Raw genomic sequence first — 57671 nt, 5'->3', positions numbered from 1 at the left:
GCCGCGTCACATTCGCGCCTTCGACGTCGTCGGCGGCAGCAGGCTTGCCAACGGCCGGGTTTTTTGTCAGATCGACAATGGCATTCCGGACGGAATCCGCACTGACGTGGAGGGTAACCTCTGGTCGAGTGCGGCCGATGGCGTGCATTGCTTCGACACGACGGGAAAACTGATCGGCAAAATACGCGTGCCTCAGGCTGTCGCGAACCTCACCTTCGGGGGGCCCAGGCGTAACCGTCTGTTCATCGCGGCCACCTGCTCGGTTTATTCGATATACCTGGCTACGAGAGGCGCTCAGATGCCGTGAGCTTGTGTGCTCCGTTCTGTCGTAACATGGCGCATCAGATCGGCGAAGACGGCAGCGAGCTTTCGCATTCGACGTAGAACTGGACGTCAGATGCCCCGCCGATCACGCCTTGCCGGAACAATCAGTGAGCTTGCACGCTACTTCCCCACATTCAAACATGGGAGATGACAATGGCGTCCATGACACTCGAAGACCTCTCTTCGCACCTGAAGAAGATCGACTTCTGCATGTTCTCGACGAATGCCGGATCCGGCCGTATCTCAAGCCGGCCGATGAGCAATAACGGCGACGTCGAGTATGATGGCGACTCCTGGTTCTTCTCCGACGAGGAAACCCGGAAGATTGCCGAGATCGAAAGCAATAAGGACGTGTCGCTGACGTTCACGGCTCCCCCCAGCCTGCTTGGCAAGCCTGGCATCTTCATTGCGATCGAAGGCATTGCATCGCTGGTGCGAGAAAGGGCCGCCTTCGAAGAACACTGGGTTGCCGATCTCAAGCGCTGGTTCCCGGAAGGAATCGACACGCCTGGCATCGTGCTGATCAAGGTGTCGGCGTCCTCTATCCAATACTGGGACGGTGAAGACAACGGCGAAGTCACCCTCGCCGGTTCCAGCGCGCGGTCCTGAATTAGGAGGAACGCAGCAAGGCGTCGATCTCGGACCGGGAAGGCATGGCGGGCGCAGTGCCCGGCCGTGTCACGGCGATCGCTGCGGTCGCACAGCCGAAGCGGATGGCCTCGATCGGTGCGTATCCTTCGGAAATCGCCGTTGCGAAGCCGCCGAGGAAAGCGTCCCCGGCTCCCGTCGTGTCGACGACATTTCCCGCCCGAAATGCAGGGACGAATTCGCTCTGCCCGGCGGCGTGATAGTAGGCCCCGCGCGCGCCGAGAGTGATGATCACTGCTCGCGCCCCCCGATCGACCAGTGTGCGAGCCGCTGCACCTGCCTGCTCATCGGTTTCGATAGCATGGCCCACCAATTCCGCTGCTTCGACTTCATTGGGGACGATGAAATCACACAGAGCGTAGATGCTGTCTGGGATCGTGCGTGCGGGCGCAGGGTTGAAGATCGTCGTGGCCCCTGCCCTTTTGGCGATCGACAGTCCATGGATGGCCGCCTCGAGCGGCTGTTCGAGCTGAGTCATGAAGATGGCGGCGCTTTCGATCTCGGCCCGGTTCGCATCGACATCCTCGATGCCGATGAGGCCCGCCGCACCCGGCGCGACGATGATGGCATTGTCGCCGCTCACCTCGTCGACGAAGATGAAGGCGGCGCCTGACGAAACGCCGTCCATCTTCATGACATTGGCTTTGACGCCCGCCTCCGCATAGGCTGAAAGCGCCATCTCGCCGAACGGGTCGTTGCCGACCCTTGAAATGAAGGTCACCTTGCCGCCGGCCTTTGCCGCCGCAATTGCCTGATTGGACCCTTTGCCTCCCGGCCCGAGCGTGAAACCGGAACCCATCAGCGTCTCACCGATATGGGGCAGACGCTTCGCCTTATAGGCGGTGTCGGCGGCAAAAATGCCGAGAATGACGATCCCGCTTTTCTCGCTCATCTCCGAGCTTCCTCCGCTGGAATGACGCCCTTGGTCAGAAGGAAGCAGCCGTAAAACCGCAATTCCCCCGTTGCGATCACGCAATAGGCCTTCTTGGCGATGTCGTAGAAGGCCATGCGTTCGACGGGATACATCGGCGAGGGCTTGCCTTCGGCGCGGTCGACAATCGCCTGAACCTCCTGCTGAATCGGCGGAATTTCATCCGGCTTGCCGATCACTTCCATGCGGCCCACCGACGGCTGGATCGGTGTGTCCAGGGGCAAGACCGACAAGATCGCGTCGACTGCCTGCGGCGCAGGAATGTTCTCCATGGTCAGCAATTTACCGAGACGCGTCTGGCGGGCGATCGAATCCGATGGAAAATTCATGTCGGAGATGACGAGATAGTCGCCGTGCCCCATATGGCAAAGTGCTTGAAGAATGTCGCCGTTGAGTTCGGCCCTGATTCCCTTGAGCATTGATCTTCCATCCTTTTCTCGTGGCCGGAGCACCGGCCGTGCTTCAATTGGTATGTCCTGTGATATCCGGCTTCGGTTGCGGGCATGGGCCGCTGGAACCGCGCACGATCAGCGATCCGTCGACCATTTCGTCTGCCGTGCCCGGCGGCTCCTCCAGCAGAAGGCTGACCGCGCGCCGTGCCAGCATGTCGGCCGGCTGGCGTATGGTGGTTAGTCGCGGCACCACGAGATTGGCGAGCGAAATGTCATCGAAACCTGTGACCGACAGTTTTCGCGGCACGTCGATCTTGAGGTCGCGCGCCGCGCGTAGTGCGCCGATAGCCTGCTGGTCGCTGGCGGCCGCGATCGCCGTCGGCCGGTCCTGCGCCCGGCGCGAAAGCAGGTTACGGGCAATTCTTTCGCCGGACTCGTAGTCGAATCTGCCGTAGACGATTTCCAGGTCAACGGCCTCGCCGGTCTTGGCGAACCCGTCCATGCGGCTGACGAAGGCCTCCTTGCGCATGCGCCCGGCTTCGGTGTCGGTCGGCCCGGCAATATAGGCAATGCGCCGGTGCCCCAGCCCATAAAGATGATCGGCAATCAGGGTGGCCGCTTGCGCATGGTTGGTCGACACCAGGGGAAAGGTGCCGAAGCGCCGGTCGAGCGATATGACCGGGACCGAAGCCGGCAGATCAAGACCCGAGCCGTCGCTCGACGCCACGACGATGATGCCGCGCACCGCCCGGTCGAGAAAGGCCGAAACGTGGCTCTGCTCCGCCTCGCTGTCGTCATGCGAGCTTGCCAGCATCAGGCTGTGACCGCATTCGAGCGCCGCACGCTCGACGCTTGCCGCGAGTTGGGCGAAGAAGGGATTGGTGATGTCGGGAACGACGAGGCCGATGACGTCGGTTCTGCTGGTGCGGAGCGCTCTTGCCGTGACGTTCGGCCGGTAACCAAGCGCCGAAATGGCGTCGTTGACCTTTTCGCGCAGCATCGGTTTGACCGCGGCTTCGCCCGACAACACGCGCGAAACGGTGCCCACGGATACGCCGGCATGTTCGGCAACGTCCTTGACTGTCGGCATCTTCGCCATTTCCAACATCCCGCAGCTATTTTACGGCGCCTGCGGTCATCCCGGCGATGATATGCTTTTCCAGCACAACGCCGACGACGACCAGCGGCAGGATCCCGGCGGTGGAAAGGGCAGCCATCGACCACCAGTTGATGCCCTGGCTGCCTGTCTGGCTGGCGATCATCACCGGCAGCGTGTTGGTATTGGTGGAGGTCAGCAGAGCGGCGAAGAAATATTCGTTCCAGCACAGGATCAGCGCCAGCAGGAAGGCGGCGACCATGCCCGGCAAAACCAGCGGCACGATGATGCGGGCAAACGCGCCCCAGACCGACAGGCCATCGACCAGGGCTGCCTCTTCGAGCTCCACCGGTATGGTGGCGAACTGGTCGCGCATGATCCAGACGACGATCGGCAGGACCATCAGCGTATAGACGGCGATCATGCCCGCATAAGTGTCGAGCAGCGCCAATTCCTTGTAGAGAACCAGGAATGGCAGGGCGAGCACGACCGGCGGCATGATGAGCTGCGACAGGAAGAAAAAGGAGATGTCGGAATTGCGCATATGGCCGAACTTGTAGGAAAAGCGGCTGAGGCCGTAGGCCGCCAGCGATCCGAGCACGACCGCAAGAGCGGATGCCGTGACCGAGATGATGACGCTGTTCCAGAGCCGGCGCATGAATTCGTCGCGCACCGTCGATATCTGCGAGATGGTATCGGGAGAGAGCCCGAGCGAACGCCAGCCGAGCCAGCTGGGCGTAAAATTGAACCAGGGGATCAGATTGCCGCGCATGACATCCGCCGCCGTCTTGAACGAGGTCGAAACCGTCCAGAACAGTGGGAAGATGCAGACACAGGCCCAGATGACGAGCAGGCCGTAGACGGCAAAACGCATGGCCCACCAGCGAATGCGCTGGCCCCGCCCGTATTTTTCGAGATCGATGCGAACCATCAGAGCCTTCCTGTCATCCGCTTGACGATACGGTCGGAAATCTTCATCAGCCCCGTCATCCCGACGACGATGATCACCAGGTAGACGAGTGCGAGCAGCGTCCCGTAGCCGACATTCGAACGGTCGCGGTATTCGCGATAGATGAAACTGGTGACGGAATCGGTCGCCCCGCCCGGGCCTCCCGATGTCACGGTGATGATGATGTCGGCGAGCTTGAGCTTGAAGATAATGCGGATCATCACCGCCGTGACCGACACCGGCAGCATGAGCGGGAAAATGACCTGCCAGAAGCGCTGCCATTTGGTGGCGCCGTCGACTTCGGCCGCCTCCAGCACCTCCCTAGACAAGGCCTGCAATCCGGCGAGCAGCATGATCATCATGAAGGGAATGAAGGTCCAGGCATCCATGATCATGACCGAAAGCCGCGCCGTCAGCGGATCGCCGAAAAAGGAAGGGTTTTCCCAGCCGAGCCAGCGGGCCAGGCGCGCGATCGGGCCGAAACGGGTCTCCAGCATCGATTTGCCGACCATCCAGCTCACCGCGACCGGCGACAGCATCAAAGGTACGAGGAAGGTGACCCGCCAGAACTTCCGGGCAAGAATTTCCTGATTGAGGAGCAGCGCCAGGCCGAAGGCGATCGCGTATTCGACTGCAATCGCCAGGGAATAAAGGATCATGTTGAGCAAGGCGTTGGCATAGAACGGATCGGCGATCATCCGTCGCACATTGTCGAGCCCGTTAAAACGCCGCCCGGCAGAAGATGCGAGGTTCCAATCGGAAAAGCCGATCCAGAGCGCAAAGAGCAGTGGAAACACCACCATCGACACGACGAAAAGCGCGGCCGGCAGCACAAAAAGCGCCTTCTTGCCGGCCTCGCCGTAAATGACGACGCGCGTGACGCAAAGAACCGCGGCCCAGAGGAAGTACGCATAGAGGACGGGTCGCCAGTTCGCAAAACCCCATTCCGTCCAGCCCAGCTCATGGGCACCCTGCAAGACAAAGGATGTTATGAACCATGCGGCGCTGAGCCACAGAGCCGCGCGACCCCAGAAACGGCGGCTCGCGGAAATGGAGCCGGCTTCGACCGTGTGCAGCAGGTCGCCTTCGACTGTCGACATGATATTCCTCGCCCGGATAGAAAAGGCGCCGGCGGATCGCTTTCGGTCCGCCGGCGCGTTCGGTCAGAGGGTCAGAGCCCGAGGCTCGCCCGATAGAGTTTCAGCTGGCTGTCACGGCCGATCTGGTCGGTGATCTTTTCCCAGGCGGCCGCAATCGCATCCGCGGTCTCCTGTGCCGACTTGTACTGTCCGGCAAAACCCTTTGCCAATTCGTCCTCGGCAACGGAGTAATACTGGAAGATGCCGGGGATGCGCGGTTCGATCGCAGCATTTGGGTGGTTATAGCTGTCGGCGTTCGAACCTAGATAGTCCTCGACAAAGGCGCGGTCGTAACCAGCCTTTTCCCATTCGTCGTAGTTGAAGTTGGACTGACGATAGGGCTGGAATCCCGAGGGATAGGCCGAGGTCCAAAGCGACAGATCCTTGCCGCCGAGATGGGCTGCCGCAGACCAGGCCGCCTTGCGCTTCTTCTCGTCACTGGAGACCCGCTTGGTGACGTAGATGCCCCAGCCGAGATAGGCCATATTAGGCGCTTCGTTATACTTCTCTTCCCATTGTCCGGTCTTGCGGTTGTAGACCCGGTTGGAGCCGCGGTTGATGCCGAAGCCGACCACATCGCCGACAACTGAGGAGTCCGAAGTGCGCGCGCTGGAGCCGACGTCGCCCCACCACATCAGCATTGCGCCGGTGCCCGCCAGGAACTGCGAGAAGGCCGTTGTGTTAGGATCCGCATTGATCTGATCGGCCGGATAGGCCTTGGCGGCGATCAGATCCAGCACATCCTGGATCGCCTGGACCCAGGCGGGGTTGTTGACCAGCGGCTTCATGTTTTCGGGGTCGAACAACCACGCCGGGTCGCCCGGATATTTGGCATAGGCGGTCGCGCGGTTCTCGATGAAATAAAAGCCGAAACCGCCCCAGCCCTTGAGCGGGTCGAGATAACCGTAGGCCGGCTGGCCGGTCAGCGGATCGGTTTTGCCGATCAGCGCCTTGGACGCCGCGTTGACGTCCTGCCAGGTCTTCGGCGGCTCGGCCATGCCGCTGATCGAGCCTTCGCCGAAGTAATCCTTACGATAGGCGAAGGTGTGGCAATCGCCGTCTATTGTGACGCGGTAGGTCTTGCCGTCCCAGGTGCCGACCGGGGGCTTCAGGTAGTTCACCAGGTCGTCGGCTTCGATCTGCTTTGCAGCCCAGTCCGGCATCTCGTCCAAAAGCCCTCGTCCGGCGGTGTCGCCTTCGAAGGGTGCGCCCATTTCCAGAATATCGTAATCAACTGTGCCGGTGGCGATCGACTGTTGAAGGCGGGCATTGTAGTCCGCTTGCGCAAGGTCGATCCAGTTGATCTTGGCGCCGGTATAGGCTTCCCACGGCTTCAGGAAACCGCGGAACAGGAAGTTGTGAAGGTTCTGGTTGTTGAGCCCCATGAAGGTCAGCTCGACACCGGCGAATTCGCCCTGCTTGACGTTGGCCTTGGTTGGACCGAGGCAGAGCTCGCCGACCTTCTGCCAGTCTGCATCCGTCGGCGAGCCCTTGCCGACGCCGGGGATCTGCAGGATCTGGGCGCGCAGATCATCGGCGGCGAAGGCGGTGCCGGCAATTCCGCCCATTGCGCCTGATAGGCCGAGCAGAGCCGCTGCACTTGCCGTTCCGCGCAGGACGTCACGGCGGCTTGCCTGACGGCGCATCAATGCATCGTAAATTTCGACTTTCATGTCTTCCTCCTCCACGTTGTGCGCTGCCGCCAGTCGGTCTTGCCGAACTGGACCCGGTCCGATTTTGGGACTGGTCTCGTGCAGAACTATCTGGTAAACAGGAAAATGAAACGTTTCATATTCCTGTTTGAAACCGCTCCTCTCGGTCTCGTCATCGAGCATTAGACGGCAAGCGGCAAAAGTCAACATAAAATGAAACGTTTCATGGAGGAGGTTCGGCGGTATCTCGAGCAGCGGCAGGAGGCGGGTTTCTCAAGCTTGATGCCGCGGATATTGTCGAGAGATTTTTATCCCTCGGGATCAGCCCGTGGGTGGCTGGAAAGCGATTGGGAGGCATATGGCTGAGGTCAATATTTCGGAGGCGCGCAAGGCGTACGGCGCCCTAAATATCCTGCACGGCGTCGATATCGAAATTCGCGACGGCGAGTTTGTGGTGCTGGTCGGCCCGTCCGGCTGCGGCAAGTCGACGTTGCTGCGCATGGTCGCCGGTCTCGAAAGCATCACCGGCGGCACAATTTCGATCGGCGGAAAGATCGTCAACAATCTGCCGCCTAAGGACCGCGACATTGCGATGGTCTTCCAGAGCTACGCGCTCTACCCGCACAAGACCGTTGCCGAAAACATGGTCTTTGCACTGCGCCTGCAGAAGCAGCCGGCCGACGTTATTAAACAGCGCCTGCAGGCGGCGGCCGAAACGCTCGACCTCGTGCCCTATCTCGACCGCTATCCGCGCCAGCTTTCCGGCGGCCAGCGGCAGCGCGTCGCGATGGGGCGCGCCATCGTCAGGTCGCCCCAAGTCTTCCTCTTCGACGAACCCCTGTCGAACCTCGACGCCAAGCTGCGCGTGCAGATGCGCAAGGAGATCAAGGAGCTCCACCAACGGCTGAGAACCACGACGATCTATGTCACCCATGATCAGGTCGAAGCGATGACCATGGCCGACAAGATCGTCGTCATGCAGGGCGGCAGGGTCGAACAGACCGGAACACCCCTGCAGCTCTACGATCGACCCCGCAATACATTCGTGGCGACCTTCATCGGCTCGCCGTCGATGAATCTGCTGAAAGGCCGCTACAAGGCCGATGGTGCGTCCTTCGTCACCGAGACGGGAGACGAAATTGCGCTTGGTTTCAAGCCGGAAGCGACCGACGGGCAGACTGTGCTGCTCGGCGTGCGCCCGGAACATCTGTCGCTCGGCCCAAGCGGCTTGAGCGCGACCGTCACCGTCACCGAACCCACCGGCCACGAGACGATGGTGTTTCTGCGCTACGGCTCCGGGGAGCTTGTCGCGGTGCTGTCCGAACGGCACGATTTCGAGCCGGGTCAGGTCGTGACGATAGCCGCTCGGCCGGGTAAGCTTCATCTGTTTGACGCGGAGTCCGGCAAGACGCTGCGGCGAGATTGAGCAGCCGCTTCAGGTCGCCCGATAAGCGCGCGGGCTGCGCGGCGTCGGCAATGATCCGAGAGCACATTGCTCCTAAGCCGTCCTTGAACATCGCCTACAGTTCCTCAAGCGACGGCGGGAGGAGCGGCCGAGAACTTTCGATATGTGATTTCATCGATCAGGCTTATCATCGGTTTGGAGGCTGTAGATGCTTTCGACGGAGCGAGATCTAAAGCGGGGCGGTGAGCGGTTCCCCATTCCTTCGCAAGGCGAAGTCGAGGGCAGGCTTTTGATGTTCGAAGTGGTTGCCGTCACCTGCCTGCAGGAGCTTATTGCAAAAACAGATTCGCATCTGGTTTCCAGGCTTCGCCGAAAGCTCATTCGCAATCTGAAGGAAAGGTGCGCCCCGTTGAAGCTATGTACGGAGGACGAAAAGGCCGCAAAGGAGTTCGCGCTTCAACTCTTGAGCGCAGCGCTGGAAGAAGCTGAAGACGAGAAGCGAGCCGCTAGCCAAGATCCGCAGTGAGCCTTCGAGAGCTGCAGCTGAGTTTGATCGGTCAATGCTCGGATGGGCCGTGAGCGGGCTCCAAGAGCAAGGAGATCGAAATGCACGCTCCTCAGCCGATGCCACTCAGAAATTCCTCGGTCTCCATGAGTTCCAGCTGGACGGAAAACCGATCGTGCAGCAGTTCCAGCGACGCGTCATAAGTGTCGTCGGCGCTGCTGCAGACGGCGTCCTTCAGCACGATGACACGATAGGCGAGATCGATGGCACCGAGCGTCGTCGCAAGCACGCAGACATCCGTCTCCCCGCCGGTGATCACAAGGGTGTCGACCCGCTCCGACTGAAGGAGCGTATGAAGGCGGCCGTCGATCCACGGGGAATAGGTGCATTTGTCGAAGGTTCGCGCCGGCGGAACAAGCGAGGCCAGCGAGGAGGCCAGTTCGACGAACTCGCGCGGGAGATGCTCGCCCGTCATCATCCACCATTTCTGGTAATAGTCGCGCCATTTTCCCGGCATCGCGTCGGGATGCTGCGGCGGCACAAAGCGAGTGAAGATCGTCCGGGACGGATACCGGCCGGCAAGTTCCTCGATCTGTGGAGAGATCCGAACCATCCAGGGCACGTGCCACGGGGTCTCTTCGGCAAACATGCGCTGCATGTCGACGCAAAGATGCCGCCACTCGCCGATCCCGCCCATCACATTCTCCGTTCGTTTCGGGCGTCAACCGCTGCCCGGAACGAAAGTTCCCGACCGATGGAGATCAGCGGCTCTCTAGGCAATGGCTCCTGAGGCGATCGTCCGTAATCCGGCGCTGTTTTCCGATTTTGCGAAGCAGTCGAGTTCGCGAAGAGGAACCGGTTTGGAGAAGAAATAGCCTTGGAGATCGGTGCAGCCGAGGGCGGTTAGAAAGTCGCGCTGATATTCGGTTTCGACCCCTTCCGCTGTCGTCGAGATGCCGAGGTTGCGGCTGAGGGTGACGATCGCGCCGATGATCGCCGCTCCGTTGGCTTTTGTGCCGAGCTGCGAGACGAAGGAACGATCGATCTTGATGCGATCGATGTCGAAACGCACCAGGTGGCTGAGGCATGAAAAGCCGGTCCCGAAATCATCGAGAGAAATTTGAATGCCCCGGCTGCGCAGCGATTTCAGGACCGTATAGACATCCGAATTATCCTCGATCAGCGAGGACTCGGTGAGCTCGAGCTCGAGGCGGGATGGCGGTAGGCCGGTCTCTTCAAGCACGGCAAAGACCTCCTCGGCAAAGTTTGGTCTTCTTAGCTGGGCCGGCGACACGTTGACCGCCACGAAGGTGTCTTCCGGCCATGTGCAGGCGGCTCTGCAGGCTTCCCGCAAGACCCAGAAACCGAGAGCGTCAATGAGGCCGCCCTCTTCGGCCACTGGGATGAAGCTCGCAGGCGTCAGCAGTCCGCGCTGACTGTGGCGCCAGCGCACGAGAGCCTCAGCGCCCGAGGCCGTATAACCGCCCTCGGCGCGATGCACCGTCTGGTAATAGACCTCGAGCGATCCGAAGTCAGGCTTGCCGCTACCGAGGCCGGGATTCGAACTGTCAGCGGCCGTGCCTTGGGCCAGGACTTCGCGCAATTCGTTCTTGAGAATGTCGCGCGCGTTTCTGCCGCCGTCCATGGACGGGGAATAGACGCGCCACTGGCCTCTCCCGCCCATCTTTGCCTCGTAAAGCGCGACGTCGGCATAACGCATGAGGTCATCGGCATTTCGTCCGGCGTCCGGCACGATGGTGATGCCGATCGAGCCGCCAACCCGGGCGACCGCTTCGCCCCTTAGAAGCGGGAAGGGCCTGCCAAGTTCGGCGACGATCGCGTCGCATATGGACAGCAGGATTTGATCGTCATTTTTGATGTCCCGCAGAAGCAGGGCAAATTCGTCGCCCCCGAGCCGGGCGAGCGTGTCATCAGGGCGAAGGACGGACCGGATCCGCTCCGCGGCCATCCTGATGAGTTCATCACCGGCGGCATGGCCGAACGTGTCGTTCACGGCTTTGAAGCGGTCGAGGTCGAGAAGTGCTACGGCTGAGCGCTCGGTCGAATGCCGCGTGTCGGTCAGACATTCCTCGAACCGCATGGCGAACAAAGCGCGGTTGGGAAGGTCGGTCAGCACGTCATGCAAGGCAAGCTGCCTTGCATGCAGCTCGCTTCTCTTCAATTCGCCGAGACTGCTCCGCAGCCGTACCAGCAGCACCGAAAGCAGCACGGCGATCACCAGGGCGGCAATCGAAAGCGCCGGCATCAATCGGCCGATCACCCGTGAACCTGGAAGATCGGGTCGCCATACGATGAAGCCGATCGGTTCACCATTTGCCGTCGCGTCGATTTGGAACGCGACCTCATTTTCGTCGGGATCGGCCGTGCGGGCAAAGCGGGCTCCATTGAGGCCCTGTTGCCGGCTCAGTTCGTCGAGGGCCGCACCATCGAGAAACCGCACGACGATCAGGAATTGCCGCATAGGCCGCGGCTGTCCCTCGGGCGCTTCGTTGATGGCGACGATGCCGACGATCGTCGGCCGGCCCTCCAGCCGCATCAGATTGGCGAGCGCATGGTTGGGGCGAACCGCGCTCGCCCGACGGCTTTCCAGCGAGGATGGCATTCGGTCGCTGAAAGTCGGGCTTTGGCTTGCCGTAAGACGGCTGTCTTTAAGGAGCGGCAAAAAGAGAGGTTTCATCCACCGATAGCGTTTTTCGGTTTTCGCGTCGGTCAGCATGCTGAGCTGAGCCTTCTCGTCGACGACAAAGGCCTGATCGTATCCGAAGGCGGACATTGCGGTTTCGCTGATTGCGCTGCCGGCCGCCCCGGTCAGAACCGTATCGAGGCTGGAGGAAACCCCTGCCGACCGGGACGCGGGATAAACGCGGGCGAGATAGCCGTTGCCGAACTGACCGATGACATGGGCGACCTGATCGACCTGTTCGCGCAGGCGCGCATTCACCAGCTGACGCTGGCGATCAAGGGCCGCAGCGTCGCTTTCGGTTCCCGCCCAGAGCGCCGATAGCACGACGAGTCCAATCGCTCCGAGCCCGCTGATGGCGATCAGAAAGAGAATTCTTCCCGAGGCGATCCAGGACTTCTGAAACGTGTTGGAGCTGGAAGGAACAACGATGTGCAAGCCTGGACCCCTGGACACCACGATACGGGCGCATTCGTCAACGCTAACAAATAAGCGTTCACGTAGAATTAAAGGCTGCGTCGCACTATGGGGCGAGATCGATCACGCCCAGGGGGTTCCGGCGATGTTGCGAATATCCATACAGACTTTATTGCGCGGAGCGCTGATGGTGGGCGGGGTGGCTGTCGTTTTGGCTGCGGTCTCGCCGCTGCCGGTGGCCGCGCAAGAGCCAATGCCGATGAGAGTCGCGGTCGAAGGTGCGTTTCCGCCCTTCAACTATCTCGACGCGAACAACAAACTTCAGGGTTTCGACATCGATATTGCCAATGCCCTCTGCGAGACCGGCAAATTCGAATGCCAGTTCATCATCGAAAAGTGGGACGACATGATCCCCGATCTCATTGCCGGAAAATACGACGCGATCATCTCATCGATGTCGATGAGCCTGGAGCGGCGCCAGAAAGTCGCTTTCACAGAGAAATACTACAACAGTCCGTCAGTGTTCATCGCTCGGAAGGATTCGCCGATCAGCGACGTCAGCCCCTCCGCCCTCAGTGGTAAAAAACTCGGGGTGACCTCTTCGACGGCGCAGGAATCTTACGCCAACCATTTCTATCCCGACATGAAGAAGACGGTATTCCGGTCGTCTCCGGAATTGTACAAAGGCCTGTCGGACGGGCGAGTCGACATTATCCTGGAGGATAAGCTCGCCATTTACGACTGGATCGCCAATACGAAGGCGGGAACCTGCTGCGCATTCAAGGGGCCGGATCTGGTCGACGTCACTTTTTTTGGTGAAGGTGCCGGGATTGCGGTGCGTCTGGACGACAAGGAGCGTCTTGCACGCCTGAACGAGGCGTTGAAGGCGATCAAGGAAGACGGGACTTATGACATGATCAATGCCAAATATTTCCCGTTCAGCATCGAGTAGCAGGCTACAGAATTTTCGTGATTGATGCGAGATGGCCGGTTCTTCCCGGCCATCTCCGTTTTGGTGCCTGATGCATGTCGCCCGGAAGTGTGCAGCGGTTCCGGGACAACGACATACATAAAAACAAGGAGCAAAAGCGCGCCCGCTGCACGCTTTTGCGCGATATGCTTTATCGTCAGGCGGCTTTCGCGACCTCTCCGTGCGGGTCGAGAACAAACTTCGTCGCCGCGCCATGGTCGAAGCTCTCATATCCCTGGACGGCTTCGTCGAGCGGGATGACCTTGGCGTTGACGATGTCGGCGATCGGCAGGCGGTCGTGGAGGATCGCTTGCATGAGCTGGCGATTGTATTTGAGCACCGGCGTCTGGCCGGTGTGGAAGGACTGCGCCTTGGCCCAGCCGAGGCCGAAGCGAAGCGAAAGGTTGCCGTGTTTGGCGGCATTGTCGACGGCGCCAGGATCCTCGGTGACGTAGAGGCCGGGAATGCCGATCGAGCCTGCGGCGCGGGTGATCTCCATCATCTGGTTGAGCACGATCGCCGGCTGTTCGCCGCCCGAATGGCCGCGGGCCTCGAAGCCGACGGCGTCGATGGCGCTGTCCACCTCGTTGCTGCCGACGACCTCAGCGATCATGTCGCCTAGACGGTCGCTCTTGGAAAGGTCGATCGGTTCGAAGCCAACCTTGGCCGCATGTGCCAGGCGGTCCTTGTTGAAATCACCGATCATGACGACCGCAGCGCCGAGGATACGGGCGGAAGCAGCCGCTGCAAGGCCGACAGGGCCGGCGCCGGCGATGTAGACCGTCGAGCCGACGCCGACGCCGGCGCGCACGGCGCCATGGAAGCCGGTCGGCAGAATGTCGGAGAGCATGGTGAGATCGCGGATCTTCGCCATCGCCTTGTCCCGATCCGGGATTTTCAGCAGGTTGAAATCGGCGTAGGGGATGGTGACATAGCGTGCCTGTCCACCGATCCAGCCGCCCATGTCGACATAGCCGTAAGCACCACCGGCGCGGGCCGGGTTGACCGTCAGGCAGACGCCGGTATCCTGGGACTTGCAGCAGCGGCAACGGCCGCAGGCGACATTGAACGGCACCGAGACGATATCGCCGATGTCGAGCATCTCGACGTCGATCCCCTTCTCGATGATCTCGCCGGTGATTTCGTGACCGAGGACCAGGCCAGGCATCGCCGTCGTGCGACCGCGGACCATGTGCTGGTCGGAGCCGCAGATGTTGGTCGAGATCACTTTCAGAATGACGCCGTGTTCGATGCGGCGGCCGTCGGGCGCTTCCAGCTTCGGGTCGTCGATGTCGCGAACTTCGACCTTGCCCGGCCTTAAATAAACGACGCCTCTATTCTTGCTCATGGATACCTCCCATTTGTTGAATGCCTCGATCTGCAGTCGATGCAGCCGATGGCAATGCTTTCCTCCGGCCTGCCTCCTCTGCAGTCCGGCATTCACTCGCCGCAACCGGCGGTGTTCGAATTTCGCAGATAGGCGGGGACAGACTGGATCGAGGAGAGAGTGAGTACGATAGGGCTTGCCTTGTCGTGCCGCTCTCGTCATCGCCCGCCGCAATCCGTAGATCTGCTGCGAAAAGAGCTGGTTTAGGCTACAGAACCTCCTTTCGATCCATCTGGATATCTTCCGGATAACGATCCGGTGATCCCAGGGGATTTCAGTCCTTCTACCACCGTGGCAGCGCGCCGGCGGCCTGTCTGCCATACTTCATGTCGCTCGCTTGCGCGGCAGCGCCGTGAACGTGACAAGAAAACCATGCCTGACGAAAAACAGAGCCCGGAAAAACGACACGGGTGCCCCTCAAGACGACAATCGGCAAAGTCGTCGTCTTCAGTCTCCGATGATCATATCTGTTCGGCCAGCGGCAGATGCCGTTTCCAATCGTGATTGGACATCGGCTGCGTCCTGAGCCACGCTGTTTTTGGGAGCGGACCGTCTATTTTTCCGAAGATAGGAGGCCGGAATGGAACAGCATGCACTGGAGCAGCTGAAAACAGTTGCGAAAATCAGCACGAGCATAAAGCCCCTTGAACTGACGCGGCGCGAACGCATTGAACGCTGGGCCGAATGTCTCGAACGCAGCCCCAAACCGTTTTTGAGGACGCTTCACGAGACAGAGTATCAGCCGATCGCAGATCGGCTTGCCCTGCGGGGTGACGACACCCCGATCTCCATTGCGTTCGCTGATCCCATTCTGCGGGCGGCCGGAATGGAAAATGACAGCTATGGAGAAGCCAAACGGTTCTTCGAACTCGGCGACGAACAGTTGCACGAGCTTGTCTGCTTCTGTCATTTTGGCGAAAGTGTCAGCGCGGCAGCAGTCGCTCGCCGCGTGCGCAGGATCGCAGATCCGAGACCAAGCGGGTTTTTCGCTCAGCTTCGTGCGTTCTTCGGCTAAAAAAGCCATGACGCTGTAAGGCTGGCGTTCGCGGCCCGTCACGGCTGCCGGCAGGTCACGCGCCTCGGCAAGGCGAACAGGATCCGCGCAAAACGGTTGTCCGGTAGACCGGAGGATAAGGCTTCGCGCTTTTCCCCGCAAAACCGCTACGCGCTTCTGCGGGGTTGCCCTAGCCGGCGTAAGACCGCCGGCCTCGGTTGAAGTCGACCGCGGTATGCCAGAACACAGCGCCGAGGATGATCGCGCCGCCGAAATAAGTGGCGACGGGTGGCTGTTCTGAAAACAGCAGCCAGACCCAGAAGGGCGTCAGCACGATTTCCATCGTGCCGATCAGCGCGGCTTCCGCCGGCGGCATCCGCTTTGCCCCGGCGAGAAAGAGCACCAGCGCCAGCGAGAAATTGGTGGCGCCGAAGGCGGCAAGGACGATCCAGTTGTGCAGGTCGAGCGAGCCGACCGAACCGAACGGCGCGAAGATGGCGAGGGTCAGGAAGGCGCTGACGACGGTCGGCGGCAGGCTCGGCACGCCGGGATCGATGCGCGGAATGATGATAACGAGCGCGAAGGACGCGGTCATGCCGAGCGCCAAGAGGTCGCCCCAGCCGGTGCCGCCGCCAATCGACGAGGCGACGATGACGCCGACGCCGAAGAGGGACACGGCGCCGGCGATCAGCGTCCGCCTAGCGACCCTCTCCTTGAGGATGAGCCAGCCGAACAGAGCCGCGATGAAGGGTGTCGTCGCATAGATCATCGTCACATTGGCGACGGTGGTCATGTAGAGCGCCCCGATGAAGCATCCCTGACTGAAGGTCTGGCATGCGATCATCGCAAGACCGGACGGATGGAAGACGGAACGCCATTGCCGCCGCGAGATGCCCCCTTCGAGGAAAAGGCAGGGGATCAGCAGGAACAGGCCTCCGAACAGCGACCGCCAGGCGATCGCCGTCCATACGTCGGTCGTGAGGAGTCGCGAGTAAACGCCGCTCGCGCTCCAGGCAAGCGTCGCGGCAACGATGAGAAGCACACCCTTCTCGTGCTCGCTGCCTGCGAGGCGCGTGGTCGGATTTTCAATAGTCACGCAGAGATTCTCAAAGAAGGAAGTCGAACGCCGCTCATTTCTGCGCCAGGAATTGACATTAGACAAACGGATAGTAGTGATAGCTATCATCAGTTTTTTCTATGGCTATCGATGCAAGAGCCGATCGAAAGCGACCTTCTCAGAACCTTCCTGGTTGTCGCGGAGACGTCGAACTTTTCGGCGGCCGCCCAGCGCATCGGGCGGACGCAATCTGCCGTCAGCACCCAGATCAAGAGGCTCGAGGCGGCGATTGGCGAAAACCTTTTTGAGCGCGGCGCCCGCGGCGTGCTGCTCACGCGCCAGGGCATTCAGCTCGTGCCCTATGCCCGCAGGGTCATCGATCTCCTGAACGAGGCCGCAGCGACGATCCGCAGCAAGCCTCTGGACGGGCCGGTGCGCATTGGAATTCCCGAGGAATACAGCCAGACGGTGCTGCCGGCGGCGCTCGCGGCTTTTGCGGTGCGCCACCCAGCGGTCGAAGTAACCGTCTCCTGCGATTACACGGTCCGCAACCTTGCCGCCCTGGAACGGGACGAACTCGATCTTGCCGTCGTTTTTGACTGGAGCGATCAGAACAAGGGCGAGGTCCTCTGCGTCGATCCGACCGTCTGGGTCACATCGATGGTCCATCGGCTGCACGATCTCGATCCCCTTCCCATTGCGACTTATCGCAACTCCACTTGGTCACGCGATTTTGCGCTTCGGTCGCTGGAGCAGATCGGCCGCAATTACCGCATTGCCTTTATCGCCGATACGGGCTCGGGGCTGAAGAATGCCCTGACCGCCGGCCTTGCCGTCACGACGCTTTCCCGCAGCAGCATCCCGCCCGGCTGCCGGGAACTGACCGCCGAAGACGGTTTTCCGCCGGTCGATTCCTCAAAAGTGGTGCTGCGCCGGAGCACCTATCGTTCCAGCGAAGCCGTTCGGGAACTCGCCGAGATGGTGCGGGACGCTTTTCAGCCTATGGCGACGCCTGCGATGGCGTGATGCGACGGCGCAAGCGGCGCCGCGTCTCCGACGGGCTCTCGGAAAAACTCGCCCGGTAGCTCCTCGCAAAGGCCGAGGCCGAATTGAAGCCGGTCGCCGCCGCAATGTCGGCGAAGGAGGCCGTCGTCTCGATCACCTTGCGGCGCGCCGTGTTCAGACGCAGCGCGAGATAATGCACATGCGGCGGTGCGCCGATGCTCCGCTGGAAAAGATCCTGCAGATGCCGGACGCTGACGCCCACCCTGCGGGCGAGCCGGGCCAAAACCAGCGGCTGCTCGATATGCTCTTCCATCAGATGCACCGCCTGCGTCACCCGGGGGTCATGCAGGCGCAGTCCCGCCGAGGCTGCGGAAAGCGGTTCATCGATATGGAAGGAAGGCTGCTCGTAACGGAACAGCCGGCTGACTTCGAGCGCCAGCGAATAACCCTGCCGCTGCCGGATCACTTCGAGCATCAGGTCGACGGTTGGCAGCGACCCTGAGGTCGTCAGCCGCTTGCCGTCGATAACGAAACGATCCTTGACGGCCCTGACCTCGGGATAGGCCAGCGCGAAATCTTCGTAGTCCTCCCAGTGCACGGTCGCCGACAGGCCGTCGAGCAGGCTTGCTTCGGCCAGCAGCCATGTGCCGGACTCGACGCCGGCAATCACCGTGCGGTAGCGGGCGGCCCGCGACAGCTGCATTTTCAGCGCCGGCGTCGCGCTGCGGCGCCAGTCGTAGCTGGCCAGCACGAAAAGCGGTGCGTCCTCAGTCGACGCCCGGAAGCTTCCCTGGGCAGGCACGGCGATATTGCTGGTGGTCGGCACCGGTGCTCCGTCCGGCGTCAGAAGTCGCCAGCGATAGAGCTCGCTGCCGGCGATGCGGTTGGCACCGCGCAGCGGCTCGATGACGGATGCAATCAAGATCAGGTTCGTATCCGGGAGGACGAGAAGGTCGATATCAAGCCGTTGCTTCGATCGCTGCAGCAAAGCCATCTCCTGTTTCCGATAATGTATCGGATAGTACCGAAAATGCAAAGCATCCTCGGCCAAGCTGCCGCGTAATGCCAGGGAAGACGGGGAGAACAAGAATATGCCATTAGCGATGAACCGCGATGTTTTCATCACCTGCGCTGTCACCGGTGCCGGCGATACGGTTTCCAGATCCAGCCTTGTTCCCATCACTCCCAAGCAGATCGCGGATTCCGCGATCGACGCCGCCAAGGCTGGGGCGGCTGTCGTTCACTGCCATGTCCGTGATCCGGAAACGGGGGCCGCCAGCCGCCGCAACGATCTCTACAGGGAGGTGACCGAGCGCATCCGCTCGGCTGACATCGACGTTGTCCTCAATCTCACCGCCGGCATGGGCGGGGACCTGATCTTCGGCGATGTCGAAAGCCCCCTCCCCCTCAATCAGAAAGGCACCGACATGGCCGGCGCCAGTGAGCGCGTCAGCCATGTCGCCGAATGCCTGCCGGAGATCTGCACGCTCGACTGCGGCACGATGAACTTCAACCTCGGCGACTATGTCATGACCAACACGCCGGCCATGCTGCGGGCGATGGCGAAGAAGATGACGGATCTCGGCGTGCGGCCTGAGATCGAGGCCTTCGACACCGGCCATCTGTGGTTCGCCAAGCAGCTCGCCGAGGAAGGCCTGATCGAAGACCCGGTACTGATTCAGCTCTGCATGGGCATTCCATGGGGCGCGCCCGACGATCTCAACACTTTCATGGCGATGGTCAATAACGTGCCGCAGAGTTGGACCTTCTCGGCCTTTTCGATTGGCCGCAACGCCATGGCCTACCCGGCGGCAGCGGTTCTCGCCGGCGGCAACGTCCGCGTCGGACTTGAAGACAATCTCTTCATCGGCAAGGGTCAGCTCGCCACCAATGCGCAGCTCGTCGAAAAGGCGGTGCAGGTGGTGGAAGGCATGGGAGCGCGCATCATCGGACCGGAAGATGTGCGCAAGAAGCTGAAGCTGACGAAACGCTGAGGATATCATGACCAAGATCAGCAAGGCGGCCTGTATCGGCGGCGGCGTCATCGGCGGCGGATGGATTGCCCGTTTCCTGCTCGCCGGAATCGACGTCGATGTGTTCGACCCGCATCCGGAAGCAGGCCGCATTGTCGGAGAAGTGATCGCCAATGCCGAAAAAGCTTATGCCATGCTGACCGGCGCGCCACTGCCGCCGCGCGGCAGGCTCCGCTTCTGCCAGACGCTGGCGGAAGCCGTCGCAGATGCCGACTGGATCCAGGAAAGCGTGCCGGAAAGGCTCGACCTCAAGCGCGGCGTGCTGACCGAGATCGATGCCGCCGCGCGCCCCGGTGCCTTGATCGGCTCTTCCACCTCGGGCCTGCTGCCGACCGATCTGCAGCGCGACATGAGGCATCCTGAACGCCTCTTCGTCGCCCACCCCTATAATCCCGTCTATCTGCTGCCGCTCGTCGAAATTGTCGGCGGCGAGAAGACCTCGGCAGCGACCATCCGGGCGGCGATGGAAAGACTGCCGCCGATCGGCATGAAGGGCGTCCACATCGCCAAGGAGATTGAGGCCTTCGTCGGTGACCGGCTGCTCGAAGCGCTCTGGCGCGAGGCGCTCTGGCTCATCCACGACGACATCTGCACCGTCGAGACGCTCGACGACGTCATCCGCTATTCCTTCGGTTTGCGTTGGGCGCAGATGGGCCTGTTCCAGACCTACCGCATCGCCGGCGGTGAGGCCGGCATGCGCCATTTCCTCGCTCAGTTCGGCCCCTGCCTCGCCTGGCCCTGGACCAAGCTCACCGACGTCGTCGATCTCGACGATGCGCTGATCGAAAAGATCGGCCGGCAATCCGACGAACAGGCGTCCGGCCTTTCGATCCGTCAGCTTGAGCGAATCCGCGACGAAAATCTCGTTGGCATCCTGCAGGCGCTGAAGGGCGGCGACGGCGGCAAGGGCTGGGGCGCCGGCAAGCTGCTCAAGGATTTTGAGCAATCGCTCTGGGCGAATGGCGACGGTAAGACCATGCCCGCCGATCCTTCGAAGCCGCTGCGGCTTGTCGAAACCAAGGTGAGCTCTGCCTGGGTCGACTATAACGGCCATATGACCGAGCACCGCTATCTTCAGGTGTTCGGCGATACGTCCGACGCGCTGCTGCGTCTCGTTGGGGTCGACCTTGCCTATGTCGAGGCGGGGCACAGCTATTACACGGTGGAAAGCCATATCCGCCATCTCGGCGAGGCGAAGCTCGGCCAGGCGATCCATTCGGCCTGCCAGATCCTGACCGCCGACGAGAAGCGGCTGCATGTCTTCCACACATTGCGCGACACGGCGACGGGCGAGCTCATCGCAACCGCCGAGCAGATGCTGCTGCATGTCGACAGCAAGGAGGGCAAGGCAGTGGCGGCGCCCGCCGCCGTGCTCGAGAGGGTGAAGGCGATTGCCGCGGCCCATGCGGAGCTGGCGCTGCCCGAAGGCGCCGGGCGTCACGTCGGCCAGAGGCGGTAGGAGGATCGGCATGGATTTCGGTCTCAGTGCAGAACAGGAAATGATCGTCGAGACGGTCCGCGCTTTCGTCGAAACCGAGATCTCTCCGCATGAGAACGAGGTCGAGCGGACCGGCTTCGTTCCGCCGGAACTCGGGCGCGAGATTCAGCGCAAATGCATCGCTCTCGGCTTCTATGCCTGCAATTTCCCGGAGGAGGTCGGCGGCGCCGGCCTCGACCATGTCACCTTTACGCTGGTCGAGCGCGAACTCGGGCGCGGCTCGCTGGGTCTGACGGTCTTCTTCGGCCGTCCCTCCGGCATCCTGATGGCCTGCGAGGGCGAGCAGCGCGAGCGTTACCTGCTGCCGGCGGTGCGCGGCGAGAAGATCGACGCGCTTGCCATTACCGAGCCGGATGCCGGTTCCGATATGCGCGGCATGAAATGCGCCGCCCGCCGCGACGGCGCCGATTTCGTCCTCAACGGCACGAAACATTTCATCTCGCACGCGGATGTCGCCGATTTCGTCATCGTCTTTGCCGCCACCGGCGAGGAGGAAACGCCGAAAGGCATAAAGAAGAAGATCACCGCCTTCCTCGTCGATCGCGGCACGCCTGGATTCGAGATCCTGAAAGGCTACGATTCCGTTTCGCATCGCGGCTACCACAATAGTACCCTCAGCTTTACCGATTGCCGGATTCCCGAAGCCCAGGTGCTGGGCGAGGTGCATCGCGGCTTCGATATCGCCAATCAGTGGCTCTACGGCACGCGATTGACGGTTGCCGCTACCTGCGTCGGCCGGGCACGCCGTGTCTTCGAGATGGCCCTGCCCTATGCCGCCGAACGCAAGCAGTTCGGCCGGCCGATCGGCGCCAATCAGGGCGTCTCTTTCAAGCTCGCCGACATGATCACCGAGATCGACGCAGCCGAGTGGCTGACGCTTGCAGCCGCCTGGCGGCTCGATGCCGGCCTTTCCGCAGACCGGCAAATTGCCTCGGCCAAACTCTATGCCTCCGAAATGCTGGCCCGCGTGACCGACGAGGCAATCCAGATCTATGGCGGCATGGGTCTGATGGACGACCTGCCGCTTGCACGCTTCTGGCGCGATGCGCGTGTGGAGCGCATCTGGGACGGCACCTCGGAAATTCAGCGGCATATCATCAGCCGCGACCTGCTCCGGCCCTTGGGAGCATGAGCCGATGACATCCAGCCCGCTCGACCGCCTGCTCAGACCGCAAACGATCGCCGTCTTCGGCGGCCGCGAGGCGCGCCGGGTGATCGAGCAGTGCGACCACATGGGTTTTGCCGGCGAGATCTGGCCTGTTCATCCCAAATTGGACGAGGTGCTCGGGCGGCCCTGCTATCGCTCGCTCTCCGATCTGCCCGGCGCACCGGACGCGGCCTTCGTCGGCGTCAACCGAACCCTTACCGTCGACATCGTTCGCGGCCTTTCACGCGCCGGCGCCGGCGGCGCGGTTTGTTACGCATCGGGCTTCAGCGAGGCGACGGCGGAGCTTGCCGATGGCGCCGAACTGCAGCAGGCTCTTGTAGCGGCGGCCGGCGACATGCCGATCCTCGGGCCGAACTGCTACGGGTTCATCAACGGCCTCGATGGCGCGCTTCTCTGGCCCGACCAGCACGGCATGAAGCGTATCGAATGCGGTGTGGCGATCCTCACCCAGTCTTCCAATATCGCGATCAACCTGACCATGCAGACCCGCGGGCTGCCGATCGCCTATGTGGTTACGGTAGGCAACCAGGCACAGACATCGCTTGCGGATGTCGCCTGCGCGCTCATGGACGATCCGCGGGTCACGGCGGTCGGCCTGCACGTCGAAGGTTTCGGCGATCCCTCCGGCCTCGAAGGCCTGGCCACCATTGCCCGCCGGTTGAAGAAGCCGGTCGTCGTGCTAAAGGTCGGCAGGTCCGAGCAGGCAAGACATGCGGCGGTATCGCACACCGCCTCGCTTGCCGGCAGCGATGCGGTAGCCGACGCCGTGCTCGCCCGTCTCGGTATCGGTCGTGTCCACAGCCTGCCGGCGCTGCTCGAAACCCTGAAGCTGCTGCATGTCGCCGGTCCTCTCCCCGGCCATTCGATCTCGTCCATGAGTTGCTCCGGCGGCGAGGCTTCGCTGATGGCGGATGCCGCCGTCGGCCGCGATGTCGAATTCCCGGCCCTGCAGCCGCAGCAATTGCCGCGTCTGCGGCGGGTTCTCGGCGAGATGGTGACGCTCTCCAATCCGCTCGACTACCACACCTTCGTGTGGGGCGATTTCAACCGCCAGACAGAAGCCTTCAGCGCCATGTTCGCAGGCGGTTATGCCCTCAATCTCGTCGTCCTCGATTTCCCGCGGGGCGACCGCTGCGATGCGTCCGAATGGGCGACGACGGCGGATGCGGTCATCGCGGCGGCTTTCGCCACCGGCGCGCTGGCCGGTATTCTGGCGACCCTGCCCGAGAATATGCCGGAGCCGATCGCCGATCGACTGATGACCAATGGCATCGTCGCTTTCTCCGGTATCGATGAAACCATCGCTGCGGCGGAAGTCGCCGCCGGAATTGGCCAAGCTTGGAATAGCCCGCCTCCCCTGCCGCTGCTCGACGTCGCCCCCACAGCCGGCGAAATCGAGACGCTGACGGAGAGCGAGGCGAAGGCCGAGCTTGCCGCCTGCGGCCTCCCTGTTCCCTGGGGGCTGCAGGCTTTTTCTCCCCGCGAAGCCGCCGAGCAGGCCGAACGGCTCGGCTTCCCCGTTGTTCTGAAGGGGCTCGGCATAGCGCACAAGACCGAGGCAGGGGCTGTCGCGCTCAACCTCAGGAATTCGCAGGCGGTGTCGGATGCGGCAGCGGCCATGGCCTGCGATGCCGGTTATCTCGTCGAGAAGATGGTCGATCCTCCGGTCGCGGAACTCATCGTCGGCGCCACCCGCGATCCCGTCTTCGGATTGTCGCTGACATTGGGAGCGGGCGGAATTTTCGTCGAATTGCTCGAAGATTCCGTCATACTGCCGCTTCCGACGACGAAAACCGAGATCTATGCTGCGATTTCGCGTCTCAAGATTGCGAGATTGATTCATGGCTATCGCGGCCGGCCAAGGGGCGATCTCGAAGCCACCGTCGCTGCTGTCGCAGCTACGGCAGAATATGTCGTAACGAATGCGGTGCGCCTGGAGGAACTGGACCTTAATCCCTTGATGGTTCTTCCCGAAGGGCTGGGTGTTGCTGCTGTTGATGCTCTCATACGGCGAAGGAGGTAGCACAGGTTTGAGCGACCATATTGGCACACGACGTGACGGCGGCGTGTTGGAAGTCGTCATCGACCGGCCGAAGGCGAACGCCATCGACCTTGCGACCAGCCGTGCCATGGGATTGATCTTCCGGGATTTTCGCGACGATCCTGAGTTGCGCGTCGCCATCGTCACGGGCGCCGGCGAAAAATTCTTCTGCGCCGGATGGGATCTGAAGGCTGCTGCATCAGGCGATGCGGTCGACGGCGATTACGGTGTGGGCGGCTTCGGCGGATTGCAGGAGCTGCGCGACTTGAACAAGCCCGTCATCGCAGCTGTCAACGGTATCTGTTGCGGCGGCGGACTGGAGATAGCGCTTTCGGCCGACCTGATCATCGCCGCCGATCATGCGAGTTTTGCCCTGCCGGAAATCCGTTCGGGCACCGTTGCCGATGCGGCTTCGATCAAGCTGCCGAAGCGCATCCCCTACCATATCGCCATGGACATGCTTTTGACCGGGCGTTGGCTCGACGTGCACGAGGCGCATCGCTGGGGTTTCGTCAATGAGGTTGTGCCGGCCGAACGGCTGATGGAGAGAGCCTGGGAGCTCGCCCGCCTACTCGAAAGCGGGCCGCCGCTCGTCTATGCGGCCATCAAGGAGATTGTGCGCGAAGCGGAGGGTTCGACGTTCCAGACTGCCATGAACAAGATCACCAAGCGGCAGTTTGCAACGGTCGACAGGCTCTATTCGAGCGAAGACCAATTGGAAGGCGCGCGGGCCTTTGCCGAGAAGCGAAGCCCTATTTGGAAAGGAAAGTAAGAGGCGGCGGCAACCGCAGCATTTTCCCGCATGATGCGGGCACCGGAGGTGGAGAGGAAACCGCCTGCCGATCCTGCCCGAAAGTTCTGTCAACGCACCACAAAGAAGGAACAGGGGAATGAACGACTATAGCAAATATCTCACAAGCCGCGTCACTGCAGGCGGATTGAGCCGCCGAGAATTCATGGGACGCGCCATGGCGGCCGGCATCACCCTTGCCGTCGCCGACAAGCTCTTCACCGAAAGTGCCGAAGCCGCCGAACCGAAGCGCGGCGGCCACTTGAAGCTCGGCCTCGAAGGCGGGGCCGCCACCGATTCCAAGGATCCGGCGAAGTTCCTGTCGCAGGTCATGTTCTGCATCGGCCGCTGCTGGGGCGACATGCTGGTCGAATCCGATCCGCTGACGGGTGCCGCCGTGCCCGCACTTGCCGAATCTTGGGAGCCCTCGAAGGATGCCGTGACCTGGACCTTCAAGATCCGCAAGGGCGTCAAGTTCCACGATGGCAAGGAACTGACGATCGACGACGTCGTTGCGACGCTGAAGCGTCACACCGATGCGAAGTCGGAATCCGGCGCGCTCGGCGTGCTCGGTTCGATCAAAGAGATCAAGGCAGACGGCGGCAACCTTGTGCTGACGCTCAGCGAAGGCAATGCCGACATGCCGCTGCTGCTGTCGGACTACCATCTGGTCATCCAGCCGAATGGCGGCGTCGACGATCCGCTGGCCTCGATCGGCACCGGCCCCTACAAGATGACGAGCTTCGAGCCCGGCGTCCGGGCGACATTCGAAAAGAACAAGGACGACTGGCGCACGGACCGAGGCTACGTCGACTCGATCGAGATCATCGGCATGAACGACGCCACCGCCCGTATCGCCGCACTGTCGTCCGGCCAGGTGCACTACATCAACCGCGTCGATCCGAAGACCGTCAACCTCCTGAAACGCGCCCCCAACGTCGAGATCCTCTCGACTGCCGGCCGCGGCCATTACGTCTTCATCATGCATTGCGACAAGGCGCCGTTCGATAACAACGATCTGCGCCTGGCGCTCAAATACGCCATGGACCGCGAGACCATGGTGGAGAAGATCCTCGGCGGCTACGGCAAGGTCGGCAACGACTTCCCGATCAACTCCACCTATGCGCTGTTCCCCGAGGGCATCGAGCAACGCGTCTACGATCCCGACAAGGCAGCTTTCCACTACAAGAAGTCGGGCCATAGCGGCTCGGTGCTGCTGCGCACCTCCGAAGTCGCCTTTCCCGGCGGCGTCGATGCGGCCGTCCTCTATCAGGAAAGCTGCAAGAAGGCCGGCATCGAGATCGAGGTCAAGCGCGAACCGGGCGACGGCTACTGGACCAATGTCTGGAACGTCCAGCCCTTCTCGACCTCCTATTGGGGTGGCCGTCCGACGCAGGACCAAATGTATTCCACCGCCTATCTCTCGACGGCGGACTGGAACGACACCAAGTTCAAGCGTCCCGACTTCGACAAGCTGCTGTTGCAGGCCCGCTCCGAGCTTGATGAAGCCAAGCGCAAGGACATGTATCGTACGATGGCAATGATGGTGCGCGATGAAGGCGGCGTGATCCTGCCGATGTTCAACGACTTCGTGAACGCCTCGACCAAGCAGGTGAAGGGCTATGTCCACGATATCGGCAACGACATGTCGAACGGTTACGTCGCAACCCGCGTCTGGCTGGACGCCTGATGGCAAGGGGCGCAGCGCCCCTCCGATCTCCGACGAAGCTGGGACCGTGGGAAGAAAACCCGCGGTCCTTCCCGACGTTTTAGCCAAAGGCATTTGCCATGACCAACCCTGCCCCAAGCAATATCTTGCCGGGCCTGAGGCTCCGGCAGCGTTTTCCGTTGCTTGTCCTCATCCTCGAGCGCTTCGTGCTCAGCATTATTCTACTTTTTGCCGTCTCCATCCTGATCTTCGGCGGGCTCGAAGCCCTCCCTGGCGATTTTGCCACCACCTATCTCGGTCAGTCGGCAACGCCGCAGGCGGTTGCCAATATCCGCCAGGATCTCGGACTGGACCGCCCGGTGACGACCCGTTACGTCGAATGGCTCGGCAATGCCGTCCAGGGTGACTTCGGCACCTCCTGGGCCAGCAAAAATTCGGTGAGCGAACAGATCGGCAAACGTCTCGGCAATTCGCTCTTCCTGGCGGGGTTTGCGGCGGTGATTTCGGTGCCGCTCGCTGTCGGTCTCGGCATGTTCTCGGTGCATTTCCGCAACCGCATGCCGGATAAGATCATCAACGTGATCTCGCTTGCGGCGATCTCGCTGCCGGAATTCTTCATCGGCTACCTGCTGATCCTCTTCTTCGCCGTGAAGTTCGGCATGGCGACCTTTCCGGCGACCGTCTATGACAGCATGGGCTTCGCCGAGCGGCTGAAGGCGATCGCGCTGCCGACCGCTACCCTCGTGCTTGTCGTACTGGCTCATATGATGCGCATGACGCGGGCTGCGATCCTCTCGGTGATGTCGTCGGCCTATATGGAGACCGCCGAGCTTAAAGGTCTCAGCGCCTTCCGCGCGATCGTCAAGCACGCCGCCCCCAACGCGCTGGCGCCGATCATCAATGTCGTCGCATTGAACCTCGCCTATCTCGTGGTCGGCGTCGTCGTCGTCGAAGTGGTCTTCGTCTATCCCGGCATGGGGCAATATATGGTCGACGCGGTCACGGTGCGCGACATGCCCGTGGTGCAGGCCTGCGGCCTGATCTTCGCGGCCGTCTACATTTTCCTCAATATGATCGCCGACATTCTTGCGATCATTGCCAATCCCCGGCTGAGGCATCCGCGATGAGAGCAAGAGACATTCCCATCACCGCCTGGATCGGCATGGCAGGTATCGCCATCGCCTTCATCTTCGCCGTCTTCGCGCCCTGGATCGCGCCTTACGGGGAGACCCAGGTCGTCGGTGACGTCTGGCAGCTGCCTGACGATAAATACATCTTCGGACTCGATAATCTCGGCCGCGACATCCTCTCGCGGCTGATCTATGGAGCGCGCACGACGCTCCTGGTCGCCTCCGCCGCCACCATCATCTCCTTCTCGCTCGGCGTCATTCTGAGCTTCACCGCGGCCGTCTCCCGCGGCATCATCGACACGGTATTTTCGCGTTTCAATGATTTGATGATGTCGATCCCGACGCTGATCTTCGCGCTGGTGGTGCTGGCGGTGCTGCCGCAAAACCTCGTCGTACTGATCCTCGTCATGGCGATCCTCGATTCCACCCGTGTCTACCGCCTCGGCCGCGCTGTAGCGCTCGATGTTGCAGTGATGGAATTCGTCGAGGCGGCCAAGCTGCGCGGCGAAGGCAAGCTCTGGATCATCTTTAGCGAGATCCTGCCGAACACGCTGTCGCCGCTGCTGGCCGAGTTCGGACTGCGCTTCGCCTTCTCGATCCTCTTCCTCTCGACGTTGTCCTTCCTCGGCCTCGGCATTCAGCCGCCGGCGGCCGACTGGGGCGGCATGGTCAAGGACAATAAGGATGGCATCATCTTCGGTATTTCGGCAGCACTGGTGCCGGGCACGGCGATCGCGACGCTTGCCATCTGCGTCAACCTCGTCGTCGACTGGCTCCTGAAACGCACATCCAGCCTCAAGGGAGGGCGAGGCGATGCCTGAGCTTCTTTCCGTTCGCAATCTCAAAATCGAAGCGACGAGCTACCCGCCCGGTGAAGCGCCTAAGCGGGTAACGATCGTCGACGGCGTTTCTTTCGACCTGCAGAAGGGCAAGGTTCTCGGCCTGATCGGAGAGTCGGGCGCGGGCAAGTCGACGATCGGCCTCTCGGCGCTTGCCTACGGCCGCGGCGGCGCCGAAATCACCGGCGGCGAGGTGCTGCTCGCCGGCACCGATATTCTGGCACTGGGGAAAAACGGCATCCGGAAAATCCGCGGCGCACGGGTCTGCTACGTCGCGCAATCGGCTGCCGCCGCCTTCAATCCGGCGCATAGGCTCGGCGATCAGGTGATCGAAGCATCCGTCAAGCATGGATTGATGAGCAGGGAGGAGGCGCGCAAACGTGCGCTTTATCTCTTCCGTGTCCTCGGCCTGCCCAATCCTGAGAGTTTCGGCGAACGCTTCGCCCACCAGGTCTCCGGCGGTCAGCTGCAGCGCGCGATGACGGCAATGGCGCTCTGCTCGAATCCTGAACTCATCGTCTTCGACGAGCCGACCACGGCGCTTGACGTGACCACGCAGATCGACGTGCTGGCAGCGATCAAGCATGCGATCGAGGAGACCCATACGGCCGCCCTCTACATTACCCACGATCTTGCCGTCGTTGCCCAGATTTCCGACGACATCATGGTCCTGCGCTATGGCAAGCAGGTGGAGTATGGAAGCGTTCAGCAGATCATCGAAGCGCCGCGACAGGACTATACCCGGGCGCTCGTCAATGTCAGGCAGGCCTATCGCGAGGAAGCCGCCGATCAGTCCGCCGCGCTTCTCAAAGTGGAGAATGTCAGCGCCGAATATTCCAACGGCTTCAAGGTGCTGCACGATGTTTCGCTGCATGTGCCGAAGGGGCAGACGCTTGCCGTCGTCGGCGAATCCGGTTCCGGTAAGTCGACCTTGGCACGCGTCATTACCGGTCTCTTGCCGCCGAGCAGCGGGCGCGTCATCTTTGCCGGCAAGCCGCTGATGCCCGGTCTCAAGAGCCGGCCGAACGACGATCTCAGGCGCATCCAGCTGATCTATCAGATGGCCGATACGGCGATGAACCCGCGTCAGACGGTGCGCGACATCATCGGCCGGCCGCTGACATTCTATTACGGCCTGAGAGGTGGGGCGAAAACCGCACGGGTGAAGGAGCTGCTCGACCAGATCGAAATGGGCAACGGCTTCATCGATCGCTACCCGGCCGAATTGTCCGGCGGTCAGAAGCAGCGTGTGGCGATCGCCCGAGCCCTTGCCGCCAAGCCCGAACTCATCCTCTGCGACGAGCCGACTTCGGCGCTCGATCCGCTGGTGGCGGAGGGTATCCTCAAACTGCTGCTGCGCCTGCAGCAGGAAGAACAGCTATCCTATGTCTTCATCACCCATGACATTGCGATCGTCCGGGCGATCGCCGACAGCGTGGCGGTGATGCATCACGGCAGGCTGGTGCGGTTCGGGCCGAAATCGACGGCGCTATCGCCGCCCTTCGACGACTACACCGACCTGTTGCTGAAATCCGTACCCGAGATGGAGATCGGCTGGCTGGAGCGGGTGCTGACGACGCGAAAGATGGCAAGCGCCGGGAATTGAAGGCTCGAAATCTTCCGGCACTCATCCGGATATGATGGCTTCGTTGAAATCGGTGTCTTCAATACTCTGCCGGCACCGCATACACTTCCGCGGATGGATCTGCGAGGAACGAGCGCACCGTCGGTGGCAGCTGGCGTGAAGACAGCGGCAGTGGTCCGCAACGCGACAGAAGCTCGCGCAGGTTGGGCTCGGCGCCGACATGCCGCCAGATCATCCGCGACGCATACGGGAGATTTTCCCGTCGCCACGAAACTCCCATTGTCGTCCCGCGCAGATAGAAGCGCTGGTACTCATCGAATGGCAGGAGAATCGTCTGTGACAGTACCGGATTCGGGCCGACGACTCGCTCCGTAATGAAGATCCGGTTTCGATAGAAGGCCGCAAGGCCGACATATTTCGAAAACTGCTGGATGCCGTTTCCAGCGTCCCGCAGACGCTCCATTGATTTGACATGCACAAGCCCACCCTTCTCCACAAAGCGGCTGCACGAACAGACAACCATTCCCGGCCAGGACGGCGAGCGATGATAGGTCTGGAAATAGCCGATATGGCGCCGGAGCGCGGCCAGATCGCCCGGGAACGCCTTTAATAGTTCCGAACTTTGATTGAGGTCTAGACTCGGTTTGCGAAGCCGCTCGCGAAAGAGCCTGGGAGCGAGACCAAAGTCGGCTGCATCGAGATCGAAATACTTGGCTATGCGCGCGAGATTATGGGCAGACGGCCTCGTCTGGCCGTTGATATATCTATTGAATTGCTGCCGGTTGATGTCGATCACGCGGCAAAGATGCGAAATGGAACGCTGCGTGGCACAGGCGATCTTGAGGTTCTCGACTAGGTGAGGCATCGGCGGTTCCGTCTTAATGATAGTAGCGTAAACTCGCTCAAAGATGCGTCAAGTCGCGAAATTGCGTGAAGCAGCCTGATCTCTACGTTCCCTTCCAATTACGTTGAAAAGGGAACTGAAATGACACGTGAAAAGGATCAAACTTCGCCTCTGAGTATCGGCCGCCGTCACTTCGTTGGCGGTGCCGTCGCGCTGGGTGCTTTGCCAGCCCTCACCTCCGGCCTCCTGATGCCGCGCGATGCCCGCGCGCAGGAAGCGAAGCGCGGTGGTCATCTGAAACTCGGTCTCAAGGGCGGCGCCACCAGTGATGCGCTCGACCCCGCGACCTATAGCGCCTCCGTGTTGTTCGTAATTGGCCGTCTCTGGGGCGACACACTTGTCGAATCCGACACTAAGACCGGTACGCCCTTGCCGTCGCTGGCGACTTCCTGGACGCCATCGGCGGACGCATCCGTCTGGACTTTCAAAATCAGGAACGACGTGCAGTTTCACGACGGCAGCAAGATGACCGTCGCGGACATCGTCGCGACATTGAAGCGACATGCGGACAAGATTTCGCAGTCGGGCGCTCTGGGGCTCATGGCCTCGATCACCGGTATCGACGAAAAAGCGGGCGACCTTGTCCTCACACTTTCGGAAGGCAATGCGGACCTGCCTTTGCTTTTGACCGACTATCACCTGATCATCCAACCGAAGGGCGGCCTCGACAAGCCTGCGGCGGCCATCGGTACAGGTCCTTACATTCTAAAAAGCTTCGAACCGGGCGTTCACGCAACCTTCGAAAAAAACCCGAAGGATTGGCGCTCCGACCGCGGCTTTGTCGACAGTGTCGAGATCCTCGTCATCAACGACAACACCGCCCGCGTTGCCGCACTTGCCTCCGGCCAAGTCCATTTCGTCAACAATGTCGATCCCAAGACAGTCCCGATGCTGCAGCGAGCACCGACCGTCGAAATCCTCCGGAATGCAGGCAAGGGCTTCTATTGTTTCCTAATGCATTGCGACATGGCTCCCTTCGACAACACCGATCTTCGGCTTGCGCTGAAATATGCCATCGATCGTCAGGCGATCCTCGAGATGGTTCTGGGCGGCTACGGAGCGATCGGCAACGACTATCCGGTCAATTCCAACTACGCTCTCGCCCCGACCGATATCGAGCAGCGCCCTTATGATCCAGACAAAGCCGCCTTCCACTTCAAGAAAGCGGGTCTCGACCGCTCCATTCAGCTGCTCACGTCAGACGCAGCCTTTCCGGGCGCTGTGGATGCGGCGATCCTGTTCCAGCAAAGCGCGCGCAAGGCCGGCATCACGATCGACGTCAAGCGCGAACCGGAAGACGGCTACTGGACCAATGTCTGGAACAAGCAGCCCTTCTGCGCCTCGTTCTGGGGCGGTCGTCCGACCCAGGATTCGCGGTATTCCACCTCTTACCTGTCGACTGCAGAATGGAACGACACGCGTTTCAAGCGCCCTGACTTCGACAAATTGGTTCTGCAAGCAAGGTCAGAACTCGATGAGGCCAAGCGCAAGGTGCTTTATCGGCAATTGGCCCTGATGGTGCGAGACGATGGCGGTCTGATCCTGCCCGTCTTCAACGACTACATCATGGCCTCTTCGAAAATGCTGAAGGGATATGTCGACGATATCGGCAACGATATGTCCAACGGCTACATCGGCAGCCGCGTGTGGCTTAATGCCTAAAGCTCTTCTGGATATATGACAATGTCAGACCGCAGCTTCACAACCATCGAAAATCAGTGGATCACCTTGAAGGATGGAACGCGGCTTGCGGCGCGCATCTGGATGCCCGAGGGCGCGGAGAACGATCCCGTGCCGTCGGTCTTCGAGTTCCTGCCCTACCGCAAGCGGGACGGGACCAGCCCCCGGGACGAGTCGACCTATCCGGTCTTCGCCGCCGCCGGCATTGCCGGGGTGCGCGTCGATATCCGCGGTTCGGGGGAATCCGACGGCGTCATCGACGGCGAATATACCGAGCGTGAGCTTGCCGATGCCTGCGAGCTGATCGCCTGGATTGCGGCGCAGCCGTGGTCGAACGGCGCGGTCGGCATGATGGGTATCTCCTGGGGCGGCTTCAACAGCCTGCAGGTCGCAGCCCTGCGCCCACCGGCGCTCAAAGCCGTCATCTCGATCGCCTCGACCGTCGACCGCTACAATGACGATATCCACTATAAGAACGGCTGCCATCTCTCCGCCCAGCTCTCATGGGCGGCGACGATGCTTGGCTACCAGTCACGTCCTCCCGATCCGGCACTTGTCGGCGAGCGCTGGAAGGAGATGTGGCTTGAGCGCCTGGCAGGCGAACCCTTTTTCATGGAGGAGTGGCTGACCCATCAGCGGCGCGATGACTTCTGGCGTCACGGCTCGATCTCAGAGGACTTTTCGAGCGTCGAAATCCCGGCGCTCGTGATTGCCGGCTGGGCCGACGGCTATCGCAATACCCCGCTGATGGCGGTCGAGGGTCTGGGCGACAAGGCGAAGGCGCTGATCGGCCCCTGGGTGCACAAATATCCGCATTTCGCCTGGCCGAAGCCGCGCGCCAATTTCCATGCCGAAGCGATCGCCTGGTGGAACAGATGGCTGCGTGGCGAAGATAACGGCATCGACAGGCTGCCGCCGGCCCGCGCCTATATTCTCGATGCCGTCCGCCCGGCGCCGCGGCGTGACAGCGATCCTGGTTTCTGGGTGGCTAAGGACAGCTGGTCGCCGCCGAAGATGCAATGCTTCTATGTCGAGCAATTCGGCAGGCTGACGGAGGGCATGCCGATCCCGCATGCGCCGGAGCATCCGGTCTATCTGAGTTCTCCCCTCGATACCGGCACGGCATCCGGTGAATATTTCACCCTCAAGCCCGACGCCGAAATGGCGATCGATCAACGCACTGACGACGCCGGCTCGCTGGTCTTCGATACGATGCCGCTGGCGCGGGATCACGACTATCTCGGCCGGCCGGTGCTGACGCTTGCGCTGCGATCCCGGGCAACGAGCGGAAATCTCTGCGCCCGGCTCGTCGATGTTCATCCTGACGGCACGGCAACGCGGGTCGCCTTCGGCGCCGTCAACCTCACCCATCGCGACGGCAACGCTGATCCGAAACCACTGACCGCGGGCGAGACGGTGTCGCTCCGGCTTGTGCTCGATGCCTGCGGTTATCGCTTCCGCAAGGGCCATCGCATCCGCCTTTCGCTTTCCACCGCCTATTGGCCGATGATCCTGCCGCCGCCGGAACACGAAGGGTTCGATATCGATATTGCCTCGCTTGGTCTTGGGCTGCCGATGCTTGGCGAACACAGGAGCATTGAAATCGACGAACCGGCCAATCCCGATCCTTTACCGAAATATATCGAGCATGCCGCCGCCGCGACCAAACGACAGGTCGTCCGTGACCTTTCGTCCAACCGCACGAAATATCGCATTCATGAGGATACGGGGCTCTACGAACATCCTGAGACCGGCCTGTCGACCCGGCAGTTGCGGGAGGAAGTCTGGTCGATCTCACCCAATGATCCGCTGTCGATGACAGGGATTTCGACCTGGACCTGCGACATGCGGCGCGCCGGCTGGTTCGTCCGCACCGTCGCAACTGCGCGGATTGCCTGCACGGCGACCGATTGGATCATAAGCGCCATCGTCACGGCATTCGAGGATGACGTGCAGATCTTCGAAAAGGTCTTCGCGGAAAAGAAGATCGCCCGCGACCTGATGTGATCGTCAGGCGGTCGCAAAATGCCGGACGGCCTCGCAGATCGCGCGAAAGCCGTCCTTGGCGCCATCGCTCATGTGGCGGGCGCGCAGCCAGGCATGCACCATCTGCGGCTCCTCCCGGAATGAGACCACGATGCCCTCAGCAGCCAGCCGGGCGGCATATTGCCGGCCGTCGTCGCGCAGCGGATCGAAATGCGCGACCGTGATGAAGGCCGGCGGCAGCCCGGCAAGCGACGGCGCCTGCAGCGGCTCGGCGATCGCACTATTGTCAGGCGCCTGCAGGATCGTGCGATAATAGGTGACATCCGCCGTTGTCAGGCCGGGCGCCGCAGCCATTTCGACATAGGAACCCGCGGCAAGATCGCCGCCGAGCGCCGGGTAGATCAGCACCTGGCCGACGACGCCTGATAGCTCCTCATTGCGTGCGCGCAAGGCAAGGCCGGCCGCAAGATTGCCGCCGGCGCTGTCGCCGATCAGCACGACCTTGCTCCCGGCGGAAAGCAGATGTTTCAGCACGGCAAAACCGTCATCCGTCTGCGCCGGCCAGCGATATTCGGGCGCGAGCCGATAATCGACCGAGACGAGTTCCGCGCCGGCGAAATCGGCGATCTCGGCGCAAATGGCATGATGGCTCTCAAGCGAACCGACCACAAAACCGCCGCCATGAAGATAGAGCAGAATGGTGCGCGTGACGATTTTGCGCGGTCGGTAGCGCCGGATCGGTATGCGCTGAACCATACCGTCCGCAAAGATCATATCCGGGGGGAGCGGTCGGTCGAAGCGCGCGCAAAGAGCATCGTACCAATGCCGCTGCTGTTCGATCGACGCCTCGATCGCATCCGGCGGATAAAAAGCATCGCAAATTGCGAGAAATTGCAGGATGCCCTTTTCGGTGGGGACAGGCGTTGGAGCGGACATTGAGGGTCCTTTCGATTTGGAACATGCAGATCCATGTCCCTGGCCGACTCTGCCGTCATCTTGCGCCTTTGCGATGGAACCGATGTGTCCGGCAGCGACCCGTTTATGTCGCGGCGCTCGATTATTTCGAGCCCATTCAAAATTCGCAAAATTTTTTTGGCGTGGACCCAAGGAAAGCTATCGGAGAAACGTCTCAATCCCGAAATAGCATCTTGCTTGATAGCTTGGGGGTAGGTGCGCATTGGATGCGGAGCTCATAGAACGAGCGCAGGGAGGTGACCGGGAGGCCTTCGGGCAACTGGTCTCGCGCCATTATGATTTCGTTCACGCGACGGCATGGCGATGGTCGGGCAGTTCCACCGACGCTGACGATATCGCCCAGGAGGTCTGCGTCAAGCTCGGCGCGGCCATCCGCGGCTTTCGCGGCGCCAGCCGCTTCAGGACATGGCTCTACACGCTGACGCTCAACGCCGCCCGCGACCATAGACGCAGACTTGCACGGGAAGAGCAGACATTCCGTGCTTACGCCGCCGAACCGCAGCAGGATGCGCCGGGCGGAAACGACGACGAGCTGTCGAGCGCATTATGGGCGGCCGTGCGCGCTTTGCCGGAACGGCAATGCGACGCCGTGCTGCTCGTCTATGGCGAAGGCCTCAGCCATTCGGCGGCCGCCGATGTCATGGGCTGCTCGGAAACGACCGTGTCCTGGCAGGTGCACGAGGCGCGCAAGAGGCTGAAGGCCATGCTCGGCAAGGAAGAGGTATGATGGACAAGGAACTCGAAAAGCTCTCCCGCCTGACACCGCCGGCAGCCGATCCGCAGGCGCGTGCACGCGCCCTTGCGGCGGCGATTCAGGCCTTCGACAGCGCAGAAAATAATGCGGCGGCAGCCCAAGGAAACGCGAAAGGCTGGCGTCCAAGCTCCATCATCAACCTGATATGGAGCCCTGCCGTGAACAAGAAATTCCTCGCCGGTTCAGCCCTTGCGACGCTGCTCGTCATTCCCGCCGCCGGCTATCTCACCTTCGAGCTGACCCGCAACCAACCGATTATCGACCAGGAAAGGATCGCCGGCACTGTTTCGAAAAAGGAAATGCCGATACCGACTGGCCGGCCGGCCGCGCCCGCGCTTTCCGAAGCGGTGACCGAAGAGAACCGGCTGCCCCAATCCGCGGCGGCCGACAGCGCTCAAGCCTTGCAGGACAAGGAGCAGGCGGTCGCGGCGCGGAAATCTGATCTCAATTCCGACGACATCTCCGCCCTCTTAAATAGGCCGGGTGGTACAATGTCCGAAGGGGCCAAACGCTCTGTTGCACCAAGTGCCGCTGCTCCCCAGCAGCAGCTGGCGGAGCCGATGGCCGTCGCCCCCTCGCCTGCTCCGCCGACGGAAAGCAGTATGCAGGTTCAAGTCGATTCCAGTCGCGAGCGCTTTGCCAATGCTGCGGCAAATCCGATCAAGAGTGTCGCGACCGATCCGGTCTCGACCTTCTCCGCCGATGTCGACAGCGCCTCCTATTCCTTCGTCCGCCGATCGCTCACCGGCGGGGCAATGCCCGATCCGCAATCGGTGCGCGTCGAGGAGATGATCAATTATTTCCCCTATGATTGGCCGAGGCCTGAAAATGCCGAGCAGCCATTCAAGGCGACCGTGACCGTGATGCCGACACCGTGGAACCACGACACGGAACTGATGCATGTGGCGATCAAGGGCTACGACATCGCGCCGGCGACCGCACCGCATGCCAATCTGGTCTTCCTGATCGATGTTTCTGGTTCGATGGACGAGCCTGACAAGCTGCCGCTGCTGAAAAGTTCCTTCCGCCTGCTGGTCAACAGGCTGAAGGCCGACGATACCGTCGCCATCGTCACCTATGCCGGCAATGCCGGCACGGTGCTCGAGCCGACGCGGGTGTCGGAAAGAGCGAAAATCCTCTCGGCGATCGACAGGTTGGAGGCTGGAGGCTCGACTGGCGGTGCCGAGGGCATCGAGGCGGCCTACGATCTTGCCCAAAAGGCTTTCGTCAAGGACGGCGTCAATCGGGTGATGCTGGCGACGGACGGCGACTTCAATGTCGGCCCGTCGAGCGACGAGGATCTGAAACGCATTATCGAGGAGAAGCGCAAGGAGGGCATCTTCCTCACCGTTCTCGGCTTCGGTCGCGGCAATCTCAACGATTCCCTGATGCAGACGCTGGCCCAGAACGGCAATGGCAGCGCCGCCTATATCGACACGCTCGCGGAGGCGCAGAAGACGCTGGTCGAAGAGGCCGGATCGACGCTGTTTCCGATCGCCAAGGACGTCAAGTTCCAGGTCGAGTTCAACCCGGAACGGATCGCCGAATACCGGCTGATCGGCTACGAGACACGCGCCCTCAAACGCGAGGATTTCAACAATGACCGCGTCGATGCCGGTGATATCGGCTCCGGCCACAGCGTCACGGCGATCTACGAGATCACGCCCAAGGGAAGCCCCGCGGTGATGAACGACGACCTGCGTTATGGCGCCGCCGATAGGGCATCGGCGGAGACACCAAGCAGCGCGCATCAGGGCGAGCTTGCCTTCGTTAAGATGCGCTACAAGCGGCCGGGCGAAGACAAGAGCACCTTGATCACCACGCCCGTCGACGACAACAACAAGGTTGCCACCATCGATGCTGCGCCGCAGGACGTCCGCTTCTCGGTGGCCGTTGCCGCCTTCGGCCAGAAACTGAGCCGCACCAGTGCCCTCGACGCCTATTCCTATCAGGCGATCGGCGATCTCGCCGCGGCATCGCGGGGGGCGGATGCCTTCGGCTACAGATCCGATTTCCTGGGTCTCGTCAGGTTGGCTGACGGCCTCAGTCAGCGATGAGGAGAGAAGCACGGCAACGGGCCGCCTGAAAAAGGCGGCCCTGGCTGCTGGGCGTTTGAAGATTAAGCTGGATTTTCAGTGGACGAGGAGCTTCGCCTTCAGTCTGTGGGCTGATAATCAATATGGTCAATCAGCCCACAGTATGAAACAGAGGCCCACCAATACAGGTCGTGGGCTGAGGAACAGAAAAAAGGTGCGGACTGCCGCACGCTTGTCGGTTGCTTCGCAGGTCGACCACCCCACTCAACGCCTCACCCCGAGAACGGAACGACAGCCGGCTCTATCCCAGTCTCGAGCCGTTGGCCGTCAGATACACGGCATAGAGCGACGTGGTTGCGGTGATGAAGAGGCGGTTTCGTTTCTCGCCGCCGAAAGCGACATTGGAGACGATCTCGGGAATCTGGATCTTGCCGATCAGCGTGCCATCTGGATCATAGCAGTGCACACCGTCGCCGGCGCTCGTCCATATCCTTCCCTTCCGGTCGACGCGAAAACCATCGAAAAATCCCGCGGTGCATTCGGCAAAAATGCCGAGATCGGTGAGCTTTCCATCACCCGATACAGCAAGCTTTCTGATATGGCGCGGACCGCCGGATAGGTGCGTCCCGCCGGTATCGGCGACATAAAGCACGGTTTCGTCGGGAGAAAACGCCAGCCCGTTCGGCTTGATGAAATCCGAAGTCATCCGATCGGTTGCGCCTGTTGCCGGATCATGCCGGTAGACGTGGCATCCGCCGATTTCCTCTTCGCCGTAGTCTCCCTCATAATCGTGGAGGATGCCGTAGCTCGGGTCGGTGAACCAGACGGTGCCATCGGATTTGACTGTGACGTCGTTGGGCGAGTTAAGCCGTTTGCCGGCAATCCGATTGGCCAGCACGGTAATCCCGCCGTCGAAATCGGTTCGCGTGACGCGGCGCGTCAGATGCTCGCAGGTGATCAGCCGGCCCTGATTGTCGACCGTGTTGCCGTTGGAGTTGTTGCTGGGCGAGCGGAAGACAGATGTCTGCCCGCTTGTATCGTCGTAGCGCATGAGGCGGTTGTTGGGGATATCGGAGAAGATCAGGTAGCGCCCGGCGGCAAACCAGGCCGGCCCCTCCAGCCAGCGGCCGCCCGTCCAAAGCCGCTCGACGCGCGCATGGCCGACGAAGCAGTTTTCAAAGCGCGGGTCGAGCACCTCGAACCCCGTACCCTCGATTTCCCCGAACATGACGCCTCTCCTCGCAAAAATTGTTATCGATACCATTTTGTCCTGCTTTGTGTCCTACGTACAGAGCAGTGGACTGTGAAACGCGGCACTCCAGCAATAATATCCATTGTGCGATGATAGCGATAACTTTATCGTATCCTCAGTTGCCAACTCGGAAGCTGTTTAAGGGCGGGGCTAGTGAAAAACGAGGATGAGCCAAAAGACAAACGTCCTAAGGGAGGAGACGCCCAGAAGCTGACAATGGCCGAAGTCGCCAAATATGTCGGTGTATCGGCCATGACCGTTTCGCGCGCCTTTCGCCAGGATGCAAGCGTTTCCGAAGAGACGCGGAAGCGCATCATGGAAGCGGTCGATGCGCTCGGTTACGTCATCGATCTCTCGGCCGGCAGCCTTTCCTCGCGCCGCAGCGGCTTCATCGCGGCGCTCGTGCCCTCCATCAACAATTCGAACTTCTCCGACACCGCCCGCGGAATCACCGATGCGTTGGAGAATACCGGCCTTCAGCTTTTGCTCGGCTACACCGACTATGCCGCCGAGAAAGAGGAGAAGCTGATCGAAGCGATGCTGCGCCGGCGCCCCGAGGGTATCATCCTGACAGGCGGCTCGCATACCGACCGGGCGCGGCGCATGCTTGATAAGGCTGGCATTCCGGTGGTTGAAACCTGGGAAATTCCAGAAGAGCCGATCAATCATGTCGTCGGCTTTTCCAATAGCGAGGCGATGTCGCTGCTGGTCCGGACGCTTGCAAGCCAAGGCTATCGGCGGTTCGGCTATATCGGGGGAACGACGGCGCGCGATACGCGCGGCAGCCAGCGCCGAAGCGGGTTTTTAAAGACCGTCGACGAACTGGGATTGGGACCGGGCAGGGCGATTTCCTTCGGCGTGCCGCCAATCACCATGGAACAGGGCGGCCAGGCGGTGATGAGCCTCCTGGAGCGCTGGCCGGACACGGAAGTCGTTCTCTGCGTCTCCGACCTTTCAGCCTTCGGTGCGATCATGGAATGCAAGCGCAGGGGAATGCGCGTGCCTGAAGATATCGCCATTGCCGGTTTCGGCGACTACGAGATCTCGTCGATCTGTCATCCCAGCATCACCACGATCAATGTCGACTGTTACGGCATCGGCCGTCAGGCCGCCGTCCGCCTGCTCGATGCCCTGCAGGCGGGCGGCGAGGCGACCGGCGACGAGATCATACTGACCGGCTATAGGGTCGTGTTGCGCGAGAGCACGGATCGAAGCGCCCGGTAATCCGTGCCTTGTCAGAAGGCGATCTGGACTTTCATCGACTTGCTGCGGTCGCTTGCCAATTCAAAGGCGGCGACGGCCTCATCGATCTTAAAGACACCTGTCAGCAGCGGCTTCAGATCGACGCGTCGCGCGTTGATCAGCTCGACGGCAAGCGCAAATTCCTCGTGAAAGCGGAATGTTCCGCGCATCTCGATTTCCTTGGCGACGATCATGTTCTGCGGGATGGAGACATCGCCGCCAAGGCCGAGTTGCACGAGAACGGCACGGGGCTTCAGCACTTCCAGACCGGCGCGCACCGCCCGCTCATTGCCCGATGCTTCGAACATGACGTCGAAATATCCCTTGTCGGCGCCGTAGGCGGCGAGGTCGGCGGCATGCGTCGCGACATTGATCGTTCGATCCGCACCGCTGGTGCGGGCGATCGCCAGAACGCTGTCGGTCACATCGGTCGCGACGATTTCGCGGGCGCCGAGAACGCGCGCAGCAACGATCGCCAGCATGCCGATCGGGCCGCAGCCGGTGACGAGCACCCGTTTACCCAGCAGTGATCCGGCGCGGCTGGCGGCATGCAGCGTCACGGCGAAGGGTTCGGCGAAGGCCGCTTCGTGAATGGAGATGCCGTCGGCGACCTTGTGGCATTGCCAGCGCTCCGCCACCAGCCGCTGGCGAAAGCCGCCCTGAATATGCGGCATCGGCATGGCGCTGCCGTAAAAGCGCATGTTGAGGCAGTGGTTCTGCTGTCCCTTCAGGCAATATTGGCAATGATTGCACGGCCGGCTCGGAGACACCGCAACACGGTCTCCGACGACAAGATCGCTCACGCCGGCACCCAGCGCTTTGACCGTGCCGGCGATCTCATGGCCGAGGATCATCGGCTCGCGCAGGCGCACGGTGCCGAAGCCGCCATGATTGTAATAATGCAGGTCGGAGCCGCAGATGCCGCCGGCTTCGATGGCAATCTCAACCTGCCCCTCTCCGGCAACCTCCGGTTGGCGCTCCTCGATCCTGAGATCCTTGGCGGCATGAATGACGATGGCTTTCATAGCGAAACCCTCACACGACGGGAGTTGGAAGCGGGTTGCCGGCAAAATGCGCGGCGAGATTGTCTCTGACCAGTTGACCCATGGCCTTGCGGGTTTCGACGGTACCGGAGCCATGATGGGGCTGCAACACCACGTTTTGAAGCGTCAGGAAACGCGCATCGATCTTCGGTTCGTTGAGGAAGACGTCGAGGCCGGCAGCCTGAATGGTGCCGTTCTGCAGGGCCGCGATCAGCGCCTCTTCATCGACGGTGGTCCCGCGCGAAACATTGATCAGCATGCCGTTGGGACCGAGCGCTTTCAGCACTTCGGCATTGATGATCTTCATCGTCGCCTGTCCGCCGGGGACGATGACGATCAGGAAATCGGCCCAATCGGCAAGCGCCACCAGGTCCGGCTGGTAGGCATAGGCGACATCCTTGTGCTCATTGCGGGCAAAATAGGCGATGTCGCAGCCGAAAGCGTCAGCCCGCCTGGCGATTGCTTTGCCGATCCGCCCCATGCCGGCGAGCCCGACCTTCTTGCCGGAGACCCGCGTTACCAGCGGCATGGCGACATTGCCCCACTGGCCGGCGCGGACGAAACCATCGGCCTGCGGAATCTGCCGGGCCGTCGCAAGCAGCAGGCCGATGGCGATGTCGGCCACGTCCTCGGTCAGCACATCGGGGGTATTGGTGACGCGAAGGCCGTTGGCGCGGGCATAGGACAAGTCGATAGCGTCGGTGCCGACGCCGTAGCAGGAGACGATCTCCAGCTTCGGCAATTGCTTCATCAGCTCGGCGGAGGCGCCGAGTTCACCGCGCGTCGCGATGGCGCGAATATCCTTGCCGACCCTTGCGAGCAGCTCCTGCCGGTCTGTCGCTTCCCACAGGCGGTGAACGCAATACTTCGCCTCCAGATCGACCATATCCCATTCCGGATAGGCTCCGGTCATCAAGATCTCTACCTCAGGCATTCCGTCTCCACCGCATTTTGACAGTTGATTATGTTATCGATAACATATAATCCGGACAAGCGATGTCAAGTGAGTTTCACCTGAAGTGGCGGTATAAGCCGTCATTCGCAGCGACACCGGAGGAGTTATTTGCATGAAGAACCTTTTTGATCTGACCGGACGGCTTGCCCTGATCACCGGCTCCAGCCAGGGGATCGGCTATGCGCTGGCCGAGGGCCTGGCGCAGCATGGCGCCGAGGTCGTCATCAACGGCCGCACGCCCGAAAGCGTCAAACGCGCGGTCGAGAGCCTCAAGGCTCAAGGACTGTCTGCCCATGCGGCCATCTTCGATGTGACCAGCAAGGACGCCGCCAAAGCGGGCATCGATGCGATTGAGGCCGATATCGGGCCGCTCGACATCCTGATCAACAATGCCGGCATGCAGTTTCGCACACCTCTGGAGGATTTTCCGGCGGACAAATGGGAGCTTTTGCTGACCACCAATATTTCGAGCGTGTTTTACGTCGGCCAGGCGGCTGCCAAAGCCATGATCGCTCGCGGTCAGGGCAAGATCATCAACATCGCCTCCGTACAGAGCGAACTGGCCCGCCCGGGCATTGCCCCCTATACGGCGACGAAGGGCGCGGTGCGCAACCTGACGCGCGGCATGTGCGCCGATTGGGCCAAGCACGGCCTGCAGATCAATGCGATCGCGCCGGGTTACTTCAAGACGCCGCTCAACCAGGCGCTCGTCGACAATCCCGAATTCTCGTCCTGGCTCGAGAAGCGGACGCCGGCCGGTCGCTGGGGCAATGTCGAGGAACTGGTCGGTGCCGCCGTTTTCCTCTCGGGCCGCGGCTCGTCTTTCATCAACGGCCACACGCTTTATGTCGATGGCGGCATCACGACCTGCCTCTGACAGAGACGCGACGATGGAGCTCGAGAAAGAAGCGCCGTCTCTGGCCGTCGTGGTCATGGGTGTCAGCGGTTGCGGCAAATCCTCGGTCGGCGAGGGCATCGCCGCTCGAAACGGCATGCGGTTTGTGGAGGGCGACCAGCTCCACCCGGCTCGCAATGTCGAGAAGATGGCGAAGGGCATACCGCTCACCGATGATGACCGCCTGCCGTGGCTCGACCGGATCGGCGTGGAAATAAAGGCCGCGCAAGACGCGTCGCAAGGATTGGTGATCTCGTGTTCGGCGCTGAAGAGAAGCTATCGGGACAGGTTGAGGCAGGCGGCAGGCGGGCGCCTGGCCTTTGTTTTCCTGGAGGGGTCGCGCGATCTGCTGCTGTCGCGGATGCAGGCCCGTCAGGGCCATTTCATGCCGGCGTCGCTGCTCGATAGCCAGTTGCAGACGCTGGAACCGCCGACCGGTGAAGCCGGTGTGGTCACTGTGACGATCGATATGGCTTTGGATGATATGGTGGCGCTGGCTTGTGAGGAGCTGAGAGGCGCGGCCGTCAAGGGAGGGTTTCATGCAGGATGATTATAGAGCAGACATCGCAGTCATCGGTGCCGGCATCATGGGCACGGCGATTATCACGCGCTTGATTGAGACCGGGCACAAAGTAACGGTCTTCGATCTTGATGCCGAAAAGGTTGCGGCGCTGGAAGCCAAGGGGGCTCGCGCAGCTGCTTCCGTGGAGGAGGCGGTCTCCGCCTCGCAATTCTGCGTGCTCAGTCTCAATCACGCCAGCATCGTCCGCGCCGTCGTTTTCGGCGAGAAGGGGGTTGCGGCGGCGGCATGCGCCGACAAGCTGCTGATCGACATGTCCTCCATCGATCCCGCCGAAACGGCAGATATGGCGAAGCGGCTGCGTGCGGAAACGGGCATGGCATGGGTGGATTGCCCGCTTTCGGGCGGCGTGCCCGGCGCGCTCGGCGGCAAATTGACGATCATGGCCGGCGGCAGCCCCGAGGATTTCGAGCGGGCGCGCGTGGTGATGCGGCATCTTGCCGCCAATTATACGCTGATGGGCGCCTCCGGCGCCGGGCAGACCACCAAGCTGATTAATCAGCTGTTCTGCGCCGTGCTGTTTCAGGCGGTCGCCGAAGCCGTCAAGCTCGCCGAAGCCGGCGGCGTCGATCCCTCAGCCATTCCGGCAGCGCTTGCCGGCGGCAGGGCGGACAGCCGGATATTGCAGGAATTCATGGCAAAATTCGCCGCCCGGGATTTCTCGCCGACGGGCCGGATCGACAACATGCTGAAGGACCTGGACTCGCTTCAGGCCTTTGCGCTGAAGACCAAGACGCCGCTGCCGATGACGGGTGTGGTGGTGGAGATTCACCGCCTGCTATGCGCCGCCGGCCTTGGGCCGAAGGACTCCGCCGAGATGATGCATCTCCTCGACGGATTTCGCGCCACTGACCTCATCTTGCGGGGTGGGAATTGTCACTTTCCGCTTGACTACCGATGAATGTTATCGATAACATCTTTTTATAAGAGCTGCAGCTTTGGGAGGAGCCACAGTGGAAGCCAAGAGACTGCTGGAGTTCCAATCGATCACCAAGAACTTCGGCGGCACGCAGGCGCTGCGTGACGTATCGATCGATCTGCGCGAGGGCGAGATCCTTGCGTTGCTGGGCGAAAACGGCGCCGGCAAATCGACGCTGATTAAGACGCTTGCCGGCATCTACAAGCCGGATCATGGCGACATCCTCTTTCGCGGCCAGAGCTACCATCATCGCCCGCCGAAACCGAACGAACGGCAGCCGGTCGCCTTCATCCATCAGGATCTCGGTCTGATCGAGTGGATGACGGTCGGCGAGAATATGGGTCTGTCGCAAGGCTTCTCGATGCGAAGCGGTCTCATCGATTGGAACAGGACGCAGGCGCGGGCCAAGGAAGCGCTGAAGCTCGTCGGCTGCGACTTCGATCCGACGACGCGGGTCTCGGCCCTGTCGCGCACCGAAAAATCGCTTGTCGCCATTGCCCGCGCCCTTGCGGTGGAAGCCGATGTTCTGGTGCTCGACGAGCCGACGGCGAGCCTTCCGGCCGATGAAGTCGATCGGCTGTTCAACGCCATCCGCCCGCTGAAGGAGCGCGGCGTCGGCATGATCTATGTCTCCCACAGGCTGGACGAGATTTTCCGCATCGCCGATCGCGTTGCGGTGCTGCGCGACGGATGCATGGTCGGGCAGAAGCCGGTCAGCGAGACCACCCCCGACGAACTGGTGACGATGATCATCGGCCGCAGCGGCGACAGTCTTTTTTCCAAGAGTGAGATCAAGCCCGGCAAGGCGATCGTCAAGGTTCGTGACCTCGTCTGCGCCGGCACCAGCCCGATCTCCTTCGATATTCGCGAGGGCGAGCTGCTGGGTCTGGCCGGGCTGCGCGGCGCCGGCCAGGAAAGGATCGGCCGGGCGCTGTTCGGCTGCGAGCCCTTCAACGGCTCGGTTCTGCTGCATGGCGAGGCGCCGGATCTTTCCAGCCCGCGGCAGGCCATGGCCTCGGGCATCGGTCTGATTGCCCGTGACCGGACGGAGGAATCCGTCGCACTGTCGCTTTCCATTCGGGAAAATACCTATCTCAATCCGGGCGCCGTCGGCCGCGGGATTTTCTCCTTCATGTCGCCGCGTGGCGAAGCCGATCTTGCCCATGCTATCGGCCATTCCGTCGGCCTCAGGCCGAACGATCCGGATCTGCCGGTGGAGGCGCTGTCCGGCGGCAACCAGCAGAAGGTGGTCGTCGGCCGCTGGCTGGCGACCGGCCGCAAGCTGCTGGTCGCCGAAGACCCGACCGCCGGCGTCGACATCGGCGCGCGCGCCGAAATCTACCGCCTGATCACCCAGGCGCTGGAAGCCGGGCTCGCGGTCGTCGTGGTCTCGACGGATTTCGAGGAAATCGCCCATATCTGCCACCGCGCGCTGGTTTTCTCGCGCGGGAAAATCGTCAGCGAACTGAGTGGAAGCGCCCTGACCACGGAGGCGGTCATCACCGCCGCCTCGGCGTCGGAAGCGGCTTGAGCCATCGGGAGAACAGCCATGCAATCCATAGAATCCACCGCGCTGGAGCCGACCAAGAGCGAAATGACCGGCCTGTCCACCGGCCAGAAGATCGGACGCCTGATACCGGTTTACGGTCTGGTCATCCTGACCGCCGGCCTGATCGTGCTCTTCTCGATACTCCTGCCCGATACGTTCCCGACCGTGCTGAACGTCCGCTCGATCGTCTCCGACAAAGCGATCATCGCGCTTCTGTCGCTGGCCGCAATGATCCCGATGGCATCGGGCCGCATCGATCTGACCGTCGGCTACGGCATCGTGCTCTGGCATATTCTCGCCATCAGCCTGCAGACCGCCTACGGCCTGCCTTGGCCGGTCGCGGTCGTCATCGTTCTCGCGCTCGGCGTCCTCACAGGCTTCATCAACGGCCTGCTCGTCGAAGTCGCCAAGATCGACAGCTTCATCGCCACGCTCGGCACCGGAACGGTTCTTTACGCGCTTGCCCTCTGGCACACCGGCGGCCGGCAGGTGGTCGGTGTCCTGCCGGACGGTTTTTATGCGCTGAACGGCACCATGCTCTTCGGCCTGCCAATCACCGGCTTCTATGTGCTGCTGATCGCGATCTGCATGTGGATCGTCCTCGAATACCTGCCGATCGGCCGTTATCTCTATGCCATCGGCGCCAATCCCAAGGCTGCGGCCCTCAATGGCATTCCCGTCCGCAAATTCGTGATCGGCGCCTTCGTCACCTCGGGCCTGCTGGCGGCGTTGACCGGCGTCCTTCTCGCCTCGAAGCTGCGCATCGGCCAGGCGAGCGTCGGCCTCGAATATCTGCTGCCGGCGCTTGTCGGCGCCTTCCTCGGGTCAACGACGATCAAGCCGGGACGGGTGAACGTCTGGGGGACCCTGATCGGCGTCATCATCCTGGCGGTCGGCATATCGGGAATTCAGCAATTCGGCGGGTCGTTCTTCGTCGAACCGCTGTTCAACGGCGTGACACTGCTGATTGCCATCGGCATAGCAGGTTATGCCCAGCGCAAGCGCGGAGCTGTGAGGAGGATCACACCCGCATCCAAATGAGGATGCCGGCTCATCCGGCATTCCAGAACAAACAAAATGGAGGAGTGAACATGAAGCGCAGGACTTTAATGCAGGCAACGGTCGCAACCGTCGCCCTCATGCTGAGCGTGCCGGCGATGGCGGATTCGATGGCTGACGCCAAGGCCGTGGTCGAGAAATATGCGTCCAAGGTGAGCGCCTGGGATGGCCCGACGAGCGGCCCGAAGGGCGCCACCGGCAAGAACATCGTCATTCTTGCTGCCGATATGAAGAACGGCGGCATCCTCGGCGTCGTCAACGGCGTTCAGGAAGCGGCAGGCGCATTGGGCTGGACGGTGAAGGCGCTGGACGGCGCCGGTTCGATCGGCGGGCGCACAGCGGCTTTCGGCCAGGCCATGGCGCTGAAGCCCGATGGCATCATCATCAACGGCTTCGACGCCGTCGAGCAGAAGCCTGCGATGGAAGCGGCGAAGGCCGCCGGCATTCCGATGGTTTCCTGGCACGCCGCCTCGGCGGTCGGGCCGGTTCCTGAGGTCGGCGTATTCGCCAATGTGACCACCGACGCGATGGAAGTCTCGAAGTCTGCGGCCGATTGGGCCTTCGTCGATGCCGGCGGCAAGCCGGGCGTCATCATCTTCACCGACTCCACCTACGCGATCGCGATAGCCAAGGCCGACCGCATGAAGAAGGAGATCGAAGATCTCGGCGGCACCGTCCTCGAATATGTCGACACGCCGATCGCCGAAACCTCCCAGCGCATGCCGCAACTGACGACGTCGCTGCTGCAGAAGTACGGCGCCAAGTGGACGCATTCTCTGGCGATCAACGACCTCTACTACGACTTCATGGGCCCGTCGCTTGCCTCGGCCGGCATTGCCGGCGACGGCAAGCCGGTGAATGTCGCGGCCGGTGACGGCTCGGAGAGCGCCTATCAGCGTATCCGTGCCAAGCAGTACCAGGCCGTCACGGTGGCCGAGCCGCTCAATTTGCAGGGCTGGCAGCTCGTCGATGAATTGAACCGCGCCTTCGCCGGCGCGCCGTGGTCGGGCTATGTCTCGCCGTTGCACGTGGTGACCAGTGAGAATGTCGAGTTCGACGGCGGACCGAAGAACAGCTTCGATCCCGATAATGGCTATCGCGATCAATACAAGAAGATCTGGGGCAAATAGGCCTTTCAAGCAGGGCGTACCAACCGGTACGCCCTGATCCCTGACATCACATCAATACCGATCCAGCTCCGGCGAGTTTTGGAAGAGAGAACCTATGATCATTCGTTATGCTTTGTTTGAGGGCGAAATCCATCCCGGTCGGGAAGAGGAATTCCGCGACTTTGTGAGACAGCAGCTCGTTCCTCTCTGGACGCAATTTCCGGGTGCGGAGGAAATACGGGTGCTGGACGGGGTGGAGCGCGACGAGGGTGCTCCGGTCTACGCCATGGCCTTGGCCATCCGGTATCCTCACATGGAGGCTGTGAACGCAGCACTTCTCTCCGACGTGCGGTTTCAGAGCCGCGAGGTCACCGGCGAGCTATTGAAGCTTTTCACCGGCAAAGTGCATCATCACGTGTTCGCTGCCAACGAATATCCTCCGCGTGTCGCCTGACATCACGCGGAGCAGCCGGTGAGCACCAGGCGTTAGGCCGCCGTCGCCACGCAGCGGTGGCGGCCGGCATTCTTGGGGCGTAGAAGTTGGCGTCCGCGATATGCAGTGCTGCCTCCAGCCTGTCGGTCAAAGACCAATCCGCCAGAAGATAATTCGCGATGACATCGGCTCGCGCTCCCGCAAACATTCGGCACTATTTTCTGCAACAGTTGATAAGCCTCTTTCTATGTAGCAACTTGAAATATACTTTCGCGTACGAAAATCAGACGTTTTGCGCAGAAATACAGAAAAAATATACAAAAAGCGCAGCAGAGTGACCCCTCTCGGCGTCGTTTACACTCTCTAAAATATATCACCTTATTTTTAAGGTATCGGAGCGGCGTTCCCAGAGATCGTCACCTACGCCATGACGGCGGGCCGGGATCCGAATCTCGTATGAAATCGACGTTGTTACCATGACGCAGGCGCCTCGCATTTCGATGCGTTGGCTCTGCTCAGGAAACAACGCGCGGTCGTAGGCGCATGGCATCGCTTCCGCGTGCGGGAGTGCCTATCGGCTGCTCGGGACAACGGGGTCCCACATTTGAACGAGATGAGGCGAACGATCCTGGGGCAAGACACCTGTGACAAACCTCCCATACGACGGAGAGTGGCAATGAAGAGCATTCAGAATTTCGGGGTCGCGATGCGTCTCGCCCTTGGCTTCAGCTTCCTGATCTTGCTGATGGCCGGCCTGAGCATCTATTCGGCGGTCAAGGTCGCGGAGATCAACAGCAATCTCGAAACGATCAACGACGTCAACAGCGTCAAACAGCGGTTCGCCATCAACTATCGCGGCAGCGTGCACGACCGGGCGATTGCCATTCGCGACGTGACCCTGGTGACCTCTGCCGATGAGCGCAAGGCGGCCGAGGCACTGATCGAAAAGCTCGCGGCTTCTTATGCCGAGAACGAAAAGCGCATGGCCGATATGGTCGCATCTCCGGCGGGTGCGACGGACCAGGAGAAGTCCATCCTGAAGGAGATCGCCGACATCCAAGCGAAAACCAATCCCCTGGTCGCCCAGATCAGCGCGCTGCAGGGAAAGGGTGACGGCGAGGCTGCCCGCAAGATCCTGCTCGAACAGGCGCGGCCGGCCTTCGATGCCTGGCTCGGCGCCATCAACAAATTCATCGACTACCAGGAAGCACTGAACAAATCGATCGGTGGAGACGTCCGCAGCACGGCCAGCGGCTTCAAGCCGATCGTCCTGACGGCGCTGGGCATCGCGGCTCTTCTTTCCGTCCTCGCCGCGGTCATTACCGCACGCACGATCGTTGGCCCGCTGGCAAAACTGCAGCTTTCGCTGAAGGCGATGGCGGAGGGCAATCTCGATGGCGATCGTCGCCTCGAAGCGCGCGGCGACGAGATCGGCAAGCTTGCCCGCGCCGTGGCGGGATTGCGCGACGCCATTTCGGCAAAGGCGGAGCGGGAAGCCGATGCGGAAGCCAGGCGGGCCGTGGCGGAACGTCACCGGCTCGAACAGGATGCCGACGAGCGCCGCACCCTTGCCGAGCAGACGGACCGGGCCGTTGGCCAGCTTGGCAGTGCATTGCAGGCGTTGGCCAATGGCGACCTCACGCAGCAGATCGGCACGCCGTTCATCCCGTCTCTGGAAAAACTCAGAGCCGACTTCAATTCCGCGGTCGAAAAGCTCCGTGCCGCCATGCAAAAGGTTGCCGAGAACGCCAGCGCCATCGCGGCCGGCGCACAGGAGATCCGCTCCGCTTCGGACGATCTCGCCAAGCGGACCGAGCAGCAGGCCGCCTCCGTCGAGGAGACCGCCGCTGCCCTGGAAGAGATCACCACCACCGTCGCCGACTCCAGCAACAGGGCTCAGGAGGCAGGCCAGCTCGTCCGCAAGACGAAAGACAATGCGGAACGCTCGGGCGGTGTCGTTCGCGACGCAGTCGATGCTATGGGCAAGATCGAATCCTCCGCCACCGAGATTGGCAGCATCATCGGCGTCATCGACGAAATCGCCTTCCAGACCAACCTGCTGGCGCTGAACGCCGGCGTCGAAGCGGCCCGCGCCGGTGAAGCAGGCAAGGGCTTTGCCGTTGTTGCCCAGGAAGTGCGCGAACTGGCGCAGCGTTCCGCCAAGGCGGCAAAGGAAATCAAGGAGCTGATCAACGCTTCGAACGGCCATGTCAAAAACGGCGTCGCCCTGGTTGGCGAAACCGGAAAGGCCCTGCAGGAGATTGCGGTACAGGTGCAGCAGGTCGACGGCAATGTCGGGGCCATTGTCGGCGCCTCGCAGGAGCAGGCGACGGGGCTGAAGGAAATCAATACCGCCGTCAACAGGATGGATCAGGGCACGCAGCAGAACGCCGCGATGGTCGAGGAAGCCACAGCCGCCGCTCACAAACTCGCCAAGGAAGCCGACGCACTGTTTCAGCTCCTGGGTCAGTTCAACATTGGGGGAGCGGTGGCATCGAGGCGCATGTCGCAGCCGGCTCCGGCGCATGCTCAGCCCGTGGTTTCGCCAGCGCGCCAGATGATTGCCAAGGTCAGCAGGTCGTTCCAGGGGAGTGCAACCCAGGGGAACGCAGCATTGGCCGGCGATTGGGAAGAGTTTTAATCGTCAGATTTCTCTTCAGCCTCCGCTGAAAAGGTAGGCGACGAAGGGCAGCGTTTGCTGCCCTTCGTGTTTTTATCTTACGCCCGGGCCGGGACCTTGGCCGGAAGCAGGGCGTTGACCACGACCGCAACGGCGATGTTTGCCGCCAGCGCCAGCAGGCCGGTATAGACGGTGAAGGGTTCACCGCCGAGGCTGATCATATGCAGCGGCTTCCAGCCGGCATCCCAGACGAGGTAGGTGCCGCCGCAGAAGCCGACGAACCAGCCGGCAAGCAGACCGGGTGCGCGGAACCAGTTGGTATAGAGACCGAAGACAAGAGCCGGCAGCGTCTGCAGGATCCAGATGCCGCCGAGCAGCTGCAGGTCGAGTGCGAACTGCGTCGGCAGGAAGATGATGACGAGCAACGCGCCGACCTTCACCACCAGCGACGTCACTTTCGCGACCTTGGCTTCGCCCGCATCGCTGACCTTGGGGTCGACATAGGCCTTCCAGAAATTGCGGGTGAAGAGGTTGGCGGCGCCGATGCTCATCACCGCCGCCGGCACCAGTGCCCCGATGGCGATCGCCGCAAAGGCGAAACCGGAGAACCAACCCGAAAACAGCGTCTTGAACAGGGTCGGAACGACATCATTGGCACTGTCGAGCTTCAGGTTGGCGGCATGGCCCATATAGCCGAGCAGCGCCAGAAGCCCGAGCAGCAGCGTATAGGCGGGCAGCATGATCGCATTCTTGCGGATCGTCTTGCCGCTGTTGGAGGCAAAGATGCCGGTCAGCGTATGCGGATACATGAAGGCCGCCAGTGCCGAACCGAAAGCGAGCGTGGCATAGGCGACATACTGATTGCCGCCGAGCAGCAGGTTGCCGGAACCCTTGGCCTGGAAGGCCGCGTCAGCCGATGCGAAGACATTGGCGTAGCCGCCGAGCTTCGACGGGATCAGCGCGACCGCTGCGATCACCACGATATAAATCATGATGTCCTTGACGAAGGCGATCAGAGCCGGGGCGCGCAGGCCCGCCGAATAGGTGTAGAGCGCCAGCACGATGAAGGCGATCGCCAGCGGCAGCTCGCCGTGCAGTCCGAGCGCCTTCAATACCGCCGTCATGCCGACGAGCTGGAGGGCAATGTAAGGCATGGTGGCGATGACGCCCGTTGCCGCGACGGCGAGCTCGAGACCGCGCGATCCATATTGGCCGTGAACAACGTCGGCGGCCGTGACATAGCCGAAATCCTTGGCGCGTTTCCACAGGATCGGCATGACCATGAAGACGAAGGGATAGACGACGATCGTATAGGGCAGCGCGAAGAAACCGTAGGCGCCGACGGTATAGACAAGCGCCGGGACGGCGATGACTGTATAGGCGGTATAGAAGTCGCCGCCGACGAGGAACCAGGTGATCCAGGTGCCGAAGTTGCGGCCGCCGAGACCCCATTCATCGATATGGGCGAGCGTCTCGGGCTTGCGCCAGCGGCTGGCGACGAAACCCATGACGGTGACGAGGGCGAAGAAGAAGATGAAGACGGCGAGCGCCGTGCCGTTGATGTCAGTCGTCATGGCGAACGCTCCGATAGGCGATCCAGGTCAGCGTCGCAGTGATCGGCACCCAGAGAAGCTGATACCAGTAGAAGAAGGGGAAGCCGAAAAGCGACGGCTCACGAAGATTGTAGAATGGCGGCCAGAGCAGACCTATGTACGGAATGATCAGCAGCCATAGCGCTGCCTTGCTACGTGGTTTTTCCATGTCGGAGTACCTTTCAGGCGCCGCGGTCTGCGGTCGCCATGTTCCAGTTGTCGGCGTGGAAGGCAGGTCTGTCACCGGCGCCGGCAGCAGGCCCGGTTCGGGTCGCTCGAGCTTTTCCGGCGGATCGGAAGCTGATGTAACGCATGTGAATTCCTCCCAACGGCTGGCGCTTGGCAAGCCGCGAATGGAGTCCTAGGGCGTCGGTTTTGTCCTCACAAGATGGGCGCAGAGCTGAAATACCGGGCTCTACCCAGAAGTGGGTAGGCGCGAATTTGCGTCGATTTTCGAGGCGATGCCGTGATCGAGCGCGTAGCGGATCAGGCCTGCGGTGGTGGCGATGCCAAGTTTCTTTTTGAGGTTCTTGCGATGGGTTTCTGCCGTGGCAGAGCTTATCCCGAGCACTTCGGCGATCTCGCGGTTGCTCCGGCCGGCAACGATCAGCCCGAGGATATCGCGTTCGCGCGGCGTCAAGGGGTCGCTCCCCTCCTCCGCCCGTTCCCCCATCAGCGCGTCGAAGACGCCGGAGGAGAAATAGGTGCCGCCATCCGAGACGGTTTCGATCGCCGCGACGATCTCCTCTGTGGAGACGTCTTTCAGAACATAACCGGCGGCGCCGCGCATGACCGAGGAGGAGATATATTCCCGGCTGTCATGCATGGAGAGCATCACGACGCGGGTCTGCGGAAGTTCGCTCCTGAACAGTTCGATCGCATCGATGCCGCTGAGCTTCGGCATGTTGATGTCCATCAGCACCACCTGCGGCTGGATCTGCCGGGCGATATCGAGCCCGGCTTGCGCTAGCCCGGCGGTGCCGGCGACCTCGATATGATCGAATGTCTCGAGCACGGCTTTCAATCCGTCCAGCACCAGCGGATGGTTGTCGATCAGGAGTACCTTGATTTTCGGGCGTTCCGTCATGCGGCTTGCGCCTGCTTGCCAGGGGCAAGATTGGCCGATCTCGGCATCATCGCCGTCAGCGTCGTGCCGGCCTCGCTGCTGTTGATGAGAAGCAGGCCCCGGAAGTGCGCCATCCGCTCCTGCATGTTGCGCAGGCCGAGGCCCGAGCCGCCGGACGTGCCATCCCTAGCGCCATCGAAGCCGGTGCCGTTGTCGGAGATGGTCATTCGGGCGCGGCCGCCGTCGCTCCAGAGCTTGACCGAAAGCTTCGAGGCGCCCGAATGCCGTTCGACATTGTTGAAGGCTTCCTGGGCGACGCGATAAAGGGCGGTGCTGGCTTCCGCCTTCAGCATGCCGGCAAAGCCCGAGGCGTCGATCGTCGTCTCGATCCCCGTCCGTTCGGCAAAGTGATGACACAGTGCCTCCAGCGCCGCCGTCAGGCCGAGATCGTCGAGCACGCGCGGGCGCAGATCATGCGAGAGCAGCCGGATTTCCTTGATGGCGCCGTTCAGCGCCTCGACGCCGCGCTCGATGGTCAGTGCCGCCTCGTCGACATTGGTCCTGACCTTGCGGCCGGCGAGATCCATCGCATAGCGCACGCCGAGAAGATTTTGGGAGATGCCGTCATGCAGCTCGCGCGCCAGCCGGGTGCGCTCCTCTTCCTGGGTGTCGATGACCCGCTGCGTCAGCTCCTTGAGCCGGCTGTCGGCCATGCGGCGTTCGTGGAAGGTCAGCAGCATGCAGGTGGTGAAAACGACGAGCACTGCGGGCACGGCGATCAGCGCGACGATGATGAAAGTCCGTCTTATGTTGGCGCGCATCACCTTGTTGGCGGCGGCACTCTGGGCAAAGACGTCGTCCAGATAAACGCCGGTTCCCACCACCCAGTGCCATTTGTCGAGACTGACGACGAAGGAGAGCTTGTCGGCGATCTGTCCAGTGGAAGGTTTCTGCCATTTGTACTGGTGCAGGCCGCCGCCCGCCTTTGCCGTGGCGATCAGCTCGGCTATCACCTTGTCGCCATCGGGATCGGTAAGGTCGAGCCAGTTTTGCCCATGCCGGAAGCTCTGGCGCGGATGAACGATATTGTTTCCGTCATAATCGTAGACGAAGAAATAGCCGTCCTTGCCGTAGTCGAGCGAGGTCAGAATACTAGCCACCTGCTGTTTGGCGGCTTCGTCGTCGGGGCCGGCCTTGTCGTAGATCGTCTGGATGGCCGATAGGGCAAGATTGGTCAGATTGAGGATCTCGGCTTCCCTCGTCTTCAGCATGTTCTGCTCGAACGTCTCGATGCTGTTCTTGGCGAGATTTGCCGATTGCCAGGTGATGAAGGTGGTGATCGCGAGGATCGAGATGACGAGGGGGACGATCGCCAATGCGATGATCTGATGTCGTAGCGTCAACGGTCATTCCTCCCAAGGATCTGCGCCCGGAATTATGCCCTTTGTCCTATATGAGTCCAGTCGCTTGCCCGGGGGCGCGATCGCTATTCCAGCGGCACGAACAGGCCGAGCTTGACGTCGCGCAGCACGACATTGGTGTGCATGCGGCGGATCTGCGGATTGTCGGCCATGATCAGGGCGGCGATGTCGTCATAATGCTCGACGTCGCGGGCGGTGACGATCGCGATCAGATCGACGGCGCCTGTGACGTAATAGACTTGCTGAATATGATCCTGCTTCTCCGCCCAAAGGCGGAATTTCGCCAGCGCGTCGTAATTGTCGCGCTCGATCTCCATGCCGACGATGAAGACCATCGATGTCGCCGTCGCCTTGCGATCGAGTATAGCCACCTCCGCTTTGATGATCCCCTCCTCGCGCAGCCGCTTCAACCGCCGCTGCACGGCGGAGACCGAAAGGCCGACCCGTTCGGCGATGGTTTCAGCCTTCAACTGGCAATCGCGTTGGACGATATCGAGAATGTCGCGGTCAAAACGATCCAGTTGCTCCATGGTCCAGTCCCATCCCTGCCGCAGCGGCATCGCGCCGTATTCACGGCGTTGAAAAGATTATTTTGCTCATAATATGCAAAAGAGATGGAAATTGCGCGAAAAAACCGCGTTCTTTTATCATTATCCTTCGTAGATTGAATTCAGCCGGAACCATGCATGTCGGATCAGCCCTCTCCTGCTCTTCGCGTCGAAGATCTCCATAAAAGCTTCGGCTCGCAACAGGTTCTGAAAGGTATCTCGACTGACGCCCACAAGTCGGACGTGATTTCGATCATCGGTTCGTCGGGCTCCGGCAAGAGCACGTTTCTCCGATGCATCAATTTCCTGGAAACGCCGGATCGCGGCCGCATCGCCGTCAACGGCGAGGAAGTCGCGCTGAAGGCCGGCCGCGGCGGGCGGCTGCAGCCGCACAGCTGGCGGCAGATCGAACGGCTGCGGACCGGACTGGGGATGGTGTTTCAGAGTTTCAATCTCTGGGCGCATCGCACCGTGCTGGAAAACGTCATCGAGGCGCCGGTGCATGTCATGGGCATTTCAAAGCGCGAGGCGATCGAAAAGGCGGAATCTCTGCTCCACAAGGTCGGGCTCTTCGACAAGCGCGACGCCTATCCCGCCTTTCTCTCCGGCGGTCAGCAGCAGCGCGCGGCAATTGCGCGGGCGCTCTGCGTCGATCCCGCCGTCATGCTTTTCGACGAGCCGACATCGGCGCTCGATCCGGAGCTGGTCGGTGAGGTCCTCAAGGTCAT

General features: G+C 61.5%; 51 protein-coding genes (2 of these 51 running past the window's edge). 30 read left to right on the top strand and 21 right to left on the bottom strand.

The genetic code is table 11. From position 1 onward, the window contains the following. Nucleotides 1-307 carry the 3' end of an SMP-30/gluconolactonase/LRE family protein gene (locus C4N04_RS15015; protein ID WP_106796404.1) on the top strand. Its footprint begins 608 nt before the window's first position, so only the last 307 of its 915 coding nucleotides appear in the window; its start codon lies beyond the left edge, outside the window; it ends in the stop codon at nt 305-307. 170 nt (nt 308-477) lie between these two features. Continuing rightward, on the top strand, nt 478-933 hold the full coding sequence (locus C4N04_RS15010; RefSeq protein ID WP_106796403.1) for a pyridoxamine 5'-phosphate oxidase family protein: 456 nt from the start codon (nt 478-480) through the stop codon (nt 931-933). A gap of 1 nt (nt 934) precedes the next feature. Here C4N04_RS15010 and rbsK read toward each other — a convergent pair whose 3' ends face one another. The 6 genes from rbsK to C4N04_RS14980 form a co-directional block, all read right to left on the bottom strand. Then, nucleotides 935-1864 (bottom strand): ribokinase, encoded by a 930-nt coding sequence (gene rbsK, locus C4N04_RS15005; RefSeq protein ID WP_096769179.1) that lies wholly within the window; start codon nt 1862-1864, stop codon nt 935-937. After that, complete coding sequence (locus C4N04_RS15000) at nt 1861-2322, bottom strand: RbsD/FucU domain-containing protein (protein WP_106796402.1); 462 nt, start codon at nt 2320-2322, stop codon at nt 1861-1863. The genes rbsK and C4N04_RS15000 overlap by 4 nt, the downstream gene beginning before the upstream one ends. 43 nt (nt 2323-2365) lie before the next feature. Next, entirely contained in the window at nt 2366-3394 is a 1029-nt protein-coding gene (locus tag C4N04_RS14995) for a LacI family DNA-binding transcriptional regulator (protein WP_106796401.1), read from the bottom strand. A 16-nt stretch (nt 3395-3410) separates the two neighbouring features. After that, nucleotides 3411-4322 (bottom strand): carbohydrate ABC transporter permease, encoded by a 912-nt coding sequence (locus C4N04_RS14990; RefSeq protein ID WP_106796400.1) that lies wholly within the window; start codon nt 4320-4322, stop codon nt 3411-3413. After that, a complete protein-coding gene (locus tag C4N04_RS14985; protein ID WP_040113008.1) occupies nt 4322-5440 on the bottom strand; it encodes a sugar ABC transporter permease in 1119 nt (372 codons plus the stop codon). The genes C4N04_RS14990 and C4N04_RS14985 overlap by 1 nt, the downstream gene beginning before the upstream one ends. Nucleotides 5441-5511: 71 nt before the next feature. Beyond that, on the bottom strand, nt 5512-7152 hold the full coding sequence (locus C4N04_RS14980) for an extracellular solute-binding protein (protein WP_040113009.1): 1641 nt from the start codon (nt 7150-7152) through the stop codon (nt 5512-5514). A gap of 337 nt (nt 7153-7489) precedes the next feature. Here C4N04_RS14980 and ugpC point away from each other — a divergent pair, with 337 nt between their 5' ends. Then, nucleotides 7490-8557: a sn-glycerol-3-phosphate ABC transporter ATP-binding protein UgpC gene (ugpC, locus tag C4N04_RS14975; RefSeq protein ID WP_096769183.1), complete on the top strand. Its 1068-nt coding sequence runs from the start codon at nt 7490-7492 to the stop codon at nt 8555-8557. A 187-nt stretch (nt 8558-8744) separates the two neighbouring features. Then, entirely contained in the window at nt 8745-9062 is a 318-nt protein-coding gene (locus C4N04_RS14970; protein WP_010054050.1) for a hypothetical protein, read from the top strand. 91 nt (nt 9063-9153) lie between these two features. On the opposite strand, the gene C4N04_RS14965 is transcribed toward C4N04_RS14970, so the two are convergent. Both C4N04_RS14965 and C4N04_RS14960 read right to left on the bottom strand, forming a co-directional pair. Next, nucleotides 9154-9738 carry a cysteine hydrolase gene (locus C4N04_RS14965; protein ID WP_106796399.1) on the bottom strand — a complete coding sequence of 195 codons (585 nt, stop codon included), beginning with the start codon at nt 9736-9738 and terminating at the stop codon, nt 9154-9156. A gap of 75 nt (nt 9739-9813) precedes the next feature. Beyond that, the gene (locus tag C4N04_RS14960; protein ID WP_106796398.1) at nt 9814-12180 is read right to left on the bottom strand and encodes an EAL domain-containing protein; all 2367 of its coding nucleotides are present in this window, start codon (nt 12178-12180) and stop codon (nt 9814-9816) included. A gap of 124 nt (nt 12181-12304) precedes the next feature. Between C4N04_RS14960 and C4N04_RS14955 the strand changes: the two genes are divergently transcribed. Then, nucleotides 12305-13111, top strand: coding sequence for a transporter substrate-binding domain-containing protein (locus C4N04_RS14955; RefSeq protein ID WP_106796397.1), 807 nt, complete (start codon nt 12305-12307; stop codon nt 13109-13111). Between the two features lie 175 nt (nt 13112-13286). Here C4N04_RS14955 and fdhA read toward each other — a convergent pair whose 3' ends face one another. Further along, nucleotides 13287-14477 carry a formaldehyde dehydrogenase, glutathione-independent gene (gene fdhA / locus C4N04_RS14950; protein WP_004674667.1) on the bottom strand — a complete coding sequence of 397 codons (1191 nt, stop codon included), beginning with the start codon at nt 14475-14477 and terminating at the stop codon, nt 13287-13289. 619 nt (nt 14478-15096) lie between these two features. On the opposite strand from fdhA, the gene C4N04_RS14945 reads away from it, so the two are divergent. Then, nucleotides 15097-15531, top strand: coding sequence for a hypothetical protein (locus C4N04_RS14945; protein ID WP_106796396.1), 435 nt, complete (start codon nt 15097-15099; stop codon nt 15529-15531). Nucleotides 15532-15700: 169 nt separating this feature from the next. Here C4N04_RS14945 and C4N04_RS14940 read toward each other — a convergent pair whose 3' ends face one another. Beyond that, complete coding sequence (locus tag C4N04_RS14940; RefSeq protein WP_040113015.1) at nt 15701-16606, bottom strand: EamA family transporter; 906 nt, start codon at nt 16604-16606, stop codon at nt 15701-15703. Between the two features lie 111 nt (nt 16607-16717). On the opposite strand from C4N04_RS14940, the gene C4N04_RS14935 reads away from it, so the two are divergent. Continuing rightward, nucleotides 16718-17593, top strand: a complete 876-nt coding sequence (locus tag C4N04_RS14935) for a LysR substrate-binding domain-containing protein (protein WP_040113016.1) — start codon at nt 16718-16720, stop codon at nt 17591-17593. Here the strand turns inward: C4N04_RS14935 and C4N04_RS14930 are convergent. Beyond that, a complete protein-coding gene (locus C4N04_RS14930) occupies nt 17568-18566 on the bottom strand; it encodes a GlxA family transcriptional regulator (protein ID WP_040113017.1) in 999 nt (332 codons plus the stop codon). The genes C4N04_RS14935 and C4N04_RS14930 overlap by 26 nt on opposite strands. Before the next feature lie 97 nt (nt 18567-18663). Here C4N04_RS14930 and C4N04_RS14925 point away from each other — a divergent pair, with 97 nt between their 5' ends. From C4N04_RS14925 to C4N04_RS14885, 9 genes are all read left to right on the top strand, one after another. Then, nucleotides 18664-19566: a 3-keto-5-aminohexanoate cleavage protein gene (locus tag C4N04_RS14925; protein WP_096763847.1), complete on the top strand. Its 903-nt coding sequence runs from the start codon at nt 18664-18666 to the stop codon at nt 19564-19566. Between the two features lie 7 nt (nt 19567-19573). Then, nucleotides 19574-21064 (top strand): carnitine 3-dehydrogenase, encoded by a 1491-nt coding sequence (locus C4N04_RS14920; protein WP_106796395.1) that lies wholly within the window; start codon nt 19574-19576, stop codon nt 21062-21064. Nucleotides 21065-21074: 10 nt separating this feature from the next. After that, nucleotides 21075-22235, top strand: coding sequence for an acyl-CoA dehydrogenase family protein (locus tag C4N04_RS14915; RefSeq protein ID WP_106796394.1), 1161 nt, complete (start codon nt 21075-21077; stop codon nt 22233-22235). A gap of 4 nt (nt 22236-22239) precedes the next feature. Further along, entirely contained in the window at nt 22240-24294 is a 2055-nt protein-coding gene (locus tag C4N04_RS14910; protein WP_106796393.1) for an acetate--CoA ligase family protein, read from the top strand. A 7-nt stretch (nt 24295-24301) separates the two neighbouring features. Further along, nucleotides 24302-25084, top strand: coding sequence for a carnitinyl-CoA dehydratase (locus C4N04_RS14905; RefSeq protein WP_106796392.1), 783 nt, complete (start codon nt 24302-24304; stop codon nt 25082-25084). Nucleotides 25085-25202: 118 nt separating this feature from the next. Further along, nucleotides 25203-26792, top strand: coding sequence for an ABC transporter substrate-binding protein (locus tag C4N04_RS14900; RefSeq protein WP_096763851.1), 1590 nt, complete (start codon nt 25203-25205; stop codon nt 26790-26792). 98 nt (nt 26793-26890) lie between these two features. Beyond that, a complete protein-coding gene (locus C4N04_RS14895) occupies nt 26891-27898 on the top strand; it encodes an ABC transporter permease (RefSeq protein ID WP_096763852.1) in 1008 nt (335 codons plus the stop codon). Further along, nucleotides 27895-28722 carry an ABC transporter permease gene (locus C4N04_RS14890; RefSeq protein ID WP_106796391.1) on the top strand — a complete coding sequence of 276 codons (828 nt, stop codon included), beginning with the start codon at nt 27895-27897 and terminating at the stop codon, nt 28720-28722. The genes C4N04_RS14895 and C4N04_RS14890 overlap by 4 nt, the downstream gene beginning before the upstream one ends. Continuing rightward, the gene (locus C4N04_RS14885) at nt 28715-30346 is read left to right on the top strand and encodes an ABC transporter ATP-binding protein (RefSeq protein WP_106796390.1); all 1632 of its coding nucleotides are present in this window, start codon (nt 28715-28717) and stop codon (nt 30344-30346) included. Before C4N04_RS14890 ends, C4N04_RS14885 begins: the two co-directional genes overlap by 8 nt. Before the next feature lie 58 nt (nt 30347-30404). Here the strand turns inward: C4N04_RS14885 and C4N04_RS14880 are convergent, their stop codons facing one another. After that, on the bottom strand, nt 30405-31190 hold the full coding sequence (locus tag C4N04_RS14880) for a helix-turn-helix transcriptional regulator (protein ID WP_040113024.1): 786 nt from the start codon (nt 31188-31190) through the stop codon (nt 30405-30407). 120 nt (nt 31191-31310) lie between these two features. On the opposite strand from C4N04_RS14880, the gene C4N04_RS14875 reads away from it, so the two are divergent. Together C4N04_RS14875 and C4N04_RS14870 are read left to right on the top strand one after the other, a co-directional pair. Further along, a complete protein-coding gene (locus C4N04_RS14875) occupies nt 31311-32891 on the top strand; it encodes an ABC transporter substrate-binding protein (RefSeq protein ID WP_106796389.1) in 1581 nt (526 codons plus the stop codon). A 21-nt stretch (nt 32892-32912) separates the two neighbouring features. Continuing rightward, nucleotides 32913-34916 carry a CocE/NonD family hydrolase gene (locus C4N04_RS14870; protein WP_106796388.1) on the top strand — a complete coding sequence of 668 codons (2004 nt, stop codon included), beginning with the start codon at nt 32913-32915 and terminating at the stop codon, nt 34914-34916. Between the two features lie 3 nt (nt 34917-34919). Here the strand turns inward: C4N04_RS14870 and C4N04_RS14865 are convergent, their stop codons facing one another. Next, nucleotides 34920-35831 carry an alpha/beta hydrolase gene (locus tag C4N04_RS14865; RefSeq protein ID WP_096763857.1) on the bottom strand — a complete coding sequence of 304 codons (912 nt, stop codon included), beginning with the start codon at nt 35829-35831 and terminating at the stop codon, nt 34920-34922. A 241-nt stretch (nt 35832-36072) separates the two neighbouring features. On the opposite strand from C4N04_RS14865, the gene C4N04_RS14860 reads away from it, so the two are divergent. Beyond that, nucleotides 36073-36597: an RNA polymerase sigma factor gene (locus C4N04_RS14860; protein ID WP_009985105.1), complete on the top strand. Its 525-nt coding sequence runs from the start codon at nt 36073-36075 to the stop codon at nt 36595-36597. Next, nucleotides 36594-38681, top strand: a complete 2088-nt coding sequence (locus C4N04_RS14855) for a VWA domain-containing protein (protein WP_106796387.1) — start codon at nt 36594-36596, stop codon at nt 38679-38681. The genes C4N04_RS14860 and C4N04_RS14855 overlap by 4 nt, the downstream gene beginning before the upstream one ends. Before the next feature lie 280 nt (nt 38682-38961). On the opposite strand, the gene C4N04_RS14850 is transcribed toward C4N04_RS14855, so the two are convergent. Beyond that, the gene (locus tag C4N04_RS14850) at nt 38962-39888 is read right to left on the bottom strand and encodes an SMP-30/gluconolactonase/LRE family protein (protein ID WP_106796386.1); all 927 of its coding nucleotides are present in this window, start codon (nt 39886-39888) and stop codon (nt 38962-38964) included. Nucleotides 39889-40065: 177 nt separating this feature from the next. Between C4N04_RS14850 and C4N04_RS14845 the strand changes: the two genes are divergently transcribed. After that, nucleotides 40066-41136: a LacI family DNA-binding transcriptional regulator gene (locus C4N04_RS14845; protein WP_096763860.1), complete on the top strand. Its 1071-nt coding sequence runs from the start codon at nt 40066-40068 to the stop codon at nt 41134-41136. Between the two features lie 11 nt (nt 41137-41147). On the opposite strand, the gene C4N04_RS14840 is transcribed toward C4N04_RS14845, so the two are convergent. Continuing rightward, entirely contained in the window at nt 41148-42179 is a 1032-nt protein-coding gene (locus C4N04_RS14840) for an L-idonate 5-dehydrogenase (protein WP_096763861.1), read from the bottom strand. Between the two features lie 10 nt (nt 42180-42189). Continuing rightward, nucleotides 42190-43131: a 2-hydroxyacid dehydrogenase gene (locus C4N04_RS14835; protein WP_106796385.1), complete on the bottom strand. Its 942-nt coding sequence runs from the start codon at nt 43129-43131 to the stop codon at nt 42190-42192. A gap of 133 nt (nt 43132-43264) precedes the next feature. Between C4N04_RS14835 and C4N04_RS14830 the strand changes: the two genes are divergently transcribed. From C4N04_RS14830 to C4N04_RS14795, 8 genes are all read left to right on the top strand, one after another. Then, nucleotides 43265-44029: an SDR family oxidoreductase gene (locus tag C4N04_RS14830; protein ID WP_097580880.1), complete on the top strand. Its 765-nt coding sequence runs from the start codon at nt 43265-43267 to the stop codon at nt 44027-44029. A 13-nt stretch (nt 44030-44042) separates the two neighbouring features. Further along, on the top strand, nt 44043-44597 hold the full coding sequence (locus C4N04_RS14825; protein WP_106796384.1) for a gluconokinase: 555 nt from the start codon (nt 44043-44045) through the stop codon (nt 44595-44597). Beyond that, nucleotides 44587-45528 carry an NAD(P)-dependent oxidoreductase gene (locus C4N04_RS14820; RefSeq protein WP_106796383.1) on the top strand — a complete coding sequence of 314 codons (942 nt, stop codon included), beginning with the start codon at nt 44587-44589 and terminating at the stop codon, nt 45526-45528. The genes C4N04_RS14825 and C4N04_RS14820 overlap by 11 nt, the downstream gene beginning before the upstream one ends. A gap of 52 nt (nt 45529-45580) precedes the next feature. Then, nucleotides 45581-47077: a sugar ABC transporter ATP-binding protein gene (locus C4N04_RS14815; RefSeq protein WP_106796382.1), complete on the top strand. Its 1497-nt coding sequence runs from the start codon at nt 45581-45583 to the stop codon at nt 47075-47077. Between the two features lie 18 nt (nt 47078-47095). Further along, a complete protein-coding gene (locus C4N04_RS14810) occupies nt 47096-48136 on the top strand; it encodes an ABC transporter permease (RefSeq protein WP_106796381.1) in 1041 nt (346 codons plus the stop codon). Nucleotides 48137-48186: 50 nt separating this feature from the next. Further along, the gene (locus C4N04_RS14805; protein WP_096769208.1) at nt 48187-49284 is read left to right on the top strand and encodes a substrate-binding domain-containing protein; all 1098 of its coding nucleotides are present in this window, start codon (nt 48187-48189) and stop codon (nt 49282-49284) included. A 94-nt stretch (nt 49285-49378) separates the two neighbouring features. After that, nucleotides 49379-49717 carry a hypothetical protein gene (locus C4N04_RS14800; protein ID WP_106796380.1) on the top strand — a complete coding sequence of 113 codons (339 nt, stop codon included), beginning with the start codon at nt 49379-49381 and terminating at the stop codon, nt 49715-49717. A gap of 655 nt (nt 49718-50372) precedes the next feature. Beyond that, on the top strand, nt 50373-52337 hold the full coding sequence (locus C4N04_RS14795; protein WP_106796379.1) for a methyl-accepting chemotaxis protein: 1965 nt from the start codon (nt 50373-50375) through the stop codon (nt 52335-52337). A 77-nt stretch (nt 52338-52414) separates the two neighbouring features. On the opposite strand, the gene mctP is transcribed toward C4N04_RS14795, so the two are convergent. The 5 genes from mctP to C4N04_RS14770 all read right to left on the bottom strand — a co-directional run bounded on the left by mctP (nt 52415) and on the right by C4N04_RS14770 (nt 56925). Continuing rightward, nucleotides 52415-53890, bottom strand: coding sequence for a sodium:solute symporter family monocarboxylate transporter (gene mctP, locus C4N04_RS14790; protein ID WP_040113042.1), 1476 nt, complete (start codon nt 53888-53890; stop codon nt 52415-52417). Beyond that, on the bottom strand, nt 53880-54077 hold the full coding sequence (locus tag C4N04_RS14785) for a DUF3311 domain-containing protein (RefSeq protein ID WP_007539443.1): 198 nt from the start codon (nt 54075-54077) through the stop codon (nt 53880-53882). The genes mctP and C4N04_RS14785 overlap by 11 nt, the downstream gene beginning before the upstream one ends. A gap of 246 nt (nt 54078-54323) precedes the next feature. Continuing rightward, nucleotides 54324-54995: a response regulator transcription factor gene (locus tag C4N04_RS14780; RefSeq protein WP_106796378.1), complete on the bottom strand. Its 672-nt coding sequence runs from the start codon at nt 54993-54995 to the stop codon at nt 54324-54326. After that, nucleotides 54992-56377 (bottom strand): cache domain-containing protein, encoded by a 1386-nt coding sequence (locus C4N04_RS14775; protein ID WP_106796377.1) that lies wholly within the window; start codon nt 56375-56377, stop codon nt 54992-54994. The genes C4N04_RS14780 and C4N04_RS14775 overlap by 4 nt, the downstream gene beginning before the upstream one ends. 83 nt (nt 56378-56460) lie before the next feature. After that, entirely contained in the window at nt 56461-56925 is a 465-nt protein-coding gene (locus tag C4N04_RS14770; protein WP_106796418.1) for an Lrp/AsnC family transcriptional regulator, read from the bottom strand. A 156-nt stretch (nt 56926-57081) separates the two neighbouring features. On the opposite strand from C4N04_RS14770, the gene C4N04_RS14765 reads away from it, so the two are divergent. Then, a protein-coding gene (locus tag C4N04_RS14765) for an ATP-binding cassette domain-containing protein (RefSeq protein ID WP_106796376.1) crosses the window boundary here: on the top strand, nt 57082-57671 show its 5' portion. It continues 190 nt past the right edge of the window; the window shows 590 of its 780 coding nt (coding positions 1-590); its start codon is at nt 57082-57084; its stop codon lies off the right edge, out of view.

Origin of the sequence: Rhizobium sp. H4 (genome assembly GCF_003013335.1) — a bacterium.
Lineage (GTDB): Bacteria > Pseudomonadota > Alphaproteobacteria > Rhizobiales > Rhizobiaceae > Rhizobium > Rhizobium sophoriradicis.
The sequence above is the reverse complement of the archived record's forward strand: the minus strand, read 5'-3'. Positions and strand labels throughout refer to the sequence as shown.

Excerpts from the sequence above, each read along its gene's own strand:
- C4N04_RS15010 (WP_106796403.1), top strand. The coding sequence starts at position 478 with ATGGCGTCCATGACACTCGAAGACCTCTCTTCGCACCTGAAGAAGATC.
- rbsK (WP_096769179.1), bottom strand. The coding sequence starts at position 1,864 with ATGAGCGAGAAAAGCGGGATCGTCATTCTCGGCATTTTTGCCGCCGAC.
- C4N04_RS15000 (WP_106796402.1), bottom strand. The coding sequence starts at position 2,322 with ATGCTCAAGGGAATCAGGGCCGAACTCAACGGCGACATTCTTCAAGCA.
- C4N04_RS14995 (WP_106796401.1), bottom strand. The coding sequence starts at position 3,394 with ATGGCGAAGATGCCGACAGTCAAGGACGTTGCCGAACATGCCGGCGTA.
- C4N04_RS14990 (WP_106796400.1), bottom strand. The coding sequence starts at position 4,322 with ATGGTTCGCATCGATCTCGAAAAATACGGGCGGGGCCAGCGCATTCGC.
- C4N04_RS14985 (WP_040113008.1), bottom strand. The coding sequence starts at position 5,440 with ATGTCGACAGTCGAAGGCGACCTGCTGCACACGGTCGAAGCCGGCTCC.
- C4N04_RS14980 (WP_040113009.1), bottom strand. The coding sequence starts at position 7,152 with ATGAAAGTCGAAATTTACGATGCATTGATGCGCCGTCAGGCAAGCCGC.
- ugpC (WP_096769183.1), top strand. The coding sequence starts at position 7,490 with ATGGCTGAGGTCAATATTTCGGAGGCGCGCAAGGCGTACGGCGCCCTA.
- C4N04_RS14970 (WP_010054050.1), top strand. The coding sequence starts at position 8,745 with ATGCTTTCGACGGAGCGAGATCTAAAGCGGGGCGGTGAGCGGTTCCCC.
- C4N04_RS14965 (WP_106796399.1), bottom strand. The coding sequence starts at position 9,738 with ATGGGCGGGATCGGCGAGTGGCGGCATCTTTGCGTCGACATGCAGCGC.
- C4N04_RS14955 (WP_106796397.1), top strand. The coding sequence starts at position 12,305 with ATGTTGCGAATATCCATACAGACTTTATTGCGCGGAGCGCTGATGGTG.
- fdhA (WP_004674667.1), bottom strand. The coding sequence starts at position 14,477 with ATGAGCAAGAATAGAGGCGTCGTTTATTTAAGGCCGGGCAAGGTCGAA.
- C4N04_RS14945 (WP_106796396.1), top strand. The coding sequence starts at position 15,097 with ATGGAACAGCATGCACTGGAGCAGCTGAAAACAGTTGCGAAAATCAGC.
- C4N04_RS14935 (WP_040113016.1), top strand. The coding sequence starts at position 16,718 with ATGCAAGAGCCGATCGAAAGCGACCTTCTCAGAACCTTCCTGGTTGTC.
- C4N04_RS14930 (WP_040113017.1), bottom strand. The coding sequence starts at position 18,566 with ATGGCTTTGCTGCAGCGATCGAAGCAACGGCTTGATATCGACCTTCTC.
- C4N04_RS14925 (WP_096763847.1), top strand. The coding sequence starts at position 18,664 with ATGCCATTAGCGATGAACCGCGATGTTTTCATCACCTGCGCTGTCACC.
- C4N04_RS14920 (WP_106796395.1), top strand. The coding sequence starts at position 19,574 with ATGACCAAGATCAGCAAGGCGGCCTGTATCGGCGGCGGCGTCATCGGC.
- C4N04_RS14915 (WP_106796394.1), top strand. The coding sequence starts at position 21,075 with ATGGATTTCGGTCTCAGTGCAGAACAGGAAATGATCGTCGAGACGGTC.
- C4N04_RS14910 (WP_106796393.1), top strand. The coding sequence starts at position 22,240 with ATGACATCCAGCCCGCTCGACCGCCTGCTCAGACCGCAAACGATCGCC.
- C4N04_RS14900 (WP_096763851.1), top strand. The coding sequence starts at position 25,203 with ATGAACGACTATAGCAAATATCTCACAAGCCGCGTCACTGCAGGCGGA.
- C4N04_RS14895 (WP_096763852.1), top strand. The coding sequence starts at position 26,891 with ATGACCAACCCTGCCCCAAGCAATATCTTGCCGGGCCTGAGGCTCCGG.
- C4N04_RS14890 (WP_106796391.1), top strand. The coding sequence starts at position 27,895 with ATGAGAGCAAGAGACATTCCCATCACCGCCTGGATCGGCATGGCAGGT.
- C4N04_RS14885 (WP_106796390.1), top strand. The coding sequence starts at position 28,715 with ATGCCTGAGCTTCTTTCCGTTCGCAATCTCAAAATCGAAGCGACGAGC.
- C4N04_RS14880 (WP_040113024.1), bottom strand. The coding sequence starts at position 31,190 with ATGCCTCACCTAGTCGAGAACCTCAAGATCGCCTGTGCCACGCAGCGT.
- C4N04_RS14875 (WP_106796389.1), top strand. The coding sequence starts at position 31,311 with ATGACACGTGAAAAGGATCAAACTTCGCCTCTGAGTATCGGCCGCCGT.
- C4N04_RS14870 (WP_106796388.1), top strand. The coding sequence starts at position 32,913 with ATGTCAGACCGCAGCTTCACAACCATCGAAAATCAGTGGATCACCTTG.
- C4N04_RS14865 (WP_096763857.1), bottom strand. The coding sequence starts at position 35,831 with ATGTCCGCTCCAACGCCTGTCCCCACCGAAAAGGGCATCCTGCAATTT.
- C4N04_RS14855 (WP_106796387.1), top strand. The coding sequence starts at position 36,594 with ATGATGGACAAGGAACTCGAAAAGCTCTCCCGCCTGACACCGCCGGCA.
- C4N04_RS14850 (WP_106796386.1), bottom strand. The coding sequence starts at position 39,888 with ATGTTCGGGGAAATCGAGGGTACGGGGTTCGAGGTGCTCGACCCGCGC.
- C4N04_RS14840 (WP_096763861.1), bottom strand. The coding sequence starts at position 42,179 with ATGAAAGCCATCGTCATTCATGCCGCCAAGGATCTCAGGATCGAGGAG.
- C4N04_RS14835 (WP_106796385.1), bottom strand. The coding sequence starts at position 43,131 with ATGCCTGAGGTAGAGATCTTGATGACCGGAGCCTATCCGGAATGGGAT.
- C4N04_RS14830 (WP_097580880.1), top strand. The coding sequence starts at position 43,265 with ATGAAGAACCTTTTTGATCTGACCGGACGGCTTGCCCTGATCACCGGC.
- C4N04_RS14825 (WP_106796384.1), top strand. The coding sequence starts at position 44,043 with ATGGAGCTCGAGAAAGAAGCGCCGTCTCTGGCCGTCGTGGTCATGGGT.
- C4N04_RS14820 (WP_106796383.1), top strand. The coding sequence starts at position 44,587 with ATGCAGGATGATTATAGAGCAGACATCGCAGTCATCGGTGCCGGCATC.
- C4N04_RS14810 (WP_106796381.1), top strand. The coding sequence starts at position 47,096 with ATGCAATCCATAGAATCCACCGCGCTGGAGCCGACCAAGAGCGAAATG.
- C4N04_RS14805 (WP_096769208.1), top strand. The coding sequence starts at position 48,187 with ATGAAGCGCAGGACTTTAATGCAGGCAACGGTCGCAACCGTCGCCCTC.
- C4N04_RS14800 (WP_106796380.1), top strand. The coding sequence starts at position 49,379 with ATGATCATTCGTTATGCTTTGTTTGAGGGCGAAATCCATCCCGGTCGG.
- C4N04_RS14795 (WP_106796379.1), top strand. The coding sequence starts at position 50,373 with ATGAAGAGCATTCAGAATTTCGGGGTCGCGATGCGTCTCGCCCTTGGC.
- mctP (WP_040113042.1), bottom strand. The coding sequence starts at position 53,890 with ATGACGACTGACATCAACGGCACGGCGCTCGCCGTCTTCATCTTCTTC.
- C4N04_RS14785 (WP_007539443.1), bottom strand. The coding sequence starts at position 54,077 with ATGGAAAAACCACGTAGCAAGGCAGCGCTATGGCTGCTGATCATTCCG.
- C4N04_RS14780 (WP_106796378.1), bottom strand. The coding sequence starts at position 54,995 with ATGACGGAACGCCCGAAAATCAAGGTACTCCTGATCGACAACCATCCG.
- C4N04_RS14770 (WP_106796418.1), bottom strand. The coding sequence starts at position 56,925 with ATGGAGCAACTGGATCGTTTTGACCGCGACATTCTCGATATCGTCCAA.